Consider the following 49,744-nt stretch of genomic DNA (forward strand, 5'->3'; position numbering starts at 1 on the left):
AGTTCGACGTCATGAGTAACAATAATAATCGTCTTACCTTCTCTTTGGTGAAGCCCATCCAGAAAATCCAGAATATAATCACCAGTCTTGCTGTCCAGGTTTCCTGTAGGCTCATCTGCCAGGATTATAGGCGGGTTTACAGCCAGGGAACGGGCTATTGCAACTCTCTGCCTCTGTCCGCCTGAAAGCTGGGAAGGAAGGTTTCCTTTCTTATTTGAGAGTCCGACAATGTCAAGCAGATATGAGGCTTTTTCTCGGGCTATATTTCTATCCTCTTCCTGAAATTCCATAGGTAAAAGCACGTTTTCTTCAGTATTGAGGGTTGGAAGAAGATTGAAACTCTGGAATATGAAGCCAATCATTTTTCCTCGGATAATGGCGAGTTCGGATTCATCAAGTTCTGAGATATCTTTAGAATTCAGGCAAACTGTGCCTTTTGATGGCATGTCCAGACAGCCCAGCAGATTCATCATCGTACTTTTTCCACTTCCACTGGGACCAAGAATGATCAGAAATTCACCTTCGTAAATTTCAAGATTTATTCCTTTAAGGGCTGCAAACTCAACCTCCCCCATCTGATAAATTTTCCACACATTGATTAGTTTGATAAGAGGCTCATCTTTGTTTTGAGAGATCTTTCCCGCATTGGAATTATTAACATCACTGTTTCCGGAATTAACGTATGGATTGTATTTTAAATCCCCAACTGAGCCATTCTCATCGGCACCATTCTCGGATTCTTCATAGAAACTTGCCTTTCTTTCTAGCGAATCAACAAGTTTTGAGACATTCAGTTTTGATTTGAAAGAATCTATTATTTCAGTAAGCGTCATACATATCCCCTAAAAAGTTAGTTGCCTCTGAACTGAATTTTTTCAAAGAACCTGAATTGGATTTTCTTTTTTTATAATATACGTTATCCCATAAATTATTTTATGATGATCTGAAGACCCTTTCTTATAACCATAACTGAAGACTCTTTTTGTGACCGGACATGAAGACTTTTGTGACCAGGCATGAAGACTTTTTTGATCTAAACAAAAACTCTTTTGTGAACTGTTATAGATTAGGGCTTACGCAGTTGAACTGAAAAATCAACCGCAGCAAACCGCTAACTGTTTAAAACGGGACCTTAATCCACAGTCTTTGCTGTAATTGATTCTGTTTCTCAAGTGCGTAAGTCCTAGTGAACTGTTATAGATTAGACATTTTATCTGTAATTTCTGATCCTGATGCTGTTTTTGAAAACTCTTTATTTTTCTTGAATATTTTATAGACCCTGAGAAGCAGGAACCCGGAAAGCAGAAATGCCAGAAAGTCCGCTGCCGGGAAAGCTGCCCAGACTCCATTCAGTTGATAGAACCGGGGAAGGAGGGTAACAAGAGGAATCAGAAAGAGAAGCTGCCGACTAATGGAAAGAAGGAACGCAGGTTTTGCTTTTCCCAGGGCCTGGAACAGGATTGATGTGATCACATTCATGCCTACCAGAGGCATCCCCAGAAGCATGATAGTCATAGCTTTTTTTCCGATCTCCAGATATTGCGGGTCTGCACTGAATAAGCCGAGAATTTGTTCTTTTAAGAGTAAAATGATCAGCAGGCCAAAAATTCCAATAGCCGTTGTCGCTGCGAGCGATAATTTCACAGCTTCGGCTATCCTTTCATATTTTTTTGCTCCGTAATTAAACCCGACAACCGGTTGCAGGCCAAAGCCCATACCCAGAAGAGACATGAAAATGAAGGAGTTAACCTTTATTATTACACCAAAAACGGCAATTGCGCTATCTCCTCCATAAGTTGCAAGTGCATTGAACACAAAGATCATCATGACACTGTTCGAGCACTGCATTACAAAAGAACCAATACCAATAGCCCCAATTTCCTTATCAATTTCCAAATCGGGTTTCAAGGTTTCTGATCTGAAATGAACAGCCCCTTTTCCTTTGAGGTAGTACAGCAGAAGCCAGATCGAAGCTACCGCCTGTGATATTACAGTTGCAATTGCAGCTCCTTTTACACCCATTCCAAAACCAAGCATAAAAAGCGGGTCAAGGAAGATATTGAGGCCGCCTCCTACAAGCATAGCATTCATTGCAAGGCGGGCGTTTCCTTCAGACCGGACAATATTCTGAACAGCCACTCCAAAGACAAAGACAGTTCCTCCCAGTATTATATATTTAAGATATTCTCTGGCATATGGCATGACACCAGCAGTTGCTCCAAAAACCTTCAAGATCGGATCAAGATAATAAATACCTGGGATAGCTATAAGCACACTTAATATTAAACTCAGGGAAAAAACATTTCCAAGTACTCTTTCGGCTTTTTCATTTTCTCGGGCTCCAAGGGCACGTGAAATTATGGAAGAACCTCCTGTCCCAAGCACAATTCCAAAAGCCATCACCATCATCTGGATAGGAAAGGCTATCGAAAGTCCGCCTATGGCCTGGACGTCATCTGCTCCATAGGCCATTCCCACGAAAAAGGTGTCCACTACGTTATAAATAGCCTGGACCAGCATTCCAATGACAATCGGGGCTGAGAGCTTAAACAGGAGCTTCTTTATGTTATCTTTGCCGAGAAACTCACTTTTTTCATCCATATTTTTTTATCTCCACCGTTTTTCACCTCAATCATCTGACCTGTCAGATGGAGGCTCGAATCCAGGCTCAAAAAGTTTAATAGCAGCTTTATGAATGAGCAGCCTGAAGATTTCTTTTTCTTCAAAGGTAAAATCCGAAAAGAGAATCTCTGTAAAAGTCATCAACTTTTTAAAAATGATATCTCTCATTTCTTTTCCTTTTTCAGTCAGGTAAACCCTGTAAGCTCGAAGGTCACTTTCGTCTCTTTCCCTGTAAACGTAACCTTCTTTTTCCAGATTCTGGACTGCTCTGGCACTTGTTGCTTTGCTAACTTTCAGTTCCTTTGCAAGAGTTTCCTGGGATACTCCATCTTTGTGATACAAAAACAGTAAAAACTCAAACTGTCCGCTTCCGACCCTGTAAGCTTCGAGTTCCTTTACCATGTAAGCCAGATGGCTCCGGTATATGTAGGCAATAGGGCCTAATATTTCTCTTGGGTCTGTTTCTCTTAAGTTTCTGTCTCCTGGATTTTCCATAATTTTATCCTTCACATTTTATGAGCTGGATGTCTGTTTTTTAAATACACCATTGTGAAAATCGTTACAAATGAAACTGATCCGACCTCTATAGGCTTGTGAGGTATATAATAGTTCCGAGTGAAACTAAAATTAGATGCAAAATAACTGGTGTTAGTATATATACTCAGAGGGGAAGTAACTTTTATCCCAAGAATAAATATTTATTTACAGGTTTTCTATAGCAAATGAATTTCTTTAAGGTGAAAAAATGGGAAGTAAAGACCTGATACAGGATCATCAGCAGATAGAAAAGATTCTCTCAAAGGCAAAGTTCCTTCGTCTCGCCCTCTCGGACTCAGACAAACCTTACATTATCCCAATGGCTTTTGGATACAAAGATAACAAAATTTATCTTCACTGTTCCAGCAAAGGCAAGAAGATCGATATCCTTAACAGAAACCCCAGAGTCGCTTTCGAAGCCGATGCTGAAGCTGAAATCATCACCAGTGAAGACATCTGCAAATATAATGTCCGTTACAGGAGTGTTGTAGGGAACGGACAGGCACGGTTTGTTGAAGATTATGATGAAAAAGTAGAGGGGCTTACTGTCCTGTCTGAACATTACGGGAAAAAAGGGCCTTTTGAGTTTGAAGAATGGAAAGTTAACAGGCTGTGCATAATTAAGATTGAGATTGAGGGAATGACAGGGAAACAGCATGGATTTTAACTGAAACAGCAAGATTTCTGTAAAAATCAATCGGTTCTTCAATTTCTGCTTCTCATTTTCTGCTTCTTTTTTTTCTGATTTGAAATTTTTTAATATTTATATGAGCAAGTTAATACATTTATGATATTTTTAAACCAGATGATACGCAAAAGCACTTAAAACCAGCCTGATTAAAGAAAAAACAATTGAAATCATTGAAAAGGCCACAAGATATACATTTAGAGCCAGTATCTCTGCAAAAAGGCCGGAAAAGTCAGCATTGAAAACGAGAGCAACCAGATTTATCAGCAAAATGAAAAAGAGTATGGTTACAAAACCCCTGCCTGCTCCTTTAAGGTCTTCTTTGCTCAGGGCCATATGTGAAGAGATTGCGATTGCCAGGGCAAAATAAATCCAGAAGTTGAGAGAAAACAGGTTTTCTAACGAGAATATGCTTTGAAAGAGACCTGCGGTAAGGGCAAAGATTTTTGTCAAAATATACTGGTCCGGCTGGGCGGGCTCAAGAGTCAGATAATCGGCAACCCTTGTAAAAGAATCCGGCAGCAGCAGTTTCATGCCGATGATAAGAGCTACGGTCCCGCTGAAGATCGGGCCCATGCCTATGAAAAAGTTTCCTATATTCTGGTAGAGGCTTTTCGGGTTCCAGCTGTGGTTGACGTATCCAAGGGTTCCGTCCTTTTCCTTGTGGGAAAACAGCTTGAGTTTAGTTATTTTATGCCTGAATACATAGCACATCAGCAGGTGGCCAAGTTCGTGAATCGGAGTGCCTATCCAGGCTGTAACCAGAATTCCTTTCCTGCCAAAAGCTCTCTGGACGTAAAAGTTAGCCCGGTTCTCAAGAAGGCCGAGTATCATCCCGACAAGAATCAAAGAGCCTGTGACATAGAAGGTGTCAAACAGGCTTACCCGAAAAACAGTAAGAAATGTATTTTCCATTTTGGACTCCTTTTTATAACTTCAGGAGAAGTTTTGGCTTTGAATTGACCCGAGATTGAATTTCACAGTTAGCTTACAGGTCAGCTTAAAGGTCAGCTTAAAGGTCAGCTTAAAGGTCAGCTTAAAGGTCTAGCTTACAGGTCAGCTTATAAGTTAGCTTATAGGTCAGCTTACAGGTTAGCCTATAGGTTAGCTTTTTATAATAAAGTGGCTGAAGAAAATATAAACTTCGCGCCTGTCACATACAAAATAAAAAAAGCTGAAAGAAGTTTGAAAAAGTGAAATACCTTCTCTTTCAGGAACAGTCAATGGCTACATCCAATAATCCTTTTCATAAAATTTCAAGATCTTCCTGGCCTGCAAGATCAAACCAGACAGGGGTTTTGTCTTCAGGGTCGCAGTTATAGTTTATTGTTATTTCTTCATCTTCCTGAATATCACTTATACAAACATATTTTAAAAGGCTGTTATCGAAGTCTTTGTAATACCTTGCATTCGGGTTGTATGAGTGATTATAAAGGGAACCATAGCCCAGCGCGATAGCTGCATCTCTTGAGTCAGGACCCCAGGCGAAATAATAATTATAGAGCTGGGTAAGCTCAAGTGAGTCTATCTCTTCAGCAGGTAAAACTATGACAGGACAGGTTTCTATTACCTCTCCTTTTTTAAAATTCCGCTGTGCAAACACACCTCTACCTTTTCCAGGTGAGTCTTTAACACTTATCGATAACATATGACCGTATCCCATAAAATTTAAAAATTACTGGCAAACTGTATTATTATGTCTAGAAAGATGTAATTTATAGGTTTCCCTTCAAAATTCTTAAAAATATAGGAACAGAGTCCTTTTTGGTTTTCGAGAATAGAGAGCATAAATCATTTTGTCTCAATCCAGGCATGAGTCCAGGTCTATCCTCTGGATTACCTGGTGAGCTTTCCTCCAAGTCCTGACCTTGAAAACAAAAAAATCGAAATATGAATTAAAACAGTTCTTAGCGGACCTTTGCTTTTAATGAACGACCTTTTTTCTGGTTCGGTCCCAGCTCCAGGGCTCATCAAGGATATTGACATTAACCTTTTCTACCCCTTCCGCACTCAGGACCTTTCGCCGGATCTGTTCCTTAAAGTACTCGATCATAGGGCAGGCGCTTGTTGTCAATACAAGGTTTACGTCTACATTTGGTCCGTCGACTATTATTTCCTTTACCAGTCCCATTTTGACAATATCCATCCCCACCCCAGGGTCGACCACGTCTTTTAGCAGGGAATAAATTTGCTCATCCTTAAGCGCTGCTCCTTGTGGAGTTTTTCCATGTCCGGAAACTAACTCTTCATGTGCCTGGAACTTGTCTTCTAGCCTGCTCAGCCGGTCAAGTATCTGGCTTATTACAATAAGTCCTGGATCAGGCAGCTTATCATGGTCAAGTTGACCTGCAGAAACCGAAGGATGTGTTTCTGCAATCCTTGCAGGGACTCCCACAACAGTAGCTCCGGCTGGAACTGGCCGGATCACAACCGAGCCGGCGCCTATTTTAGCGCCCCTTCCAACAGTAATTGGGCCAAGTACAGATGCTCCTGAACCAATAACCACGTCATTTTCAATAGTAGGATGACGCTTTACCTTTTCCAGAGCTGTCCCGCCTAACACAACTCCCATATATATCAAAACGTCATCACCTACCTCAGCCGTTTCTCCAATCACAACCCCGGACCCGTGATCTATGAAAACTCGCCTTCCAAGCTTTGCCCCGGGATGGATTTCAATACCTGTTAACATCCTGGAAATGTGAGAGAGCAGACGGGCCAGAAAATAAAAATGTCTCTCCCAGAAAAAATGAGATACCCGATGTATCCAGACAGCGTGCAGGCCCGGATAGCAGCAGATTACCTCAAGCGTAGACCTTGCTGCAGGGTCTTTCTTAAAAACAGTCCTGATATCTTCCCTGATTCCCATTCGAAATCTTCCGGTATTAATTGTCAAATCAATCGGTCGGCCAGCCTCAGACGAATCAGTCAAACTGTTGCTGATAAATCAGTCAAACTGTTGCTGATAAATCAGTCAAACTGTTGCTGATATATTGGTCAAAAGTTGCTGACAATCAGTCAAAGAGGTCAGTGCTCAGATAACGTTCTCCCGTATCCGGCAAGATAACAACAATCGTCTTCCCGTTCATTTCTTCCCTGGCTGCGACATGCAGTGCAGCATATGTAGCAGCGCCTGAAGATATGCCTGCAAGGATGCCCTCTTCCTTTGCCAGACGCCGGGACGTGGCAGCGGCGTTATCTCCGGTTACCTTGATCACTTCATCAACAAGATCAAGCCGGAGTACATCAGGAATAAAACCTGCACCAATTCCCTGGATTTTATGCGGGCCAGGGCTTCCCCCGCTGAGCACAGGAGATTCGGCAGGTTCGACTGCAATCGCCTTAAAAGCAGGTTTCCGTTTTTTTATTACGCTGGCAATGCCTGTGATAGTTCCGCCTGTTCCCACGCCTGCTACAACAACATCCGCTTTACCATCAGTATCTTTCCAGATTTCTTCAGCTGTTGTCCGTCTGTGAATTTCTGGATTTGCAGGGTTCTGGAATTGCTGGGCTATGAAGTAAAGTGAAGGATCGTCAGCAGCCATCTTTTCGGCTTTATTAACTGCTCCTGTCATTCCTTCCGTTCCGGGGGTTAGAACCAGCTCTGCTCCCAGGGCTTTCAGCAGTTTTCTTCTTTCTACTGTCATTGTTTCAGGCATAACCAGTATGAGCTTATAGCCACGGGCAGCGCAGACGCAGGCGAGTCCGATACCGGTGTTGCCGCTGGTTGCTTCAATAACAGTGGTACCTTTTTTGATTTTCCCTTCAAGTTCGGCTTTTTCAATCATCGCCAGCCCTATTCTGTCCTTCACACTTCCCATAGGATTAAAGGATTCGACTTTAACTAAAACATCCGCATGTAGACCTTCTGTTATGCGGTTTAACCTGACAAGAGGAGTATTACCAATTGTCCAGGTTATGTCGGAATATATTTGCCCCATACTTTTCCCGTCTCCTGCAACTTACTTTTTTCAGGTTTCATGTATTTTAATTTGAGTAGATTATATTAATAAGAATATATTAATTAGATCATATTAACTCGGTTATATTGTAAGCTGCCAATCAAGTATGTTTGTACACTCAAACCTTTTCAGGCCTCATTACAGTTTATCGGATTATTTTTCAATCAGCCTGGATGGTATTTTGAGTGGTCAGCCCTGCTGCAATATACAGCAAGATACGTCAACATACAGACAATTCATAGTAAATTCACAATTGTGAAATTAATTTTATGTTTAATATAGTTATCGAGAAGTCCCCATACTTAAAAACCGTATTTAAGAACAAAAAAGAATCCGGCAGCCGAATGTAAAAAATAGTCAAGAACTGGAAAGAAATTAAGAAACTGAATAAATTAAGAAACTGAATAAATTAAGAAACTGAAAAAACAGTAGAAGGACTAAAAACAATAATAGAGCTCTGAAAGCAGTAAATATATTGATAAAATCCTGCTTTATGCTTCAGATTTTTCATTATCTCCCGATTTGTCTTCTGTTTTATAAATGGCTTGCTCTTCCTTGACACATCCACTATTGCACTTATTTTCAATTCCTCTGGCACTTACACAGATCTCACAGATTCTTGCCACAAAATCGCTGACTTTGTTATCGATAAGGTCCTGAGCGAGTTTTTCGATCAATTCTTTCGTCTCACCCTGAAACTCAATCCTGTAGCCTCTTTTTCCCGAAATGTACTGGGAAACTGCCGACGGGGCAATCCCCAGCAACTTTGCCGACGCTGCCTGTGACTGTCCTTTTTTTACAAGTTCGATTGCAAGACTGGCCCTTATTGCAGGGACCAGATCCCACACAATCTTCTGACACGGAGTTTCCATAATTACCATCACTTATTGAGATTTTACACTTAAGAGAGAATATATTCTATGTACATATATATTATTTTCAGTAACAAAAATAATAATAAGACCCTCTGCCTGTCCTTGAAGAAGTAAAACTTACAAAAAAAATGGCTTGACTTATAACAATTTACAAAATTTCCAAAAAAATTCCGGGATTTCTCCTGCATGTATCTCTAAGTTTTTCTGTAAGATTTTACAATAAAACTTAGACCGTCACTCTTGTTATAAATATTTACAGTTGGGAAGGTGCGGGTGTGACCATTGAAAACAAGACCATTTACACGGACAACTCTACTACAACACCAGTAAGAAGAGAAGTTGTCGAAGAGATGATTCACTACCTGACCGAGAATTTAGGAAACCCTTATTCTATCTGTCAAAACGAGATTGAGCAAAATGAGATTGAGCAAAATAAGATTTAAGTGAGACTATCTGTCAAAACGAGATTGGAAAAGCAGTTAATCATTGAAGAAATAAAAAAGCTTAAAGCCAAAAGGAAAACAGTTCGGCGGCCGTAAAAGCCGAGTCAGGTATCTGCTGCACATCGGCAAACTCGACAAATGTGGTAACTTCAATTGGAAACCGAGAGATGATATTTATTCCGGACAAAAATCTGGAAACCTTTGTACCCTTTATAGAACTTATGCCATTGAAATACCGAAAACCTCATATTATTAAAAATCTTATTCTATTTTTGTGATTCTCTAAAAACGTACGGAGTTATGGACATAAACCCATCTAAGTGTTAATGGCATTGACTACATTAATATTCTCATTGCGGCTTCTAACGTTTTTAGCTGCACTGAATATATAAAAAAGAAAAATGGCATTTCCTTACAAGGTTAAAAAGTAACCCTTTGATAAGAGCCCTGACAACGAAGGAAATGTACCACTTGAAACAGTAGATATTCCACCAAAAGGACGTGTGGTTCACCTCAAAGCATATGGATTCGTAAAAGTGTTTCGGATGGTTCCAAAAAACGGAGACAAGAAACACTGGGTTACAGCTGTGCAGGAGATGGATGAATCAAAACGTGAAAACCTGGCAAAAGAAGTCATGGGAAATTGAGGAATATCATAGGGGGATAAAGCAGTTTTGTGGTGTGGAAAAATGCCAGGCATGAAAGGAAGAGTCACAAAGCGCACATATAATGTTCTCATTAAGAGCTTTCCTCATACTGGAATTACAAAGAATCAAAAGTGGAATCTTCTGGTTTGAAAATACTATGAAAATTAGAAGAGTGGCAGTGACAGCATATTTAAAGAATCGTTTATACATTGTAAATTAAAAAATATAGTTAAAAATTGAGAAAAATGATATGCTAGGAGCCAACTGCGTAACTTTTATGAAATTAGGGAGAACTGATTATGAAACTGAAACTGCTAAGTATTCTTTTTGTTGCTATGCTCACAATTCCATTGGCTTCGGCTACGGGAAATTATGTAACTCCCACAAAAGAGCAAGTCACCCAGACAATGTTCGATTACAACCTCAGCAACCAAAATAATTCCTACCAACTAGCCTGCGAAATCGGTCAATATGTTTCAGAAGAATATAGTTGGAACTGTGATATCAGAGAACTTAATTTCACAAAACATGCTCCTATTTATATCAATGTCTTCTATCCAGCAGCCAATAATAAAAAAGGATATGAGGCATATTATGGCTGGTTCGGACCCCAAAGGAAGGAAGTAATAGCCTTTAATAACAAGAATAAAACCATGTCGTATAGAGACTGGGGATCTACCAGGAAGTTTGACTGTGGAATTACAGGGGTTACCAGTTATAACATTGTGAAAAGTTACTTTGGGAACACATCTGAACAGACAACCGACCCTGTACCGCCAGATTCGGAAAGTACGCAGCCTGTCGAAAAGAATGACTCAGGAGCACAAAACATTGTAAATGGATCTGCCAATACTGTGAATAATCAAGGTATTATCGGCACTATAGAACAGTACTGGTTTGATTTTAAGAATGCAAATTTGTCGAATATAACTTTTAATTTTTTTGGGGGTAATTAAAGCCCCTTTCCTTTTTTGGTGAAAATATTTTGAAATTGGCTTCGAGATTGATTTTCTGGCTTTGTAAAAAATAGCTGCTGCAATTTTATTTAGTTTGTATTGTCTATTGAAATTACTATAATTATTCAATGGGAAAACAAGGACTAAAAAATTCAAATATGTGTCATGTCCTGATCAAAATTGTAAATTTTAGTATATCACTGGAAAAGGAAACATCATTGGCAGCGGTACGTATCAAATCAAGAACAAGAGAGTTAGTAAATATATCTGTCCTGAATGTGGTAGAGTGTTCAATGATCGAACAGGTACTTTATTTGATAATTTTTGTAAAAGTGAATTCATTAATTACTAAGGGTAAATGGACATTTAACAGAATTGTTAAATTATAGGTCCTTTAAAATATCAACTAATTAATATGGAAGTACCAATTTTCATCAAAAGAAAGTTTTGGAACTGAGTCCTCAAGGAGGTATAAAAAATTAAAAAGAATTCACAAATTGTAATTACAATTAGCCGCCAGCTAGGGAGTGGGGGAGCGTACATCGGGCAGGAACTCGCTAAAAAATTGGATATTTATTATTTGGATCGCGAAATCATTAGACTGGCTGCTAAAAAACTTTCAGTATTAGAAGATGAATTGGAATCCCTTGATGAAAGAAAACTGTCTTTTTGGGAATCGTTTTTACAATCAGGCGGATATATTAGTTCTTCTGTGTATATACCGCCGCCTATTTTTACTCCAACAGATCGGGAGCTTTTTAAAACTGAAGCAGAAATCATGAAAAACGTCGTTAATGAACGTTCAGCGGTAATTATAGGAAGATGTGGCTCTCATATATTACATACCTACCCTAACCATACCAGCATATTTTTACATGCGGGCATTGATTTCCGTAAAAAGCGTATTGAAAAGTTATACAATGTCTCGCAAGAAGAGGCCAGTAAAATGATTACTAAAAGCGATCGCGAAAGATCTCGTTATCACCATATGCTTACAGGAAAGGAATGGACTGATGCAAGGCAGTATAATCTTTCAATAGATACAAGTAAAATAGGAGTAGATAATGGTATACAGCTTATTTTGCAATACCTTGAATTAGTGTAACAGACTATATCAGTCCTAATTATACCAATCCTGGAAGATACAAATCCTGTTTTTTGTGTCTCAAAAGTATGGGCAAAAGCTTCTTCCGGGGCTTTTCCTTCCGAAGTGTAATAGAGAAAGAAACTTTTTCCTAAAGTATAAAACTCTAACTTCTAAAAAGATTATGTTACTCTTTAATATGGGCACTTATGCCTATCCGAAAAGTGTTGTGACCTACTGCAACTTTCCACTCGCAATATGCAAACTTGGAACTTGTACCCTGAGATTATAGGCCACTATGACTTTTCAACATTCGTTACTTACTTTTCGAATAGGCTCTTAACAGCTCGGTTTTGTATACTCTTCTTTTAAGGGACCTATTTTAAGCTTATTATAGCTATTTTCTCAACTTTCATAATGTAAAAGAACTAAATAAACTAAATTGAATTTTGAGCTTCTCTTAAAGCCTATGATATTGTTATATGTTGGCTCTCCGGACATTTATAAAGTATGTTCTTTTATATGTGAGGGTTACCCAGCACGGTCAAAGGCGCCAGACTTAAGATCTGGCTTCGAAGTAATTTGTGGGTTCGAATCCCACCCCTCGCATCAAACTTTTGGGTTATAAATATAAGGAAAAAAAGCAACGCTGTTTTGCACGTTCCATGCACAGCCTTTTTTTAGAAAGTTGCCTTAACATAAAAATTCTTCTTATAATATCTATTTAATAATAGTCCCCTTTTAACTTCTTCATTCAGAGAAGGCTTGCAATTCCTTCCTTTCATTAATCCCTTAATTTACAGTTATCCCCACTAAAAGTACAGCTAAAGAACAGTACTTTTGGACAGAACTCCTCGTATATCTGTGTAAATTCTCCATATAGTCTCCATATAGTATGCTTTCTTCGCCAGTTTGAATACATCTTCTATGATTGACCTTACAGATCTGAGTTCTTTCCATTTGCTTATTAACTCTTTAAACTTTGCAATTATCTCTTTGTAGAATTTTATTTCTTTTTTGGTATTTCTTCTTGAATCAAATATTTTCAGAGGATATCTAAGCATATTGAAAAGTTTCTTAAAATTACAGTTTTTCCTTGGAAAAATTAAAGGTACTACCTTAAACTCTCTTACAGATATAACGTAGTTTTCATAGGAGTAGTATCCTCTATCAGCATAGATAACGTCTCCTGCTTTTATTATTCTCTTTCGTTTAAGTTCTTTGAGTATTTCCTGATAAATTTTAGGTTCTGACACATTTGCTTCATTAATCAGAAACGCTAAAGGTTTCAATGTTTGAGATTCAAGTGCAAGAGTCAATTTCATACCAATGAAGAAACCTCTATGTGTTGAGTGACCCCACTTGTATTCTTTTTTTTCCAGACTTTCTTTGGTAATCTTTTTAGCGTGCCAGTTCAGGTTAAGGTTTATGTCAGTACTGTCAATAATAATGCCTCTTGACCCACTTTATCTCTTAGGGCATAAATCATTCAAGAGTTCAAAAACAAAAGCAGTAAACTCTTGTGGCTCATACTTACTAAGAATGCCATAAACTTCATTTTCAGTTGGTACTAAACTGATTTTTAAAAAGTTTCTCAAGCTTTCTCTTTCTTTCAATTCCTTTATGGCAGACGAGATTTCACAAGAAAAAAACATGCTTAGAAGAACAATTTTTATAGTAGGTACTGATTTGTGGAGGGGCACAATGCCCCTCCTTGTAAGAGTTTGCTTACAGAATCTCAAATCAAAAACATTTAATATTTCGGACAACAATTTCCATTTGAAATCTTCATTTAGTGGTATAAGTGGAGGTTTCGTAATAATCACCAGAGAAGGATTAAAAATCCTTCTCAATAAAATTTACGATTTTTTATGATCTTAATTAAAATTCAGACGAAAAATTGAATGTACTTTTTTGAGGGAAACTACTAATAACCTTAATTAATGGAACAAAAAAGTAATAACCTCTAGTTTGATAGTGAGTTTAAGAGGACCCTATTATACAAGTATTCTCTCAAATCCTCATCCATGCAACAAAATGTATCATCAAATAAGTTGCATTCAAACTCTGCTTTATTTTTAACTGTGAATTTTATTACTTTTTCGTTTATTAAAGTCTCTACGTCTTTATATTCCTGAGATTCTTTAGACATATTTGAAAATCCTTGGAGAAAACCAGTATATACACATAGTTTCTCCCAGAAAAAGGCACACGATTTGAGTTTATTTTGACAAGTCGGACTGTCTTCAAAAAAAACGCTAGATCCATTATTGTTGTTCATATAGCACCCCTATTATATTACATTGTAAACGCGAAAGGTCACAGATGTTCCTTACCTTTAAGTCGAATAAGTTAACCTCGCCTCTTTTTTAATTTATATTGTTCACTCTAAATTCCCATAGTTATGGAAGCCTTAAAGATTTATAAGTCAACATCTTAAAAATAAATTCTCTACATCTCATGTTTCAACACAGATGTATACAAGATTTAGAGCTGTTACACGATAGTTATGCAACTTATTTGGCAAGTAAACTTCGACTGGTGACAATGATCTGGAAAATCAAGTCATTCAATTGAAACCATGCAGAGTTTGTTCTGTGATGACTCATTTAAGAAACTAATTTAAACTTTTGACTTATAACCTTTCCATGAGAGAAAAACTCTAATTAAACATTTTAGCATTGATTTGAGGAATTTTTCATGCCCTGTGAAAAGTGTGGGACTACGTTATTAGTTGGAAGAAAACATGATAATGCAGCATTATGGTGCCCAATATGTGAGGGAATTAAACTTATTGAGAAAAATGAGTTGATAAAAGAAAATGGAAGAGAACTTAAACATATTGTAGACAACAGAACAAAAATTATTAGCAAAAATAGTAAGAAGTCTGTAATTGGGAGCTTATGTGCAACTTTAGAATCAGTTTCAATGTCAGGAACCATATTCTCTAAAGAGACCAGTTTTCTGATAATATGTTCACTCAGTTATGGCATAAAAAGAATAATGAATATGAAATCCGAGGACTTTGGTTATGATCGAATAACCGTTCAAGAGACTGAAAAAATAATCTATCTCCTCATTGAAGAGTTTGAAGCTATGCATATATGTCAGTCATTAATACACGATGATTATTTAGTGGGGATAAGTATACCAAGTAACAAAGTAAAAGAATATGCAGTAATAACTGAAGAAGAAAGCAGTCTGCCGGAAGACAATGAAGATGTGATAACGCTTTTAAAATTTACAGAAGACTGGAACTTTAATAGGCTTGTAGCTTCAAGGTATGGAATTCATTCAAAAATTAGCATCTTGAACGATTTTTCAAGCTCCGTTCCACCTATCGGTGATCCAGAAAATAGACTTAGAGAATTTCAATTTCTTAGTCAAATTTATTATGGATTCCAGTTTTCAGCTGGTAGCTCAAAGTTACTGGGTGATTTAAAAAATAACACAGACCTAATGGAAATAATACACACATTGCATACTCATTTCTTTGGACTATTCATTCCACATCTTGATTTTGGAAATGTTACTGGAGAATTGATCCCAATAGATAAAAAAACTTTTTTGGATACTCTATCAAATTTTACGAATTTACCAGAAGAAACTTATAAAAGACTTCTAAATTTGGAAATACCCGTTGTAAATGAAATAGAAGAGCATTGTTTTATACTCCCACATACGTTAAAAGTATACAGTTACTTATTATGTTACGAGGAGTATTCTGAAGAAATAAATGAATACAGAAGTCTAAATGGAGCCCCTTTCGAATATCTAGTTTATAACTGCCTTAAATTATATGGTTATGAAGTGACAAATCCTATAACAAACGACCCCCTCTTAAACTTTAATATATTTGATGAAGAAGATTTAGAAAACGGAAAACCAAGAAGCTTTGAGATCGATGTTGCCGGAACTAAAGAAGAAATTTCCATAATTGTAGAATGCAAACATTGGGAAATTGGATCAAATTTTTTCAAAAGAAAGTCAATAGAGAAAAGAAAAAGAGAGCTACTAGAGTATTTAAAGAAATTTCAACACAAAATTGATCTTATTAGAAGAGACAATAAATATGAATTCATGACTCAAAATAAAGAGCTATATGCTTACATGATAACACTTAATCCGGAACCAATTGAAAAGTACAAAGATATCAGGGTAATCTCTTTTGAAAAATTCGAACCGCCTTTAAATCAGTTTAAAGACGAAAACAAGAATTTATACTTGAAACATCCAGTGTTTTCTAGAAGAAATATAGGCCACAATAGAGAGTTTTATGGAATTGACTGGACAAAAACTATTTATAATCCATATGGATTGGAATTTATCCGTTTTCCACCTGAAAATGAATTCAAATCAAGTATTTTTGTTGGAGATGGTATAGTCGAATCTATTAATGAAAAAGAAATGCAGATTATCAATGTAAATGGAATTCCCGTAATAATAGACTTAATTCCAGAAGATATACCTTACTTGAAATCAAAAAAAATAAAAAGTAAATCAAAAGTTAGATATCAAATATATACCCAGCATCCTCTTTTTTCAATATACAGATTGAGATTTATAAAGAACATGTGAATTTTTCATAGTCAGATAAGTAAGTTACTGATAATACTTATGAAAAAAATATTTAACTTTATTTGTATCGCTAAATACTTTAAATTAGCTAATGAATTAACAGGGCAGAGTCCTGCATTTATGATGTCCTTAAAAAGAATATGAGAGTTAAAAGTCTACCACACTTAAAGAAGCAAATTTTAAATATTAGGGCACTTACTTAAAAAAGTAATTAGTTCGTGAGTTCGCTATTACTTAAATTTCACACCAGCCCCCTGAAGATAATCCTGGAGGTCGCGGTAGAAACTGTAAATATTGCAATTGATATCGGGAGCATGCAAGCGAGGTCATATTTCAACTGCGTCCGGTCTCCTCCATATTCCACCGAACCTGCAAAACGGGTGAGGATAGCACTGATCAGGACAATATAAACCCCTATTGCAAGCAGGAAATGGTCAGGAGGAATTGACTGAGAAAAAGCTGCCTGCCCGATTTCAACAGGCATTCCTGACATATCAGCAGGAATTCGGTTTACCCTTTCGGCTACCTGGCTAAGGATTTTTGTAATAACCTCAGACAGGGCAAGGGTGATTCCTGCAATAAGTGGGGCAAAAATCACAGCAGTGGAGCGCATGGTTGAGGTAACGTCGTAAAGGGAGCGTCGGATTCGTTCCTCGACTGTCCCGAGCTCTTTAAGATGGTCTGCGAGCTTTATAATCGAGGCGCCTGCAGCTTCATGGTTTTTGTGGACACTTTCCGTAAAAAGGAGCATTGTGTTCCGGATTCTTTCTGAATATACGTGCCTGAATGCTCCGAAATCTTCATCAAAAATTGCGGCTTTGAGGTTTGTCCGCATACTGAGCAGGTTCATTGAAATTTCCTGAAAAGCTTCCCCGATTTTTGAGCCTTCCATAGTCCTGGCAGTATGGGCAAAAGCTTCTTCCGGGGCTTTTCCTTCCGAAATTCTCCTTCCGAGCACAAAAAGGGAATCTGAAAATTCCTGTTCCATCTTTTTTATCCGGTCTCTTATTTTCTTATAAGGGACAGCCGAGAAATAGAGGTAAACCGAAATCCCGACGGTTCCGCCCAGAATTAGCGGGAGTGTAGGTGAAAAATATCCTTCAAGGGGCGCAGTTGCTACTATTCCTCCCGGATTTCCTAACCTCAGCAGGAGATATCCTAAAGGCGCTATAAGGCAGAATACCAGAACTGAAAGCGTAAAAGCAAAGCGTTTCTTTTGCTTGATATCTACAAGGTCAGGGTGGGAGTCCGGAATTTGCCTGAGAGTAAAAGCAACCGGCCTCTGCATAAGAATATATTCGGAGTATAGGGCAGCAAGAGCCGGAAAAATCAGGTCGTAGAGAAAGATAAGGTCCATTATTTCAGGTTTCATCCCTACAACTGTAACCGCAGGCAGGAGAGCTACAAGGGCAAGCGGGATCAGGATGAAAATCGAGTAGAGAATATAACTTGGAGTCTTCAGCTTTGCTGCAAAGGCGTCCATGAGGCTTTCCGTGCCTTCCAGGCTTATGTCCAGGGCACGGTTCAGGGTTATAACCCTCTGAGCTTCGTCAGGCTCGGCAGTTGAACTTTTTATAAGGTGAAGGGAACGCTTGAAGTATTCACTATTCCTTCCCCACAGGTCGGCAAAAGAAAGGAGAGCGTCATCCATGCTGCTGTAAATCCTGAGGTTCAGGTCCCAGGCCAATTTTCTCAGGTCCTTTGCAAGCGGCCTCTCGGAATTCCTGGCTGCAAAAAGCACGGCGTGTTCCAGGTTAGGGACAAGTTTCATAGACATGACTATATAACTCAGGATCTCAGGAATGTCTCCAAGAGACGAGATTTTCATAAACCCTGCCCTGAGCTTCACATACTCGCTAAGGTAAAAGAGTGCGAGCAGGGGAATGATAAAAGTAAGAATCCCCATTATAGTAAGCACTCTGACATCAAAACTTCTTGACAGAATCAAGAAAAGGTCTACCATTGCTAGCAGGATTAAAGTTGCAAAGGTTCCCACATAAGAAAAGAGCACAGTTTCGAAGGCTTCAAGGTCATAACCAGTAAATCTGAGGGCATCTCTGTACTCCCGGCTTACGCTCTTTTCACAGCGCCTTCGGAAGGCTGAAGGATCAGGGACAACCCATATCCATTGCCTTGCTGTGATTTTACAGGCTTGCACATACCAGTTGCTCTCTTCTTCCATATTTCTCCCTCTGACAACTTTTCTCTCTAACAACTTCTCTCTGATAATTATTTTCCTGTACCCTGACCTTTTCTGGCAAAATTCTCAAACCAGATCTCCCACTGCCTGTAAAGCATATCCAGATCATCCCTGCAATCGGACTCCAGATTATCTGCAAGATTGTTTGTATTGTTATTTAGAGAGTTATTCACAGAATAATTTACAAGATTATCTGCAGAATTGTCTGCAGAATTACTTGCAAAATTTACCACGGGATTATTTACATGATTACTTGCGTATTCATTCCCGAACGGCCTACTTTTCGTCATACAGTTTGAAAGCAGCCAGAACATGTTGTTTGCCTGGCTAACGGCTTCGGCTTCCAGCAGGAAAGGTTTCTTTAGTCCTTCAACTGCGATTTTTTCTTTTATCCTCGCCCGAAGCTCGATACTTTTTAAGGCCCTGTCTATGGAAATCCCCCATTTCCTGGCAATCTTTTCTATAAGTTCGGACTGTCCCTGCTCAAGAGCTTTTCCTGCAAGCAAGCAGTCTTGGGAGGCATCATACTTCATTATATCCGTAAAGATATCCGAAGGCTCGGGATTCTCGATAACAGCACTGGTGGTTTCTGCAATACGGCTCACTCGCTTTAGCTTTTTCATGCTGCCCTCAAGCCTTATGCCTGAGCAGATAATTACGGCATCCGTTGCTTTAAAAGAGGACGGAGGAACCCCAAGTGTGTGCACGATTCTCTCGTATACGTTTTCTGTGGAAGAGCCGTGAATGGTCCCGATTACCGAGTTTCCTGCCTTTCCGACCTGCATGGCTTCATATAACACTTTTACTTCCTCCCCCCGGACTTCCCCAAGCACCAGGGCGGAATTTCCAAGGCGCAGAGCTGCTCGAAGTGCTGTTTCAGGGCTCATCTCGGCACCTGATTTCAAAACAGAGGACTGCGAACTCATTCCCTGAACCTTCCAGCCCAGGACCTGAAGCTTCTCGATAGGGAGCTCATGGGTATCTTCGATTGTAAGAATCCTGTACTTCTGCGGAATCTCAAGCAGCATAGCAGACAGCAGGGAGGTTTTTCCGGCTCCTACTTCTCCTGCGACCAGGACTGAAGCCTGTCCATCCATAAGGAAACTTAAAAGACCGGCTGCATATGGAGAAACCGAACCTGTATTGATCAGTTTAGGCAGGGTCCAGGGTGAAAGGGAATGCTTTCGGAAGGCGTAGGCAAGCCCGCTTGCACTGAGTGGATCTCCGATTACCGAAACTCTTACCCCGAAATCCTCAAGGTTAAGCTCCAGTACAGGAATAGCTTCTCCAAATGGCCTGCCGCTGATGATCCTGAACCTGGAGACCAGGGAATCGAGGTCGTCCTGAGAAAGAAAAACATTACTTACACATTCCTCTCCCTCCAGCACAACGTGGACAGGATTTTTGTCGGCAGGAGCATTGATATACACGTCTGTAATCCTGGCATCAGAAAGAAGGTCTTCCACTATCCCTAGCCCGTTCGTATACCTTGCAAGCAGGTCGGCATAGCTTTCCAGTTCATCAGGACTGCAGACTTTCCCGCTTGCTAGCAGCTCTTCTTCCAGAAGCTTTTTTGCCATGCGCCGGAAATATTCCCTTGCTACGACCGGATCTGTAAAGGCAAGGTCTTTTGGCCTGTGCCGGATCATTCGCATTCGGACTTTTTCAAGTAGCCTGAGGTCTTCCTCCCTGAGATTATACTCCGGAGGCCTGATCATGTAAAGTTTTTCCGGCCTGTCAATGTAACGATAAATCGAAACTTCAAGTCGCCTGCCTTCCCTGCCGTCTATATCGTAACACTCAAGAAATTCAGTATTTTCAGGCGCGTCTGCATAGACTCTTGAGCTGGAAAAAGGGGGTCGAACATGGGGCTTAATGCTGCTTTCGTAGTCGAAAAGCTCGTCCACAGCGCATTTATTTTTCTCCATTTTTTCCTTCAGGATTGCCCGTGCCAGAAACGGAAAATGTCTGGAGATTTCTGCCAGGGTTACTTCTCCCGACGTGTCCTTTATAAGGTTCCCTTCCATTTTTTCGATTGTTTTTTCAATCGTCTTCCCAATTCCTTTTTCGGAATTTTCTACCGTCCCTCTAATTTCGGATTTTTTAATAACAGGAACTTCAGGAAAGCCGGATAGTTTTTCTTCAATTTCATAAAGCATATGATAAAAACGCTCGGAGCAAGCTTTGCAAATCGGAAGGGTTTCCGAATCCCTCACTGGAATTTTTTCTGAAATATTATTAAGGGTTCTTCCTGAAGCTTTTCCTGTAAATTTTCCTGTAACTTTCCTTGTATCCCTGTTTGAAGTTTTATTCAGCATTTTTCCCTGAATAAATCGCTTCAATTCCAGCCTGGCTTTTAAGGGATCGCTCTCTACGGTTTTAGCAAAAGAAGCAATTATCTCTTTTCGTTCCAGCTCGCAGGCTTTCTTTTCGGACAAAGTACAGTCTCCAGGTACTTTTTCCGCGCTTTCATACGCTGTTACGATCTCCTCGAAACCTGCAAGAGTATAAAGTAAAAACAGTGCTTCTCCTTCGTAGTCTCGCTCATATAGCCTTGAGAGTACCAGACAGTCAGCTTTAACCTCTTTTTGCAGGATGTTGAGAATATTTTTTCTGCAGTGTATATCGTTAAGGGAAGACCCCGAATCACATTCCCTGCAATTGATAATGATGGTTTTCCGGTTTTTAGTCTGCTTTATCCGGTAAGAACAGGTTTCTTCGTCCTTTTTATCCGGTACAGAAAGACTGCCATAATTAAGGGCATTGACAGCATCCTGAAGTTTTGCCTTTATATTCAAATCAAACCCCCGTTTCCCTATCAACCTCTTAATTTATCTTCAAGTGTATTAAGTTTTTTCGACAGATCGGAAAATAGGGCTATTAATTTGTTGGCGAAGTTGTACTCGAGTAGAGATTATGATTTGGGAAGACTATGATTTGGAGAAACTATGATTTGGGTTTTCATTCCCAATAAATACCTTATCCGAAGATATGTGTTTTAATAATAGTGTAAAAGTTAGGAAACCGGGCAATTATGGGAGATTAAAGGTTTAGAAAATAGATTGAGTATTAAGACAGTCCGAAAAACCGACTGTCTCAAGTTGTTAACTGGTATATATTTATTATACCTTTAACAGTTAAATCCACTGCAAGAGCAGCAAGCAAAAGTCCCATCAGCCTTGTAAAGACCAGCATCCCATTATATCCTATAAGCTTGTGAATACCCCTTGAGAAATGGAAGATGTAATAGCAGATAATGAACGTCAGTATGATTGATACAAGAATTATTATTTTTTGCACAATTGCTTCTGTTCCTCCCATCAGGACAATCACTGTACTGATCGTACCGGGTCCGGTCAGGAGCGGAAGGCTTATCGGGAAGATCCAGATATCTTCTCTTTCCTGAGAATGAGAAATTTCTTCGTCAGTAATTCTCCCCTTTGAGATTTTAGCATGCATCATATCAAAAGCAATGCTGAAAAGCAGGATTCCTCCTGCAACCCGCAGCGAATCCACGCTAATGCTGAACAGGTTAAGTATGATATTTCCTGCAATTGCAAAAAATAGGGCAATTACGCATGCAAGTATGACTGACTTTTTTGCGATTTCGTTTTTTTCCTCATCCATCACCTTGCTGGTCAAAGAGATGAAAGTTACCACTCCGCTTATAGGATTGACAACAACGAAGATTATTGTGAAAACGTGGATTAAAAACCCGAGGTTTTCGGTTATCACTTATTTCCCCTACGCGTTTTTATTTAATTTAGTTATATAATTATTTCTTTTATACTATTTCCGGTTGTATCTTCAGGCTATTGAGCAGGAACTCTAAAAGTTATTCATTTGTCATCGGTTAAGGAATTTTCTTGCCTGAAAACTATCGATTTTACATTAGAAACCGGCCTTAAATTTTGGCCTGTTTACATGAAATCGATACCTTGTCCCAGCGCACAGTCTGTTAATATATTTAATAAGTGTTATAGGAATAGACTCAATTGAAACAATTATCATGATTTTTCACTTAACCGAAAACGCATGAACAAGGATACAAAAATAATACAAAAATATCACTAGAAACCGTGCCAGAAAACAAAAATTTCACAAAAACAAAAAATTCACAAAAGATTAAAAGGCCCGATAAAAAGGCCTTACTAAAGAAATTTCAAAAATTCGTTTCTGCACATCTAAGTACGTGCTTCATAAGCATGGCAATTGTAAGAGGTCCCACGCCTCCAGGGACAGGAGTAATGAGAGAGGCTTTCTTGACCACATTTTCGAAGTCTACATCTCCATATACGCCATCTTCTTCCTTGGTAATACCCACGTCAAAGATTACTACTCCTTCCTTTACCATGTCGGCTTTAATAAGGTGTTTGACTCCAGTCGCAACCACCAGAATATCTGCATCAAGAGTGTATTTGTTAAGGTCATCTGTAAATACATGGCAAACCGAAACTGTTGCATTCCGGTTAAGGAACATTGCTGCCAATGGTTTTCCGACAACATTGCTGTGCCCGACAATAACCACGTTTTTACCCTTAATAGGCACATTATACTCTTCAAGCGCCCGGATAACTCCATGCGGAGTACAGGGAACAAGCCCTTCATCACCGATCATTAGCTTTCCCATGTTGTAGGGATGAAAGCCATCAGCATCTTTCTCAGGGGCTATGGCTTCCATTGTTTCCTGAGGGAAGAGGTGTCTCGGAAGTGGAAGTTGAAGCAGAATTCCGTGAACATTCTTATCTTTGTTAAGGGTATTGATCAAAGAGATAAGTTCCTCCTGACTGGTTTCTGCCGGAAGAAAGTGGTCTTCTGCTCGAATGCCCACACGTTCACAGGCTCTGTGCTTCAGGCGGACATACATTTTGGAAGCAGGGTCGTCGCCAACAAGGACGGTAGCAAGTCCAGGCGTAACTCCCCGGCCACTTACAAGAGCTTCAACTCCAGATGCCACTTCAGCTTCAATTTGCTTTGCAAGAACTTTCCCATCTATGATTCGTGATTCATACCCTTCATCTAACATTGGTAAAACATCCCACTTCTTCGATTAACAATAAACCGGGAATCTTGAACAGAGTTCTTTGACCTTATCACTTGTTTCCGACAGGATCTTCTCGTTTTCTGAGTTTGTGATTGCGGTCTCAATATAATCGGCAATTAATTCCATTTCCGTTTCCTTCATACCCCTTGTGGTACAGGCAGGGGTTCCGAGCCTTACGCCGCTTGTGATAAAGGGACTGCGGGTCTCAAAGGGCACCGTGTTTTTGTTTGCAATAATCCCGGATTTGCTCATGGCGGCTTCTGCATCCTTACCTGTTATATTCATATTATTGAGATTGACAAGCATAAGATGATTATCCGTGTCGCCAGAGACCATATCAAAACCCTTCTCTTTCAGGCATTTACAGAGGGTTTTTGCGTTCTTTACGGTCTGAATCTGATCCTGTTTGAACTTCTCACTCATTGCCTCTTTAAAGGCTACTGCTTTTCCAGCTATAATGTGCATGAGAGGTCCACCCTGAAGGCCGGGGAAAACCGCTTTGTTAATTCCGATCGAAAGTTCTTCTGTCCTGGAAATAATAATTCCGCCTCTTGGGCCCCGGAGGGTTTTGTGGGTCGTACTGGTAACGAAGTCCGCATAAGGTACAGGACTCTGGTGCACACCTGCAACTACAAGCCCTGCAATGTGAGCGATATCTGCAAGCAGATAGGCTCCGACCTCGTCAGCAATTTCGCGGAACTGCTTGAAATCGATTTCACGAGGATAGGCTGAAGCCCCGCAAACAATCATTTGAGGTTTGTTTTCCTTTGCTTTTTTCAGAAGTTCGGAATAGTCCAGCATCTCAGTCTTTTTACTGACTCCGTAAGGCACAATATTAAAGAGCTTTCCGGAAAAACTCACAGGACTGCCGTGAGAAAGATGTCCGCCGTGAGAGAGATCCATGGACATGATGGTGTCTCCGGGATGCAAAACCGAGAAATAGACAGCCATATTAGCTCCAGAACCTGAGTGAGGCTGGACGTTTACGTAATTTGCGTTAAAGATTTTCTTTGCCCTGGCAATTGCGAGGTCTTCTGCAATGTCCACGAAATCGCAGCCGCCATAGTACCGTTTGCCGGAATATCCTTCGGCATATTTATTGGTCAGAATAGATCCCTGAGCTTCCATAACGGCTTTGCTCGCATAATTTTCAGATGCGATAAGGTTCAGTTTATATTCCTGGCGCTCAGCTTCTTTCTTTATAGCCTCGAACAATTCTGGATCAATTTTTTCAATATAAGACATTACTGTCACCTGTAACCTATTCCTTTAAAATCTTTCAAAATCAAGAGTTTTTGTGGCTTGGATTGATGGGTTGATTAATGCTAATATGTGCGTGTATACAGGAGCTACCTTCCAGATTGGATACTTACTCAAGAGGCCGGCGTTCAGCGACAAAACCGCTGAATAATGGGGAGTGTAATTAAACAGACTCTATAACCTTCCTGATGGGTTTTTCATTCTGAAGTTTCAAAACTTTCGGCAAAAAGCTCCTGAATATCTTGAAGATAGGAGATTTCGAAACCTGAAAAGCCCTTATGGTCTATATGGTTTCGTGGAATACCTATAAGGTTGGAATATTTATAACTATCAGGGATTAAAGAAGTTATTAATCGGTAAAATCTGTTCCGGTTTTATATGATCTTAAGCGTTTGCTCAAGTACCGGTTACTACGTTTCTACCCTCAATTTTAAGTTTGCCCTCGGTAAAAAGCCTGACCGCTTCAGGGTAAATAACATGTTCCTGCTCCAGAATTCTGGCAGTAAGGGTTTCTTCTGTATCCCCGGTAAGCACAGGCACGCACTTCTGGAGGATTATTGGCCCTGAGTCAAGCCCTTCGTCAACAAAATGCACTGTACAACCTGCAACTTTTACCCCGTATTCGAAAGCCTGCTTCTGGGCGTGAAGCCCTTTGAAGGCTGGAAGAAGAGAAGGATGGATGTTCATAATCCTGTTACTGTAGGCCTTAATTATCTCATTTCCTAAAATCCGGAAGTAGCCTGCAAGCAAAAGAAGATCCGTATCATACTGGCTTAAGACATTCAGGATAGCCTTATCATATTCATCCCGGCCATACTCGCCCGGATCAAGGAAAACCGCGTTTATTCCGTGATTTCTTGCACGTTCGAGCGCGTAAGCATTTGCCTTATTGGAAATAACCACATTAATAGTAGCATTCTTTATGTAACCCTTATCAATGCTGTCCATAACCGCCTGGAGATTCGAACCCCTTCCAGAAACCAGCACTGCAATTTTTACAGTCATCGAAGCTTTTAGATTGAAACAGTGCTATATTAGGGTTTTGGAACAACCGTTGCGCCGGTTGATCACGCCGATAGGGTTCGGGGATAAGGTGCTAAAATTAAAAAGTTGCTCGGGGTTTTCGGTCAAGCCTTTTTTGAAAAGGGTTGCGGGCAAGTCTTTTTTGAAAAGGGTTGCGGGCAAGTCTTTTTTGAAAAGGGTTGCGGGCAAACAGTTTTTTGAAAAAGTATGGGACGCGGGCGGCGAGAATTTGGCTTTTACTTTTCTTCGTGAGTTTCTCTACGTTCCTCTATGAAGGTAAGGAGTTCCTGAGAATCACTTATTTTGTCAAGTTCTTTTTTCTCGATCATAACTGTGTTTTCTACGGATTTTATTTTTGAGTGCCCGTTAATGATGAATACGGATTGGGTCTCAGTGACGCAGGAAATACTGCTCATTAAATGAGCCCTTTTGACCACGGTCGTATTGAATTCACTGACTCCTGTAAGGATAACTGAGGATTCGTCCCGCGAAATGGCCTTGAAAGGAGCCTGGGCAGTATGAAGGACGTCATAGCCAAGCATGGAAATTGTGTTAAGGATCAAATCTTCCGGTAAAAGCGTATAGGGTTTTTCCTGGGTTTCGGTCCTGGATTCTGCTTTCTTCCGGGGCTTCCTGCTCCCGCAGGATTTCAGAATATTTATGGGCCTTGCAAGCTCAACCCCAAAGATATCCTCTAGCTGGAGTACGACATCTATTGACGCGTCCATGCCTTCTTCTTCATATTTGCTGATAGTTCTCCTCGAAACCCCTACCATGGAAGCAAGAGTCCCAAGAGACATTGACTGACCCATCCTGGCTTTTTTTAGGATATCTCCTTCTATGGAGACATACAGCCCGCCCGGAGCTGCTGAAACGAGAGGAGGAACATTTTCAATAAAGTAGTCATAAAGAGTCTGTACGTTCAGGGCAAGAATATCATAACGCATATACACAACGCTATCTTCAAGCATCTGGTCTCTGGTCTTTGCGCCCACGACAATAGCAGAGCCTCCAAGGTATTCGGCAAGGTACTTCATCTCCCTGGCAGTTTCTTCATTCAGGCCGTCAATATTAAATAAAACCTTGCAAAGTAATAGTGTTTCATCTTTCCGTGCGGCAACGTCAAAGCTCCTCGGACGAATATTGCAGCGATCGGAAAGTGCAAAACCTGCATGTGACAATACATCGATAATTTGATGTATGAGAACCTCTTTTGTCATTCCAGTATCAATCTCTGTTTGAACATCTATATATACTTTTCTTTACTTTTGACAATCCTCACAGTGCAAAAATACGTCGGAGAGTAACGAAAACCGTTATTGTCCCAAGCGCATCTGGAAAATTAAAAGGCAAAAACTGGACCCAAAAAAATGATTATCGGAATTGATGATACCGACTCAAACGAAGGAATGTGCACAACGTATCTTGGAGCTCTGCTGCTGGAAGAACTTCAGGCCTACGGAACTGTAGAGACCCGTCCACTCCTTATACGCCTGAATCCGACTATTCCCTATAAAACAAGAGGAAATGCTGCAGTAGCGCTGAAACTTAAGACCGACTGCCCTGAAAAAGTAATTGCTCATGTTGTGTCCAGAATAGAAGAATTTGCACGTATGGAATGCGAAAAAACTAATCCCGGCGCGGTTTTTATCCCGGAAAAAGCTTACGGAAAGCTCAAACCCGTCCTCAGGAACTTTCTGGAGAAAGCCGTAAAGGACGTGATCGAAATAGAAGAGGCAAAAAGCCTTATCTCGGAATCCGGAGTTCCTTCAAAGGGCTTCAAAAACGGAAGAGGACTGATAGGAGCCCTTGCGGCATGCGGGGCTATGCTTAACCTCGAAGAATGGGATCATACTTTCGAGTACCTGGCATACAGGCAAAAGGAAAAATGGGGAACCCCACGCGAGATCGAAAAGGGAAGTTTCTTTGAGGCTGACAGGAAGACTTATTCTGATACCTGGGACACTGTAGACCTTAAAAATAGACTTGTTGTCTGTGTACCTCACTCGGCAGATCCCGTACTCTTCGGGATCAGAGGGAAAAATCCGACCATAGTTACAAAAGCTGCATCCCTGATCAAGGCTGAGCCTGTTGAACGTTTTGCCATATACAGAACAAATCAGGGTACTGATATGCACCTGATTTCCGCAGAAAGCATTGCAGAAATAAGGGATATGCACTCTTACACGCTCGAAGGTACAGTCTCGGCAGCTCCAAAAACTATTCACGGAGGACACGTTATTTTTCCCATTCAGGACAAGGAAAAAAACGAAATTGACTGCGCAGCCTTCGAACCCACAAAGAACTTCCGGCTGCTTATAAGGAAACTCAGGCCCGGAGATAGAATTGTAGTATCTGGAAGTGTAAATTCCAGAACTCTCAACATCGAAAAAATAGAGATAAAAAAGCTTGCTCCCCTTTACAGGGAAGAAAACCCGGTATGTCCAACCTGCGGAAAACATATGAAATCATCAGGCCAAAACCAGGGATTCCGCTGTAAAAAATGCGGAACTCAAGCCACCTCAAAAGTCCTGTGTGAAACAAAAAGAAACCTTACAGCAGGATTATATGAAGTCCCGCCCTGCGCCCGCCGACATCTTGCAAAACCCCTGGCAAGGGAACAGAAATCTGATATAGAGATTCACCCTGCCCGCTAAGAAAAAAAGGGATAAAAAAGACAGAACTAAAAAAGACAGAGCTAAAAAAGCCCTTTCAACAAATTATAACCACAGAAAAGCTGCCAATTTATAAATCAATCCGCTTGACCACACCCGCGTACCGTTTGATCACGCCGTCGCTCAGGGTTTTCGCTCAAGCCTTTTTTGAAAAGGCTTGCACGAAAGCAGTTTTTAAAAGGTCATGGAAACCGGATGGGGATTAGGAGTAACTTATTTGGGTGGCACCGGAGGAGCATTTCTTTTATGCTCACTTCTCTCTATACGGTTCATGACTGAATTCAGCTGTTCTGCAGAAATCCCTGGAGTCTTCAGAATAGTCTCAGGGTCTTCGTTCTGCTCAAGCCTTTTGAGTACCTCATCTACTTTTAAGTAAGAGATTCCCAGTTCGGCTTCATCGGTCTGGCCTGCCCAGAGACCTGCTGAGGGTTTTTTGGTGATTAGAGAGTCGGGAATCCCTAGCCTGCGAGAAAGCTCCCATACCTCGGTTTTGTAAAGTCCGCCTATGGGTTCGAGATCAACGCCCCCATCTCCGTATTTCGTGAAGTAGCCGAGCAAGATCTCGGTTTTATTGCCGGTTCCTATAACCATCCGGTTCATACGGTTTGCGTGGAAGTAGAGGAGAGACATCCTGATCCTTGCTTTCAGGTTGCCCATGGAGAGCCGGTCTGCGGATTCACTCTCAGGGACTGCAGCCATGAAAGCTGAGATAATTCCTGAAATGTCAATAGTCTGAAACTCAATTCCCAGCCAGTCTGCAAGAGTTTTTGCGTCTTTGCTGTCTTCAGAAGGGGTAAGACCGGATTCGGGCATATGGATTCCGAGCACTTTATCTTTCCCCAGAGCTTTTACGGTAAGCGTTGCGGCAAGGGCTGAGTCTATTCCCCCACTAATGCCTACAACAGCTCCGTCTACACCTGCTTTACTGGTTTCATTCCGGATAAAATCAATAATTCTGTTCTGCGCGATTTCAAGGTTCATGCTGTCAATTCCTTGGTACTCATCAGGCATATAATTCAAAATGACCTTAAGATCCTAAGAATTCAAGATCCTGAGGTCGTAGATTCGAAATACATCAGGTTTAAATCACTATTGAGGTTTAAATCACTATTCAGATTTAAATGACTATTTTGAGGATTAAACAATTTTATACACAGAAGTTCCAGATATATAAAACCTCAGAGGAAAAAATAGAGTTATGGTAAACTTATTTAATAAATGGAAGGTATAGGGAATAATATATGCAGGTAATATAATATAAATAACTGATTATCAAATGCGTCTCTAACAATAATTAATTATCAAACGCACTTCTAACCAATAACTGATTATCAAATGTGTCTCTAACAATAATTATGCCTTTAACAATAATTAGTTATCAAACGCACTTTTAACCAATAACTGATTATCAAATGTATCTCTAACCGACAAATTATTATTCGGATAGGTTACAGGCTATAAAGGGGGTTTCTCTGGATAGGAAGACTTGACAGAAAATTCAAGGCATAAAAATTCCATTACAAACCCTTCGGGGTGAAAATCTACCTGACCAAAGGCATTGAAATAAAAAGACATCTAATATACAAAACGGGTAGCTCCATAATATGCAGTCCGGAGAAATCGGAAAAACCCGGTGTCCATCAATTTTATGCAATTATTAAAGTAAAAGTTCTAATCAAAAAGACAACTATTTTCGGGATGATCTATGGAAGAAATACAGTTGAAGGTGGAAAAAGCATATCCTATCGACCTTGGAAGAGGAATTATCCGACTTGACCCTACAACTTTGCTGAAGCTTCAGCTCTCGCCAGGTGACATCGTGGAAATAAGAGGTAAGAAAAAGACCACGGCAAAGGTATGGAGAGCTGACAGGCAGGACTGGGACCAGGGACTCGTAAGAATTGATAACTTCATCCGGCAAAATGCAGGTGTTTCCATAGGAGAGAAGGTAACTATCAAAAAGGTTGAAGCCCCGGAAGCAAAAAAACTTGTTCTGGCACTTCCGGAAAGCATGACACAGGGGGGACCTGAACTTCAGTTCGGGGAACATGCAAATGAAATCATAAAACGGCATATCCTCAAAAGGCCGGTTTTTAGGGGAGATATAATTCCTATAATAAACTCGATGTCTCAGCCAATGACAGAATCCCTTACTACAAGCCAGGTAATCCCCCTGGTTGCTGTTGAGACTGAACCTTCAAACACAATTGTCCTTGTTACGGAAGAAACACTTATCGAACTTCGCAAAAAACCGGTACAGGGGTACGAAAAAGCAACCCGGGGCGTGACTACTTATGAAGATATAGGAGGCCTCGGGGCTGAAATCATGCGTGTCCGGGAAATGATAGAGATGCCCATGAAGCATCCTGAACTTTTCGCCCACCTTAATATTGAGCCTCCGAAAGGAGTTATTCTATATGGTCCGCCCGGAACCGGAAAAACCCTGATCGCGAAAGCCGTAGCCAATGAATCTGGAGCAAGTTTCCATTATATTGCCGGCCCTGAAATTGTAGGGAAATTCTATGGAGAAAGTGAAGAAAGGCTAAGGAAGATCTTCGAGGAAGCAACTCAGGATGCTCCATCAGTCATTTTTATTGACGAAATTGACTCCATTGCACCAAAAAGAGAGAATGTAACAGGGGAAGTTGAAAGGCGTGTGGTCGCCCAGCTCCTGACTCTGCTTGACGGGATGGTAGAGAGAGGTCAGGTCGTGGTTATAGGAGCTACAAACCGTGTGGATGCGATTGACCCGGCACTTAGGAGGCCAGGCCGCTTTGACAGAGAAATCCATATCGGTGTGCCTGATACCAAAGACAGGTATGAAATCCTTCAAATCCATACCAGGGGTATGCCCATAGAAAGGGATGAGGAACCAGAGGAGATCGAAAAAATCGAAACCGAAGCTGATGAGGCTGCCCTGGAGAGGGAGAGGAAAGAAAAGGCAGATAAATATCTGATGTACCTGGCTGAAAGAACCCAGGGGTTTGTAGGCGCAGACCTGCTGGCTCTTGTGCAGGAAGCTGCCATGCGATGCCTCAGGGAAAATCTGCCTGACCTTGATCTTGAAAAGGAAGCAATTCCGCCTGAGAGACTGGAAAAAATCGTTGTAACCAAGAAAAACTTTGAAGATGCCCTGATGGAAGCCGAACCCTCTGCTCTAAGAGAAATTTATGTGGAAATGCCCACAGTTGGCTGGAATGATGTTGGAGGGCTCGATGAAGCAAAGCAGTCTATTATTGAGGCTGTGGAATGGCCCATCAAAAATCCGGAAAAGTTCGCTCGTATGGGCATAAAAGCTCCAAGAGGAATCCTGCTTTACGGCCCGCCAGGAACCGGAAAGACCCTGATAGCAAAGGCTGTTGCCAAAGAGTCAAATGCGAATTTCATAAGCGTCAAAGGGCCCGAGATTTTCTCAAAGTGGCTTGGAGAATCGGAAAAAGCTATAAGGGAGACCTTCAGGAAAGCCCGGCAGGTCGCTCCCTGTGTGATTTTCTTTGATGAAATCGATTCGATTGCTTCTATGCCAGGAATGGAATCCACGGACAGCCACACTTCAGAGAGGGTGCTTAACCAGCTCCTGACCGAGATGGACGGGCTTGAGTCCCTTAGAGATGTGGTAGTGATTGCCGCAACCAACCGCCCTAACCTTCTGGACCCTGCAATCCTGCGTCCAGGACGCTTTGACAGGCTGGTTTACATCGGTTCTCCTGACCGGAAAGGCAGGCTCAAGATATTCAGGATCCATACAAAGGGTACACCCCTTTCTGAAAATGTGAACCTTGAAGCCCTTGCCGATGAAACTGAAGGTTACGTGGGCGCCGATATTGAATCAGTTAGCAGGGAAGCCGTAATGATTGCCCTGAGAGAGAACTTCGATATAGAATATGTAGAAATGAGACACTTCAAAGAAGCTCTGAAGAAGGTAAAACCCACAATTACAGAGAATATTGCTCAGTTCTACGAAAAGATCGAAGCGCAGTTCAAGGGAGGCCAGAGACTCACAGAAACAGCTGGCTATGTCGGTTACAGGTAAAACTGCAGGCTAGTGTCGTGAAAATTTAGTTATTGGTCACAGATTAACTCTGAATCGGTATCTGTTGATGAAAAGCTATCAAAAATTATGCCCAATAATTAAATTACCATGACACTCGAATTACATTTAGGGTTACTGGTAAGAGTTACAGGTAAGAATTAAAGGTAAGAGTTACAGGTAAGAGTTACAGTAAGAGTTACAGTAAGAATTAAAGGTAAGAATTTAATCCAGTAACTCTTTAGAAGATTCGTTTTAAAAGGAAAAAGTTTTAAAGATCCTGGTTTCAAATGGAATAAAATATTCGAAGTGGAAAGCCAACTTTACCCAAACCGATAACATACTGCCAACGGAGATACGATAAAAATGTCTAAGGAATTTGCAAAGAACCTCTTTAACAAGCAGGTAATGGCCACCGACGGAACAGAAATAGGAACGTTGAGTAACGTTGTAGTCGAGATTAAAGGAGGAAACATTATCGACATGGTGGTTGCCCCAAATGTCAATTTAGATCCTTCCAGGTACAGGAAAGCAGATAATTTTATCCTCATTCCTTTCGATTCGGTAAGTGCAATTAAAGACTATATAATAATAGATAAGATGAAAGCAAAAATAAACTAAATAGGAGGAAAGGGACAAAAATTCCTTTCCTTTAGGACATTAAATTTGTTTTCTTATTTTTCTTTTAACAGAGGAACTCTTCTTTTAGTTCCGCCTGTTTTCATTGAAACTTGAAAAATATCCATCTCATTGTTGGTCTTTTTGTTGGTTTTCCTTTCTGATCTGGAACCGTTTCATTCTCTTCTTCTAATTTTGTCCTTAATTTCCATTCTGCAATTGAATAAATCATTAAGCAGAGAACCATTATCATTGGCAACGCTTCAATTCTTGATTTATTCTTGAGGTACACCTTCGATACGCTAAAGGTATCACTTTTCAAAAATCGGAATCCTTTTTCTACTCTATCCTGTCCTTTGTAGTACTTCAGCATCTCTTCAGGAGAAAGACTGATATCATTACTTGCAAGAATGAAAAGTCCCATTTTTTCCATTTCTTTTAAAACAAAAGCATCATTAACCTTTATAGTCCCATCAATCTTATAATATGTCTTTAATTTCTTATTTTTCAGAGGTCTGCCTCTTTTACCTGCTTCACGTTTTTTAATGGTTTTCACATCTACTTTTTCAAAAAGAACTGAAGGGAAATCTGCAATCCATTTTTCTGCTGCTTTTAATTCATCTTCTTCACAGAAAAAGTCATCTCCTGCCAACTTTATAAGCGACTTTTCTGCTTTTTCAATCTCTTTTTCAAGCTCTTTTTCAAGCTTCCTTCTGAGAGTTACCTCTTTCTTTTCTTTCATTTTATGAGAGAGTAACAAAACCCAATTTTGTTTGACTTCACCATAGTCCACAAAAGTTTGATAAAATGAGTATCTCTCGTCACTTTTCAGTAGCTTCAGATTCAAGTTTGCATTTAGCAGCTCCTTTGCCTCAGTAATTGTTGCAGGAACACGACTTATCTAGAATGACTTTCCTATGTTCTTGATATTTTTGTCAGTGTAAAAAGAACTATCAGCTACATAGTACACTTTGCTTTCCGTGCTTAAAGCTGATTTGAGAGAATTGATTGCTTCCAGAATTGTGCTTTTGTCTGAAGCATTCCCTGAATGGGTGTTCATGAAAAGTGGTATTCCATGCTGATTAACAATCAAGCTCAATACAAATTGTTTGAGGTCCCATCTTCCATTTTGGGAATTCCAAAAGTAATATCAATAGACTCAGTTTCCTTGTTATCATAATCCCCAAAAACACATGCTTGAATACGTAGGGCAATTTTCAGAAAAAACGATAGCAAGAAAAATTATGAAAATGGAATGGGCATTTGCGGAAAGTCAGTATTAAATCTTAGATGAGGAAACAATTAAAGTACTGAGATTGATGGGAGAAGAATACGAAAAATATTATGCGTGAAAAAATAGTGCGGAAAGTAGGATTCAAAAAACTTATAAAACTTATTATAAACCAATTTTACCAAGTTTTATTTTCTTGAATTACTGTTTACGTTCCAAAAAGGATTTCGAAAGCTGTTCTCTTTGTTTTGCTTCCCATACTTTTTTTTCAATAACTTTACTCTCTTTATAAATTTTTTCAATTGATTTGATATAATTTTTCCCATTTTCACTTATTTCATAAGTGCCGTGGTGTGTTTTTTCCACAAGATTGCTATCTTTTAATTCAGTTAAATGATTGGCTAGCGCCGATTTTTTGAGATCTATCTTTTCAAGCAACGTCTGAAATGTCAAAGGCCCGTTTAAAAGAAGGATTAGAATCCTGAATCGGTTAATATGAGCAATTGTTTTTAAAATAGAAACGATATCCTCTGATGAATTCATTAAAAACTCATGAGATAGCTCTAAATCGCTTTTTTTATCCATAACTAAGTTGTTTTTTTAATTAAATAAATATCTTTTCTACAATTACTATCTCGAAATATCCCATTCTCAAAATATTTGTTCATAAAAATATGGAATAATATTCCATTAAAGAGTGAATTTTTAATAATATGAAATCCAATTTATATCTACAGTCAATTATGCTGCTTACGCATCAAATACAACTCAAATACAACTCAAACACAATAAACAACAAATTGATACATATTTTAAACAGTTTTCAGTTTTTATCTCACTGGGTTTCAGTTCAATTGCGTAAGTAAAAAGTTAAAGGAGAATTTAACATGGAAATCAAATTAAAAATCGTGGAAGAACATCAGGTAGCTAGCATTTCTCATGAAGGTCTGGTAGAGGAGATGGGAGAAATAATAGGAGAATTAGCAGGATGGATCAAACAAAAAAGACTCAAAATTACTCAACCTCCTTTTGCGGTATATTATACCAGCCCAACAGAAGTGCCGCCAGAAAAAATGCAATACGAGATTGGTATACCCTTTCAGGGAGATACAAACGGCGATGAGAGAGTAAAAATAAAAATTATGCCAAAACACAAAATTTTATCAGCTATCCACAAAGGTCCCTATGCAGAAATAGGTTCAGTGTACGCTGAGATGATGCAGCACATTATTGAAAACGGTTATGAGATGATAGGAGCTCCACGAGAGGCTTACATTAACACTCCGAGGGAAGTGCCTGATAACGAGCTCCTGACAGAGGTTGTATTTCCTGTTATAAATTTAGAAACTTATAGAGGTTCAAGCGGTGATTCAAATTTAAGAGGACAACCTGAAGAGCTCATAAAACAAGAAAATCCCATTAAGATTTCGCCAATTGGATATGTAAGGAAAGATGGCGTGAAGACATCCCTGGAAATTATTGACAAATACATTCCCGGCTTAAAAGAATTAAATAATTTCAGTCACGTAATCGTGCTCTGGTGGGCAAATATGATTGACAATATTGAATATCGGAATGTGCTTCAGGTCTATCCCCCATATTCTCTGGATAGGCTGACCGGAATATTTGCAACTCGTGCAGAATACCGTCCAAACCCCATATCAATAACAACCTGCAGAATAGAAGATGTTAACGAAAAAGAGGGGATAGTACATGTATCCAATCTTGATGCTTGTGATGGAACTCCTATTATAGATTTAAAAGCTTATTTCCCCTCATTTGACAGAGTAGAAAAACCAGAAGTCCCCAGATGGCTTTCTTTTCTCTGGCCAGAGTGGGCATATGGCCAATAAGGATAAAAAGCAAGTAGTTAATAGGGGGTTAAATTAAAGTGTACTCTCGAGAAGTACATTTTTTATTTCTTTTTTTGGAAGAACCCATATGGCTACCAATAACTTTCCAAAACCCCTGAAAATAGAAATCATTGATGAAAAACCCTTGAAATTAATGGGATGTGTTTATTATGGTAATCCATTTCATTCAAAAGAAGAATGGAACGTAGAAAATGAAATTGGATTGCTCTGGAAGCGTTTTTATAACCTTTATGAAAAATATGATGAAAAGCTTGAGAAAAATGCGGTAAGCGAAGTCACTTATGAGGCGCATATTCAACCAGATGACTATGATGAAACTGGAAAATTCTACGTATACGTAGGCCTTGAAGTTAAAGAAACCGGTGAAATGCCCCTAGAGATGTTTTGCAAGATTTTTCCCTCCACTAAATATGCAGTATTTACCTTCAAGGGAAGAGAAATGTTCAGAGGAGGAGAATTCATCTGGAAAAAGTGGCTGCCTAGTTCTGAATACGAAGAAGCTTATCCCTATTTGATATTAGCTTATCATAAAAACCGTTACTTTGGACTGGATAACGAAAATTCAGAAGTTGAGTATTATATTCCACTAAAATTAAAAAATGACTAATTTTTCAATATTCTTGCTAGTTCTTCATTATTTTTATATTTATTTTTTAATATTTTTTTGTAAAAAAGCTTGTAATTTTCTTTTTAGTCTAAGGAGTAGTCACAGAACAAATTATGTACAGGTTTCGATTGAATGTCTTGATTTTTCAAGATCTTTATCATCAATTGAAAAATTAACTTTATAATTAATTTGTATAATTTATTTTATAATTAATTTGTATAATTTATTTTATTACAGTTACTAAATCCACAATTTTACAGTTAACTGTGTAAAATGTCGATAAAGTATGAAATAAGTAAACAAATGAAAGGTGATCAAATAGTGCTTAAAAAGAGTCAAATATGATGCTGACTTTCTTAAAGAAAACATGATGAGCCCAAACTTGATGAAAATCATTGAGGAATTGTCAGAATCTTTAAACCTTGAAAAAGGAATGCGAGTATTTGATCTTGGCTGCGGAAAAAGACTAACTTCAATCTTCCTGGCAAAAGAGTATGCTGTCACAGTTTTCGCAACCGAAAATTATGAAAGAATCAAGTCAATGGGACTGGAAGACAAGATAATTCCAATCCATGCTGAAGCTCACGATTTACCATTTGCGAATGAGTTTTTTGACCTTGCGATATGTGTTGATGCCTATAACTATATCGGAGTTGAAGAAGACTATTTGACAAAGTATCTTGCTCCGCTTGTAAAAAACGAAGAGCAAATAGGAGTCGAAGTTCCGAGGTTGAAGGAAGAGTTCACAAACGGAGTGTCAGTGGAGTTACAGCCGTACTGGTTTGATGATATGAACAGTCTCCATTCTTGCGACTGGTGGTATAACCTCTGGAAAAACTGTGATTCAGCAAGTATCCAGGAGTGCAAAGAGTTACAATGTTTTTAAGAGGCGCGGCAGGACTGGCTTTCGTGCGACAACGACTATGCGCGCAGGGATATTGGAATGATGGAAGCCGAAGATGGAAATTATTCAAATCTGGTTTCAATCGTGGCTACTAAATTGTGAATTTAAAATGTTTTGAAGAACTCTCGCCTGATCTTTTGGCTCAGGCATATAATCATTAATTGTTGCCTTCCTGGCAACTAATAAATACACACGAATAAGGGAAAGGGAAATGTATGCGAGTTTTTGAAAGGCCTGGCCCAGTTAACACAGATGAAATTGTTAACCTTGTTGGAGAAAAATCAAATTTTGTTAAAGATATTGTTGTTGCTTCCATAACTGGAGAGAGCGCTGTAAAAATTGCCCAAAATATTACCAATAAGACCATAATTTGTGTTACCTGTCCTCAGGGTATGTATTGGGAAATAGATCAAATGGAAAAAGATGTTTTTAGTGACATTCCTGAGCTGAAGGATATAAAAAATAATTGGGTACAAGAGGGATTACACCGTGTTCCGATGAGCATTACCGAAAAAAACAGAGTTATACTGGATCAACTTAATGTAAAAATAGTTCAGGGAACAATTCCTTTTTTCGGACCTAGTTTTTCTATGAGATTGCACCTTCGCCAGGTCACATCCCTTGATGTTATAGCAAAAACCCTTGAGCTAATTTCCCCGGGGACTTTAGTCTGCTTAGAAAGTGTATTGATGTCAACTGATGCTGGAGTTGTTCCTGAAGGAGAGCTTGTGCTAGCATGTGCAGGTACTGAGAGAGGGCTTGATACCGCCTGGGTAATGAGAAGTTGCGCCTCAGCAAACATGTTTCACCCTTCAAAAGGATTCAGGTTTGTTGAGTTACTGGCAAAGCCAGGAATTGCTTTACAACCGGATATAAATATTGAGTATTTGAGATAAGGGATCGCGTCCATAGCTGACTCCAAATCATGTGACATCCGATGTCAGCGCATTTATCGCTATATCCTATCAATAGTGAGACACCGCCATTCCAGAAGCCATCATTTCAAGAGAGGATTCATAATGAAGATTTACCAGGTTGATGCATTTACGGAAAAAACGTTTTCGGGAAATCCAGCAGGCGTATGTGTTCTAAATAAGAAGCTGGACGAGAAATTAATGCAGAACATAGCTCGTGAGATGAATCTGTCAGATACTGCATTTCTTTTTAAAGAAGGTGAGGGGTATAATCTAAGGTGGTTTACCCCAAATGCGGAAGTCGAATTATGCGGGCACGCAACACTGGCAAGTGCTCATATTCTGTGGGAAAAAGGGTATTTAAAGAAAGATCTGGAGGCAAAGTTCAGCACAAAAAGCGGTCTATTAACAGCAAGGATGAATGAGGGCTGGATTGAACTGAATTTTCCGGCATTAACTGAAGAAAAAACAGAATCCCCAATAGATTTATTGGAAGCGCTTGGGACTCAAGCAATCTATGTAGGGAAAAGCGAGTTTGATTATCTGGTAGAAGTCGAATCCGAAGAGATAGTCAAAAAGATGAAACCAGATTTCATGAAACTTTTGAAAGTCCCCACAAGGGGAGTAATTGTCACAAGCAGATCCAGGGCGTATGACTTTGTGTCAAGATTTTTCGCGCCAAAAGTAGGTGTATCGGAAGATCCAGTTACAGGATCGGTTCACTGCTGTTTGGGACCCTACTGGCAAAAAAAGCTGAATAAAAATGAGTTCGTTGCATATCAGGCGTCTGAACGCGGGGGCATCCTGAGAGTAAAAGTTGCCGATGACAGGGTTTTAATTTCGGGAAAAGCAGTAACAGTGCTGGAAGGAGAATTACTGATTTAAATAGAAAAGGCTGCTGAGCATAACAATAAACTCCTGTTCAGGGCACTGATAGCAAGTTCAGCATGGACAAAGTTTTGAGCGGAACTAAGTATGCAATGCCATATTCCTTATATAAGGTAGATATTACCGCCCTCCAAGGACTAAATCTTACAAGCAAAAAAACCCCACCTCAGTCTTAATGTTTGGGCAGAACACCTTGAATCCTGAGCCATCATACAAAATAGACCCGGAATATGAATATTTTTGGTTTAGCAAGATGAATCGTAGTTGAAAGGAGTCTGCTGATTAATGAGAGCGAATAGTATAAACCACTGGGATATTGTTGCTGAAACTTATAGTGAGAAAAACAATCGGGGAAGAAATTTTAATTCTCAGATATACCTGGCTGCCGTAAATGAATTATTAGGAAACGTAAAAGGAAAACGCATTCTCGATGCAGGATGTGGTGACGGTTTTTTTTCGTTAGAACTTGCACAAAAAGGAGCGTTAGTTACATCTGTAGATAGTTCTGAAGCTATGTTAAATATAGCAAAACACAAGCATATCCATGATAATCTTCAATATTATAATATGGATTTGACCAGGAAGTTAACTTTTGAAGATAAATCGTTTGACATTGTTGTGGCAAATATGTTGCTAATGGATATTCCTGAGATTGAATCACTTGTTTTTGAAGTAGCCAGGGTACTGAAAAAGCCTGGGACTTTTATTTTCTCAATAACACATCCATGCTTCTTTTTAAGTGACTGGGAGGAAAACGAAAATAACATAAAAACATACAAAAAAATTGGAAATTATTTAGAGGAAAGGGTCGAAGAATTAAATTTCTGGGGCAAAACATTGCATTATCATAGACCGTTATCAAGGTACATAGAAGCAATTGAAAAAGCAGGAATGTACGTGAGTTCACTTAGAGAACCGGTTCCTCCAAGAGAATTAATAGAATTGTGCCCGGAAAAAGAGTATCATTGTAGAATTCCCTCATTTGTAGTAATTATGGCAAAAACGGTTTAAGAAAACACATCCGAATTCGTATAATGACGTCCGAGGTGTAAGATATATCGGCACAGCAAACCAAATACGTGCCCCTTAATAGTAATTTAAGAAGGGACAAGCATTATAGATTATAATGAAATCAGTGAAAAAAAATGTGAATTTTATTTATTTACAAGAAGGGAAATTGAGTGGAAGTATATGGTGGTCTTCAATTTGAAAGGTTTACGGAAGAGGATGTTGATATCCTTACACCCATAATGAAAAGAGCATTTGATGAGGATACTCAAAGGCATTTAAATCAACCAACTGGGGGCCCTGGTGGCTATGATAATGGAGATTTTCTACGCGAATATGCTCTGAATCCCGCGTCTCAAGCATATAAGGTTTCTAAAGACGACAAACCAATAGGCGCTGTAATAGTCTGGATAAAGGAAAATAATGTAAACTTCTTAGGGAATATTTTTATTGATCCTGAATTACAGGATAAAGGATTAGGGTTGATAATTTGGAAATTCATCGAATCGAAATATCCTGATACTGTAAAATGGTACACAGATACGCCAGGTTTTTCCAGAAGAAACCATAATTTTTACGTAAATAAATGTGGATTTAAGGTTGTAAAAATTAAAAATCCCAGAGACAAATATAACGGAACTTATATCCTGGAGAAACATATGAAATAATCATCATTGGCTGTGTTAGTTATAGTTCTATGAATATTCAAGAAAGTGTAAATTAGACGTGATTTAAGACTGCCATATCTATGCTGTATTAATTGACCATTCTTAATTGACCATTCTTAGTTGACCATTCTTAGTTGACCATTCTTAGTTGACCATTCTTAATTGACCATTCTTAGTTGACCATTCTTAATTGACTATTCTTAATTGACCATTCAAAACGCAAGATCAAAAGAAAATAATTTTGAATTTTGGGGTCGTCTCATTTACTACTGGAAGGGATGATTTGTGGGAATTGATTATAATGAACTGGCAAAAAAATACGATTTAACAAGAAAAGAGAACATAGACACAATAAACCGATTTTTGGAAAATCTGTCTTTTTCTGAAGGAACGAACATACTTGAGCCTTTGCCAATTTCTTAATTAATGCTTTAATTTTAGATTAAAAGCATTAAAGTCCTTTTTTTAAGCAAAAATTACTTTTAATTACTTAGATATTCAACCTTCTAAAAGCTCCTGGTGCTCTAATCAGTTCATGTCTTCCAACTTTAAAAGCCGTAAGTGCCGTAAGTAATGCAGCAATATTGCTTATTGACACATAAGTTTTGGCCCATACTTTACCTCTTGTAGGCGTTTTTGATCTATTGTATCCAACAACATCGTTTGAATTTTTTCTTTCAACAGTTGTTCTAATATTGTACAATTTTCCAAGCAATTTATGGTAAATTCTTGGTATGTATTTAGCTCTAAAGTGAGTTCCCTTTTCCGTTTTTAAGATATTTCCAGCACTATTTTTTCTTGCTGCTATGATTGGAATAACCCCTTTTTCAACTACGGTTTCGTTAGAAGGATGACTATCAGGTCCTGCGTCTGCTATCACAAAAAATGGTTTTACTGTTGTTGATTCCATACACTGGTTTATTGTATCCTGAAATATAGTGTTGTCATTTTTGCTAGCATTTACTGCATCCCAATAAATGGGTAAACCCCACCAGCTATCAACAATACATGTATCAGTGTATCCTGTTCCTGATAATACACTATATTTGCCTGTTTTCTTGACATAATGTCCAGCATCTGGGTCTGAAAGCAGTCCAGTTTCTTTATTTTTCAAACCACTACAATTACACTCAAAAAATCTTCGATCCCAAATCCAGATTTTATCACCAATAAGGTTAAGGTTTCTACATTCTTTTATTAGTAGTCCTGCATATTTGTCCAGATAAGGATAAATCATTTTTAGATTTCGTCGATAAGATGAAAGAGTAATCTTTTCCTTGCTTCTGATTTTTAATTCCTGTCCTATAGCTTGATTCTGGTTGTAATCTCTAATAAATGATTCAAGGTTGGAGTACCCAAGTTTGCATCTTGATACTTCTAACTTGAAAATGTTATTAAAAGCCAATTCTTCAAGTTGAGGCATATATCCCATTGAAACTTGGAGGTCATTGAAATAAGAGTCAAGTGAAGGATTTAGTGCAAAAAGATTACCTAAATATCCCTTAAATGTTTTAATATGTTGAAAAGCAAGTATTTGATCCAAGGGAAGAACAGTTTCCATGTAGTCCTTACTCTTAACAATCAAAGGTTTAACTCTGTAAGGGATATTAATTTTCCTTTTAAGGACATTTATTGTGTCTTCAAAAAAGTCCGAAAGTAATGTTTGAAATATAATAGTTATACAACGCCTATTGCTTTTTGCGTTTTTCTTGTTCTTTTTATTAGTGTCCTGAAATATTATTTTAAAATTAGAACTTTTGGAATGAATGTAATCGTGGAAAATGGCTGAAGATGTTGATTTTTCAAAAAGATTACTTATAAAATCTATAAGTAGTGACTGGTTGGTGTGAAGAGCATAAACTTTTATATTTTCCTTTTTGTCTTTTATTTTTTTTCCAAATAGATTTTCATATTTTTTTCTACCTTCAATGCTCTTCAAACTTACAACTATTGTTTTTGCAATCCCTAAAAAATCACTCAATTGTAGCAATAAATATTTATATCCCTTATCAATAATTTTTATCATGGATTATGCCTTTTTATGGTTTGTTTTTAGATTAGCAACTTAAAATAGCTTTAATTGGGCATAATCCTTACGATAAGTTTTAAAAATCTATTTAAAAGATATCTAAATAATATTTTTGTAAAATAACTTTTTTTGAGTATTATTTGGTGAAAATAAGTGATTTAAAGAAAAATGGTAAAACCTCATCTATTTCTGTTATCTATTTCTGTTATCTATTTTTGTTATCTATCTCTGTTATCTATTTCTGCTATCTATTTCTGTTATCTATTTCTGTTATCTTTATTATTGTCAGTTTTCAAGGTCTTGTTTTTTCCACATATCCTCATAGCTGGTTAAAGATACCTTGGAACTTTCAGGAGAGTTGCCTTTCTTCACTGAAGCTGTTGCCTTTCCTTTGCCCGTCTCCCTGAGCCGATTAATCTCTTTTATGCTGTCTTCATTGTCTATGCTCAGGACAAAGCTTCCATGGCAGGGCTTTGTATAGGGGAAGACCAGAGCATTACCCTTTGCCCCAACTGCAATTGGTGGTATTCCTATTATATAATAATCTTTGAAGATTTTGTATCCGGGAGATACATAGTAAACTTCGTCAGAGTTTTTCTCAATATACTCCCTTGCCTCCTTGAAGCTCGTCTTTTGCAGGTGGATAGTATACTTCATTTGCTCAATACAGCTCATTTGACGATCTCCTCCATCACTTTATCCAGCTTGTTTTTAAGGCGAACAGGATTGTGAACGTCCTGTGCGACGACCTTTTCACAGTCGAACTCTATGGTTTCGGCCAGAGCATCGGCATTCCTGCCAAAGACTATGGAGTACATCCTGGCCTGAGAAATGGAGCTCATGGTCGTTGCATAAGTCATTCCTGCATCGTTATGCATAAAGGCGAAGCACATATCGAAATCCGTTCTTTTTTCAATAACATCTACTATAGTTTTGTCGAGGTCTACCAGCTTTTTTACATAATAGCCGTCGGAATCAGACACTTTCAAAAGTTTGCTTGCAGCAGTTGTCCCGGCAACGGTTACATCGAATCCTAATTTAGTCAGCTTATGGGATAAGTACAGGGCAATACTGGTTTGAATTGGGACCTCGGGACATCCCATCATGAGAAGCATTTTTGCACCGGTCATAAAAATTCATCTCTTACACACTTTATCTGTAAAAATGGATTACACATCAATCCTCAAATTGAGATTTTTCAATTAAGATTTCTTTGGAAACTGATATTTTCTTAATATTATTTTTCTAATAATTTTCGGACTCTGGTCCAAAATCTAGTGATTTTTGTATTTTTCGATTGAAATCATGAACTTGCAGGAAGAATTTGTTCTTCAATCAAACTCAATATTTGATATCGAAAGACTTCCATCGAGAGGACGTATTTAATGGATTATAACCAATTACAAAATCTAGTGATTTTCAATTTCACGTTTATCACTGGATTTTGGTACTGAGTCAATTTTCGCTAAGGGTCATCCTCCTGAAACTGGAGAAAGCAGTGTGATCTCATCTCCTTCTGAAAGTGTAAGAGAATCAATGTCTTCTTCATGAATTCGTGCACCGTTCAGCATTAAAACCAAATTACTGTGCAGGCATCCGTTCCTGGAAAAAAGCTGGTCTTCAGACTTTCCGGCTCTTTCGCGAAGGGCTCTAAGAAGTTCCCGCATTGAAATGTCGTTCTGGCATTCAAGCAAGCTGTCTGCTCCTAGAATGTCCTTTATCTGAGCAAAAGTTTTTACTCGAATTTTCATGTTTCCACCGTCAGTACTCACATTTTTGTATCACTTTTTCAATCTGTAATTCTACCTTCACTCTCGTTTTCTGGACAAAAAGTATTATTACCAATTATGCCCATTTCAGCATATTCACAATTGTGAATGTTCTTGGAAAATTTAATGTTTCCGGTACAGTCAAAAAAAAGAACATAAAAGGTCGGTATTCATCCATGGAAAAAGAAAATGTGCAGGATGCATTGCTCAAAGAACTTGCAGGATTAGAGTGTTTACTTGTTTCATATTCAGGAGGAATAGATAGTACTTTGCTTGCATTACTTGCGCAAAAAGTACTTCAGGATAAGGTAAAATGTATACTTTTTGACGCGCCTCTTGTTCCCAGAAGAGCTGTTAAGGAAGCGGAGGAAAACGCACAAAAGTTCGGTATATCCTGCTCTATAATTCCCTTTCCTATTCTGGAAAATGAAGAATTCAGAAAAAACAGCCCCAATCGCTGTTATATCTGTAAAAAACAATCTGTCAGGATATTAAAAGATCAGGCTGAAAAACTGGGAATCTCAAAAATAGCCGATGGAATTAATGCTTCCGATCTCAATGAGTACCGCCCTGGACTTCAGGCAAGTAATGAAGAAGGAATCCTGCATCCTTTTCTCTCGCTTGGGATTCAAAAGAAACAGATAAGGCAACTGGCTCAGGACTGTGACTGTGATTTCTGGAATAAACCGTCATCTTCATGCCTTGCGTCACGAATTCCATATGGGGAAGAAATCACAGTTGAAAAGCTGCAAACTATAGAAAACGCAGAAAATTCGCTGCACGATCTGGGGTTTTCAAATCTGCGGGTAAGGCTTCATGGCAAGATTGCAAGAATCGAGTTATTGCCTGAAGAGCTTGAAAAGGCAATAAACATGCGAGCTCGAATACTGGAGGTATTGCAGGATTGCGGCTTTTCGTACATTACCCTCGATATTAAAGGATACAGAAGCGGGAGTATGGATGAAGTGTTATGAAGCTCGAAGACTGCATAGCTGACTTCCAAATCCCCAGATACCTTCATTATATGGATAATGCGGCAACGAGCCTTGTTCCCGAGCCTGTAATAGCTGCGATGAACGAATACGACCGGCAATACCGCGCCAATGTTGGAAGAGGAATGCACAGGCTTACAAGAGTTGCAACCCAAAAGTATCAGGACGCACATGACCTGGTCAGCAATTTCATTGGTGGGAAAGAAGGCACTACAGTCTTTACCAAGAATACAACCGAGGCTATCAATATGGTTGCAGCAGGTCTTGACTGGCAGTCAGGAGACCGAATAGTCACAACGATTGTAGAGCATCACTCCAACCTGCTCCCCTGGCTTCGACTGCGTCAGAAAGGCGTTGAGCTGGTTGTTATCCGACCAGACGAAGCCGGGATTTTTGATATCGAGGCATTTGAAGAAGCGATTACAGCTAATACAAAACTTGTTGCAGTTAGCCATGCCTCAAACGTACTTGGTACCGTACAGCCTATCCGGGAGATTGCTGATATCTGCAAAAAGCAGGGAGCCTATTTTCTGGTTGATGGAGCACAGTCCGTCCCTCATTTTCCTGTGGATGCCCGGAGTATTGGATGCGATTTTTTATGCTTTTCGGGCCACAAGATGCTCGGGCCAACGGGCACTGGCGTTCTGTGGATGAGAGACGCGCTTATTTCTCCTCTCATACTTGGTGGAGGCACAGTCGAGGACGTGACTACTGAGTTTTATTCTCTGACTGGCGGTTATCAGCGATTCGAGGGAGGAACCCCGAACATCTCAGGTGCAATCGGGCTTGGACAGGCGGTAAAATATCTTGAAATCCTAGGGATGGATGCTATCTTCAGGCATGAACAGGAACTGACTGAACGCCTGCTCAAAGGGCTTTCCGATATTGAAAATATTACTATATATGGGCCGCAGGACATGAAAAACAGGATCGGGATTGTCTCTTTTACTATAGATAGGATTCATCCCCACGAAATAGCTTATTTGCTTGACGAAAGAGCCGCAATTCTTGTCCGTTCGGGAGATCACTGCTGTATCCCGTTAATGAAGTCCCTGGGGCTCCAAAACGGCACTGTGAGAGCAAGCTTTTACATGTACAATACTCAGGAGGAGGTTGACCTGCTTCTTGAAACAATTGAAGAAATCGCACGTATCGTGTAAGGAGTATGGTATAATGATGTACAGTACGGTCTCCTGTATAAAATATGATCCCGGATCAATGGTCCCATCGTCTCACGAAGTCGTAATTGAAGTGCCTCTTGCAATCTTTGTCAACGGCCGCCATGCTTTAACCGCTATGGTAAGCCCGACATTGCTTGAAGAGTTTGTAACAGGATTATTATATACAGAAAGAATTATTCGCAAACTAGAGGATATAGAATCGTTGCACATAGAAGAAAATAGAGAAAGAAGCAGAGAGAAAAACAAAGATGAAAACAGAGATGAAAACAGAGATGAAAACAGAGATGAAAACAGAGAGAAAAACAGAGAGAAAAACAGAGAGAAAAACGGAGATGAAAACAGAGAGAAAAACAGAGAGAAAACAGAGAGAAAAACAGATGATGCCATCACTCTCAGTGCCAGTGTACTGACAAAAGACCCTTTTTCAATCATGCTTTCAGGCAAAACTGTCCTTTCGGGATGTGGAGGCGATACTTCATATTTGGACGCGGATCGGCTCCCGAAAATCCAGTCGGATATGGTCACTAATGTCTCAACAATTAAAACTATAATGAAAGAAACGCTGGTATCAGATCTGCATACCAGAACAGGCGGCATACATATTATAGGGCTCTTCGGGCCGGAAGGAAAGATTTGTGTAATAGAAGATATCGGCAGGCACAATGCCCTTGACAGGGCAATAGGTTACGGACTGAAACATGGTGTGGACTTCTCCAGGACAATTGTGACCTGTTCAGGAAGGATTTCTTCTGAGATGGTAAGAAAATGCCTTATGGCTAATATTCCTATTATCGCATCCAGAGGTGCAACCACTACGCTTGCCATAAGCATGGCAGAGAAAGCCGACCTTACTGTTATCGGCTTTGTTAGGAGCCAGAAAATGAATATTTACACAGGCGTGGAAAGGGTAAGGAATGAGTAACCTATATTGCAAATGATTTCCGGTAACAATAATTTGATATAAATCTCTGGCACAAGTGCCAGTATGCAGATAAATCACTTTTTAAAACGTTTTTGAGGAATTCTATGAGCAAACCATTAAAAACAATAAGAGAAACAAAACCACTCATACATCATATAACGAACTGGGTAACTATCTACGACTGCGCAAATATGACAAGAGCTTTCGGTGCGCTGCCTGTAATGGCGCATGCCCCTGAAGAATGCGCTGAAATGACAGGGATTTCATCGGCTCTTGTGCTTAACATAGGAACCCTGACCTCTGAAATAATCGACTCCATGCTTCTCTCTGCTGCCGCTGCAAATAAAAAGAAAATTCCGGTAGTGCTTGATGCCGTCGGGGTCGGAGCTACGAAATTCAGAGACGAAATGGCTGCTAAAATCCTTGGTTCTGCCCGTATAGATATTATAAAAGGCAATTACTCGGAAATTGCAAAACTGGCGGGCGAAAGCGCTGAGACTAAAGGAGTTGAAGCAACATCAATTAGTGCAGACCCTATAAAGATTGCGAAGCAATTTGCAAAATTAAGTTCTTCCGTTATCGTGATGACAGGAAAAGAAGATATTATAAGTGACGGAGAAAGAGTTTTTATTGTTAAGAACGGGCATGAACTTATGGGGTCGATTGTCGGAACAGGATGCATGGCTGCCTCTGTAATAGGCTTGTTTGCCGCAGTTAACCCGAATTACTGCGAGGCGTCCAGAGAAGCATTATGTTACTTTGGAGTTGCAGGAGAACTTGCAGCAAGTAAATCAAACGGGCCAGGAAGTTTCAAGGTTAACCTGTATGATGAAGTGTTCAACCTGTCGGATGAGAAAGTAAAAAGTATGATGAATTTTGAAGAACAGTAAGTTCCGAAGAAAAACGGAAAACAGTAAGTTCGGAAGAGAAAGAGAAGAATCGTAAGTTCGGAAGAAAAAGAGAAGAATCGTAAATTCGGAAGAGAAAGAGAAGAATCGTGAGTTTAAAAGAGAAAAAGGTAAATTAAGTAAAAAGAACCATAAGTTCAAAAAAATGAGATTATAAAGAACGTTTTTAAAAAACGTACGTGTCGGATGGATTAATCATCATGAACCAGAAAGACTTCAGCTGGAAAAGTTCCCTTTTGAAAGAAATCGATTTCTACCTCGTGACAGATTCCGGACTTTCTAAAAAAGGGACTTTATCCGATGTCAAGGACGCAGTCGAGTCAGGCTGCAGGATTGTTCAGTACCGGGAAAAGGATAAAAGTACGAAAGAAATGGTCGAAGAGGCTTCAGAAATTAAGAGAATCTGCAGCGACAGGGCAATATTTCTGGTAAATGACAGGATCGATGTTGCTTTAGCCGTTGATGCGGATGGAGTCCATATTGGCCAGGACGATATGCCTGTTGAAACGGCAAGAAAGMTCCTTGGTGAGGATAAAATAATCGGCCTTAGTGTAAATGACAGAGAGGAAGCAGTCCTGGCGGAAAAATTTGGGACTGACTATGTGGG

General features: G+C 39.4%; 43 protein-coding genes, 1 tRNA gene and 3 pseudogenes. 24 read left to right on the forward strand and 23 right to left on the reverse strand.

Annotation, left to right across the window (positions count from 1 at the left end):
• The 3 genes from FXW07_RS02010 to FXW07_RS02020 all read right to left on the reverse strand — a co-directional run.
• Positions 1–833 (reverse strand): ABC transporter ATP-binding protein (locus FXW07_RS02010; RefSeq protein WP_229393528.1); only part of this gene is annotated, 833 nt, incomplete at its 3' end.
• A 361-nt stretch (positions 834–1,194) separates the two neighbouring features.
• Positions 1,195–2,601 carry an MATE family efflux transporter gene (locus tag FXW07_RS02015; RefSeq protein ID WP_229393529.1) on the reverse strand — a complete coding sequence of 469 codons (1,407 nt, stop codon included), beginning with the start codon at positions 2,599–2,601 and terminating at the stop codon, positions 1,195–1,197.
• Between the two features lie 27 nt (positions 2,602–2,628).
• Positions 2,629–3,117, reverse strand: a complete 489-nt coding sequence (locus FXW07_RS02020; protein ID WP_229393530.1) for a MarR family transcriptional regulator — start codon at positions 3,115–3,117, stop codon at positions 2,629–2,631.
• Positions 3,118–3,367: 250 nt separating this feature from the next.
• On the opposite strand from FXW07_RS02020, the gene FXW07_RS02025 reads away from it, so the two are divergent.
• Positions 3,368–3,826, forward strand: a complete 459-nt coding sequence (locus FXW07_RS02025) for a pyridoxamine 5'-phosphate oxidase family protein (protein ID WP_229393531.1) — start codon at positions 3,368–3,370, stop codon at positions 3,824–3,826.
• A 129-nt stretch (positions 3,827–3,955) separates the two neighbouring features.
• Here FXW07_RS02025 and FXW07_RS02030 read toward each other — a convergent pair whose 3' ends face one another.
• The 5 genes from FXW07_RS02030 to FXW07_RS02050 all read right to left on the reverse strand — a co-directional run bounded on the left by FXW07_RS02030 (position 3,956) and on the right by FXW07_RS02050 (position 8,681).
• Positions 3,956–4,762, reverse strand: coding sequence for a hypothetical protein (locus FXW07_RS02030; RefSeq protein ID WP_229393532.1), 807 nt, complete (start codon positions 4,760–4,762; stop codon positions 3,956–3,958).
• A gap of 331 nt (positions 4,763–5,093) precedes the next feature.
• Positions 5,094–5,495 (reverse strand): SET domain-containing protein, encoded by a 402-nt coding sequence (locus FXW07_RS02035; RefSeq protein WP_229393533.1) that lies wholly within the window; start codon positions 5,493–5,495, stop codon positions 5,094–5,096.
• Positions 5,496–5,771: 276 nt separating this feature from the next.
• The gene (gene cysE / locus FXW07_RS02040) at positions 5,772–6,716 is read right to left on the reverse strand and encodes a serine O-acetyltransferase (protein ID WP_229393534.1); all 945 of its coding nucleotides are present in this window, start codon (positions 6,714–6,716) and stop codon (positions 5,772–5,774) included.
• A 145-nt stretch (positions 6,717–6,861) separates the two neighbouring features.
• Positions 6,862–7,788 carry a cysteine synthase A gene (cysK, locus tag FXW07_RS02045; protein WP_229393535.1) on the reverse strand — a complete coding sequence of 309 codons (927 nt, stop codon included), beginning with the start codon at positions 7,786–7,788 and terminating at the stop codon, positions 6,862–6,864.
• A gap of 512 nt (positions 7,789–8,300) precedes the next feature.
• Positions 8,301–8,681 (reverse strand): transcriptional regulator, encoded by a 381-nt coding sequence (locus FXW07_RS02050; RefSeq protein ID WP_229393536.1) that lies wholly within the window; start codon positions 8,679–8,681, stop codon positions 8,301–8,303.
• A 278-nt stretch (positions 8,682–8,959) separates the two neighbouring features.
• On the opposite strand from FXW07_RS02050, the gene FXW07_RS02055 reads away from it, so the two are divergent.
• The 5 genes and pseudogenes from FXW07_RS02055 (at position 8,960) to FXW07_RS02075 (ending at position 12,423) form a co-directional block, all read left to right on the forward strand.
• On the forward strand, positions 8,960–9,127 hold the full coding sequence (locus FXW07_RS02055) for a hypothetical protein (protein WP_229393537.1): 168 nt from the start codon (positions 8,960–8,962) through the stop codon (positions 9,125–9,127).
• Positions 9,128–9,204: 77 nt separating this feature from the next.
• Positions 9,205–9,333, forward strand: a pseudogene (gene nadA, locus FXW07_RS02060) (quinolinate synthase NadA); the annotation flags it as partial.
• A gap of 740 nt (positions 9,334–10,073) precedes the next feature.
• Positions 10,074–10,730, forward strand: a complete 657-nt coding sequence (locus FXW07_RS02065) for a hypothetical protein (protein WP_229393538.1) — start codon at positions 10,074–10,076, stop codon at positions 10,728–10,730.
• 508 nt (positions 10,731–11,238) lie between these two features.
• The gene (locus tag FXW07_RS02070) at positions 11,239–11,835 is read left to right on the forward strand and encodes a cytidylate kinase-like family protein (protein WP_346655618.1); all 597 of its coding nucleotides are present in this window, start codon (positions 11,239–11,241) and stop codon (positions 11,833–11,835) included.
• 503 nt (positions 11,836–12,338) lie between these two features.
• Positions 12,339–12,423: transfer RNA gene (locus FXW07_RS02075), tRNA-Leu, on the forward strand.
• Between the two features lie 183 nt (positions 12,424–12,606).
• Here FXW07_RS02075 and FXW07_RS02080 read toward each other — a convergent pair.
• Positions 12,607–13,640: pseudogene (locus FXW07_RS02080) on the reverse strand (transposase).
• An 874-nt stretch (positions 13,641–14,514) separates the two neighbouring features.
• On the opposite strand from FXW07_RS02080, the gene FXW07_RS02085 reads away from it, so the two are divergent.
• Positions 14,515–16,392 (forward strand): hypothetical protein, encoded by a 1,878-nt coding sequence (locus FXW07_RS02085; protein WP_229393539.1) that lies wholly within the window; start codon positions 14,515–14,517, stop codon positions 16,390–16,392.
• Between the two features lie 241 nt (positions 16,393–16,633).
• Here the strand turns inward: FXW07_RS02085 and FXW07_RS02090 are convergent, their stop codons facing one another.
• The 6 genes from FXW07_RS02090 to purN form a co-directional block, all read right to left on the reverse strand.
• Positions 16,634–18,574, reverse strand: coding sequence for a hypothetical protein (locus FXW07_RS02090; protein WP_229393540.1), 1,941 nt, complete (start codon positions 18,572–18,574; stop codon positions 16,634–16,636).
• A 47-nt stretch (positions 18,575–18,621) separates the two neighbouring features.
• A complete protein-coding gene (locus FXW07_RS02095) occupies positions 18,622–21,390 on the reverse strand; it encodes a type II/IV secretion system ATPase subunit (RefSeq protein WP_229393541.1) in 2,769 nt (922 codons plus the stop codon).
• A gap of 298 nt (positions 21,391–21,688) precedes the next feature.
• Positions 21,689–22,327 carry a MarC family protein gene (locus FXW07_RS02100; RefSeq protein ID WP_229393542.1) on the reverse strand — a complete coding sequence of 213 codons (639 nt, stop codon included), beginning with the start codon at positions 22,325–22,327 and terminating at the stop codon, positions 21,689–21,691.
• A 427-nt stretch (positions 22,328–22,754) separates the two neighbouring features.
• A complete protein-coding gene (locus FXW07_RS02105) occupies positions 22,755–23,618 on the reverse strand; it encodes a bifunctional methylenetetrahydrofolate dehydrogenase/methenyltetrahydrofolate cyclohydrolase (RefSeq protein WP_229393543.1) in 864 nt (287 codons plus the stop codon).
• 24 nt (positions 23,619–23,642) lie between these two features.
• Positions 23,643–24,881 carry a bifunctional serine hydroxymethyltransferase/L-allo-threonine aldolase gene (gene glyA / locus FXW07_RS02110; RefSeq protein WP_229393544.1) on the reverse strand — a complete coding sequence of 413 codons (1,239 nt, stop codon included), beginning with the start codon at positions 24,879–24,881 and terminating at the stop codon, positions 23,643–23,645.
• A gap of 411 nt (positions 24,882–25,292) precedes the next feature.
• A complete protein-coding gene (gene purN / locus FXW07_RS02115; protein ID WP_229393545.1) occupies positions 25,293–25,901 on the reverse strand; it encodes a phosphoribosylglycinamide formyltransferase in 609 nt (202 codons plus the stop codon).
• Between the two features lie 37 nt (positions 25,902–25,938).
• On the opposite strand from purN, the gene FXW07_RS02120 reads away from it, so the two are divergent.
• Positions 25,939–26,193 (forward strand): hypothetical protein, encoded by a 255-nt coding sequence (locus tag FXW07_RS02120; protein WP_229393546.1) that lies wholly within the window; start codon positions 25,939–25,941, stop codon positions 26,191–26,193.
• Here the strand turns inward: FXW07_RS02120 and FXW07_RS02125 are convergent.
• The gene (locus tag FXW07_RS02125; protein ID WP_229393547.1) at positions 26,156–27,139 is read right to left on the reverse strand and encodes a transcriptional regulator; all 984 of its coding nucleotides are present in this window, start codon (positions 27,137–27,139) and stop codon (positions 26,156–26,158) included. The genes FXW07_RS02120 and FXW07_RS02125 overlap by 38 nt on opposite strands.
• Before the next feature lie 150 nt (positions 27,140–27,289).
• Between FXW07_RS02125 and FXW07_RS02130 the strand changes: the two genes are divergently transcribed.
• A complete protein-coding gene (locus FXW07_RS02130) occupies positions 27,290–28,576 on the forward strand; it encodes a tRNA(Ile)(2)-agmatinylcytidine synthase (protein WP_229393548.1) in 1,287 nt (428 codons plus the stop codon).
• Positions 28,577–28,807: 231 nt separating this feature from the next.
• On the opposite strand, the gene FXW07_RS02135 is transcribed toward FXW07_RS02130, so the two are convergent.
• Positions 28,808–29,575, reverse strand: coding sequence for an NAD+ synthase (locus FXW07_RS02135; protein ID WP_229393786.1), 768 nt, complete (start codon positions 29,573–29,575; stop codon positions 28,808–28,810).
• 724 nt (positions 29,576–30,299) lie between these two features.
• Here FXW07_RS02135 and FXW07_RS02140 point away from each other — a divergent pair.
• On the forward strand, positions 30,300–32,627 hold the full coding sequence (locus FXW07_RS02140) for a CDC48 family AAA ATPase (RefSeq protein ID WP_229393549.1): 2,328 nt from the start codon (positions 30,300–30,302) through the stop codon (positions 32,625–32,627).
• A 363-nt stretch (positions 32,628–32,990) separates the two neighbouring features.
• Positions 32,991–33,245, forward strand: coding sequence for a PRC-barrel domain-containing protein (locus FXW07_RS02145; protein ID WP_048119071.1), 255 nt, complete (start codon positions 32,991–32,993; stop codon positions 33,243–33,245).
• Between the two features lie 103 nt (positions 33,246–33,348).
• Here the strand turns inward: FXW07_RS02145 and FXW07_RS02150 are convergent.
• Both FXW07_RS02150 and FXW07_RS02155 read right to left on the reverse strand, forming a co-directional pair.
• Positions 33,349–34,433, reverse strand: a pseudogene (locus FXW07_RS02150) (IS1634 family transposase); the annotation flags it as partial.
• A 241-nt stretch (positions 34,434–34,674) separates the two neighbouring features.
• Entirely contained in the window at positions 34,675–35,058 is a 384-nt protein-coding gene (locus tag FXW07_RS02155; protein WP_229393550.1) for an ArsR family transcriptional regulator, read from the reverse strand.
• A gap of 302 nt (positions 35,059–35,360) precedes the next feature.
• Between FXW07_RS02155 and tsaA the strand changes: the two genes are divergently transcribed.
• The 8 genes from tsaA (at position 35,361) to FXW07_RS02195 (ending at position 41,759) form a co-directional block, all read left to right on the forward strand.
• Positions 35,361–36,326: a tRNA (N6-threonylcarbamoyladenosine(37)-N6)-methyltransferase TrmO gene (tsaA, locus tag FXW07_RS02160; protein WP_229393551.1), complete on the forward strand. Its 966-nt coding sequence runs from the start codon at positions 35,361–35,363 to the stop codon at positions 36,324–36,326.
• Between the two features lie 88 nt (positions 36,327–36,414).
• Complete coding sequence (locus FXW07_RS02165) at positions 36,415–36,954, forward strand: GyrI-like domain-containing protein (protein WP_229393552.1); 540 nt, start codon at positions 36,415–36,417, stop codon at positions 36,952–36,954.
• A 385-nt stretch (positions 36,955–37,339) separates the two neighbouring features.
• Positions 37,340–37,840: a methyltransferase domain-containing protein gene (locus tag FXW07_RS02170; RefSeq protein ID WP_229393553.1), complete on the forward strand. Its 501-nt coding sequence runs from the start codon at positions 37,340–37,342 to the stop codon at positions 37,838–37,840.
• Positions 37,841–38,073: 233 nt separating this feature from the next.
• Positions 38,074–38,754 (forward strand): pyruvate kinase alpha/beta domain-containing protein, encoded by a 681-nt coding sequence (locus FXW07_RS02175; RefSeq protein ID WP_229393554.1) that lies wholly within the window; start codon positions 38,074–38,076, stop codon positions 38,752–38,754.
• 123 nt (positions 38,755–38,877) lie between these two features.
• Positions 38,878–39,657: a PhzF family phenazine biosynthesis protein gene (locus FXW07_RS02180; protein ID WP_229393555.1), complete on the forward strand. Its 780-nt coding sequence runs from the start codon at positions 38,878–38,880 to the stop codon at positions 39,655–39,657.
• Between the two features lie 288 nt (positions 39,658–39,945).
• Positions 39,946–40,671 carry a class I SAM-dependent methyltransferase gene (locus FXW07_RS02185; RefSeq protein ID WP_229393556.1) on the forward strand — a complete coding sequence of 242 codons (726 nt, stop codon included), beginning with the start codon at positions 39,946–39,948 and terminating at the stop codon, positions 40,669–40,671.
• Positions 40,672–40,841: 170 nt separating this feature from the next.
• Positions 40,842–41,336: a GNAT family N-acetyltransferase gene (locus tag FXW07_RS02190; RefSeq protein WP_229393557.1), complete on the forward strand. Its 495-nt coding sequence runs from the start codon at positions 40,842–40,844 to the stop codon at positions 41,334–41,336.
• A 285-nt stretch (positions 41,337–41,621) separates the two neighbouring features.
• On the forward strand, positions 41,622–41,759 hold the full coding sequence (locus FXW07_RS02195; protein WP_229393558.1) for a hypothetical protein: 138 nt from the start codon (positions 41,622–41,624) through the stop codon (positions 41,757–41,759).
• A gap of 67 nt (positions 41,760–41,826) precedes the next feature.
• Here FXW07_RS02195 and FXW07_RS02200 read toward each other — a convergent pair whose 3' ends face one another.
• The 4 genes from FXW07_RS02200 to FXW07_RS02215 form a co-directional block, all read right to left on the reverse strand.
• Positions 41,827–43,362: a transposase gene (locus FXW07_RS02200; protein WP_229393559.1), complete on the reverse strand. Its 1,536-nt coding sequence runs from the start codon at positions 43,360–43,362 to the stop codon at positions 41,827–41,829.
• A gap of 288 nt (positions 43,363–43,650) precedes the next feature.
• A complete protein-coding gene (locus FXW07_RS02205; RefSeq protein ID WP_229393560.1) occupies positions 43,651–44,040 on the reverse strand; it encodes a DUF1894 domain-containing protein in 390 nt (129 codons plus the stop codon).
• On the reverse strand, positions 44,037–44,495 hold the full coding sequence (locus FXW07_RS02210; RefSeq protein ID WP_048154756.1) for a DUF1890 domain-containing protein: 459 nt from the start codon (positions 44,493–44,495) through the stop codon (positions 44,037–44,039). Before FXW07_RS02210 ends, FXW07_RS02205 begins: the two co-directional genes overlap by 4 nt.
• A gap of 342 nt (positions 44,496–44,837) precedes the next feature.
• Entirely contained in the window at positions 44,838–45,116 is a 279-nt protein-coding gene (locus FXW07_RS02215) for a MoaD/ThiS family protein (RefSeq protein ID WP_229393561.1), read from the reverse strand.
• 194 nt (positions 45,117–45,310) lie between these two features.
• Between FXW07_RS02215 and larE the strand changes: the two genes are divergently transcribed.
• From larE to FXW07_RS02240, 5 genes are all read left to right on the forward strand, one after another.
• The gene (larE, locus tag FXW07_RS02220) at positions 45,311–46,108 is read left to right on the forward strand and encodes an ATP-dependent sacrificial sulfur transferase LarE (protein ID WP_229393562.1); all 798 of its coding nucleotides are present in this window, start codon (positions 45,311–45,313) and stop codon (positions 46,106–46,108) included.
• Positions 46,105–47,286, forward strand: coding sequence for a cysteine desulfurase (locus FXW07_RS02225; protein ID WP_229393563.1), 1,182 nt, complete (start codon positions 46,105–46,107; stop codon positions 47,284–47,286). Before larE ends, FXW07_RS02225 begins: the two co-directional genes overlap by 4 nt.
• A 13-nt stretch (positions 47,287–47,299) precedes the next feature.
• A complete protein-coding gene (fdhD, locus tag FXW07_RS02230; protein ID WP_229393564.1) occupies positions 47,300–48,229 on the forward strand; it encodes a formate dehydrogenase accessory sulfurtransferase FdhD in 930 nt (309 codons plus the stop codon).
• A gap of 104 nt (positions 48,230–48,333) precedes the next feature.
• The gene (gene thiM, locus FXW07_RS02235; protein WP_229393565.1) at positions 48,334–49,119 is read left to right on the forward strand and encodes a hydroxyethylthiazole kinase; all 786 of its coding nucleotides are present in this window, start codon (positions 48,334–48,336) and stop codon (positions 49,117–49,119) included.
• A gap of 218 nt (positions 49,120–49,337) precedes the next feature.
• A partial coding sequence (locus FXW07_RS02240) for a thiamine phosphate synthase (protein WP_229393566.1) occupies positions 49,338–49,744 on the forward strand: 407 nt, incomplete at its 3' end.

The organism is Methanosarcina sp. DH1 (genome assembly GCF_020804205.1).
GTDB lineage: Archaea > Halobacteriota > Methanosarcinia > Methanosarcinales > Methanosarcinaceae > Methanosarcina > Methanosarcina vacuolata.

What these genes read in the sequence shown, in the direction of transcription:
- FXW07_RS02015 (WP_229393529.1), bottom strand. Translation starts at nt 2,601, where the DNA reads ATGGATGAAAAAAGTGAGTTTCTCGGCAAAGATAACATAAAGAAGCTC.
- FXW07_RS02020 (WP_229393530.1), bottom strand. Translation starts at nt 3,117, where the DNA reads ATGGAAAATCCAGGAGACAGAAACTTAAGAGAAACAGACCCAAGAGAA.
- FXW07_RS02025 (WP_229393531.1), top strand. Translation starts at nt 3,368, where the DNA reads ATGGGAAGTAAAGACCTGATACAGGATCATCAGCAGATAGAAAAGATT.
- FXW07_RS02030 (WP_229393532.1), bottom strand. Translation starts at nt 4,762, where the DNA reads ATGGAAAATACATTTCTTACTGTTTTTCGGGTAAGCCTGTTTGACACC.
- FXW07_RS02035 (WP_229393533.1), bottom strand. Translation starts at nt 5,495, where the DNA reads ATGTTATCGATAAGTGTTAAAGACTCACCTGGAAAAGGTAGAGGTGTG.
- cysE (WP_229393534.1), bottom strand. Translation starts at nt 6,716, where the DNA reads ATGGGAATCAGGGAAGATATCAGGACTGTTTTTAAGAAAGACCCTGCA.
- cysK (WP_229393535.1), bottom strand. Translation starts at nt 7,788, where the DNA reads ATGGGGCAAATATATTCCGACATAACCTGGACAATTGGTAATACTCCT.
- FXW07_RS02050 (WP_229393536.1), bottom strand. Translation starts at nt 8,681, where the DNA reads ATGGAAACTCCGTGTCAGAAGATTGTGTGGGATCTGGTCCCTGCAATA.
- FXW07_RS02065 (WP_229393538.1), top strand. Translation starts at nt 10,074, where the DNA reads ATGAAACTGAAACTGCTAAGTATTCTTTTTGTTGCTATGCTCACAATT.
- FXW07_RS02085 (WP_229393539.1), top strand. Translation starts at nt 14,515, where the DNA reads ATGCCCTGTGAAAAGTGTGGGACTACGTTATTAGTTGGAAGAAAACAT.
- FXW07_RS02090 (WP_229393540.1), bottom strand. Translation starts at nt 18,574, where the DNA reads ATGGAAGAAGAGAGCAACTGGTATGTGCAAGCCTGTAAAATCACAGCA.
- FXW07_RS02105 (WP_229393543.1), bottom strand. Translation starts at nt 23,618, where the DNA reads ATGTTAGATGAAGGGTATGAATCACGAATCATAGATGGGAAAGTTCTT.
- glyA (WP_229393544.1), bottom strand. Translation starts at nt 24,881, where the DNA reads ATGTCTTATATTGAAAAAATTGATCCAGAATTGTTCGAGGCTATAAAG.
- purN (WP_229393545.1), bottom strand. Translation starts at nt 25,901, where the DNA reads ATGACTGTAAAAATTGCAGTGCTGGTTTCTGGAAGGGGTTCGAATCTC.
- FXW07_RS02125 (WP_229393547.1), bottom strand. Translation starts at nt 27,139, where the DNA reads ATGACAAAAGAGGTTCTCATACATCAAATTATCGATGTATTGTCACAT.
- FXW07_RS02130 (WP_229393548.1), top strand. Translation starts at nt 27,290, where the DNA reads ATGATTATCGGAATTGATGATACCGACTCAAACGAAGGAATGTGCACA.
- FXW07_RS02135 (WP_229393786.1), bottom strand. Translation starts at nt 29,575, where the DNA reads ATGAACCTTGAAATCGCGCAGAACAGAATTATTGATTTTATCCGGAAT.
- FXW07_RS02140 (WP_229393549.1), top strand. Translation starts at nt 30,300, where the DNA reads ATGGAAGAAATACAGTTGAAGGTGGAAAAAGCATATCCTATCGACCTT.
- FXW07_RS02145 (WP_048119071.1), top strand. Translation starts at nt 32,991, where the DNA reads ATGTCTAAGGAATTTGCAAAGAACCTCTTTAACAAGCAGGTAATGGCC.
- FXW07_RS02155 (WP_229393550.1), bottom strand. Translation starts at nt 35,058, where the DNA reads ATGGATAAAAAAAGCGATTTAGAGCTATCTCATGAGTTTTTAATGAAT.
- tsaA (WP_229393551.1), top strand. Translation starts at nt 35,361, where the DNA reads ATGGAAATCAAATTAAAAATCGTGGAAGAACATCAGGTAGCTAGCATT.
- FXW07_RS02165 (WP_229393552.1), top strand. Translation starts at nt 36,415, where the DNA reads ATGGCTACCAATAACTTTCCAAAACCCCTGAAAATAGAAATCATTGAT.
- FXW07_RS02170 (WP_229393553.1), top strand. Translation starts at nt 37,340, where the DNA reads ATGAAAATCATTGAGGAATTGTCAGAATCTTTAAACCTTGAAAAAGGA.
- FXW07_RS02175 (WP_229393554.1), top strand. Translation starts at nt 38,074, where the DNA reads ATGCGAGTTTTTGAAAGGCCTGGCCCAGTTAACACAGATGAAATTGTT.
- FXW07_RS02180 (WP_229393555.1), top strand. Translation starts at nt 38,878, where the DNA reads ATGAAGATTTACCAGGTTGATGCATTTACGGAAAAAACGTTTTCGGGA.
- FXW07_RS02185 (WP_229393556.1), top strand. Translation starts at nt 39,946, where the DNA reads ATGAGAGCGAATAGTATAAACCACTGGGATATTGTTGCTGAAACTTAT.
- FXW07_RS02200 (WP_229393559.1), bottom strand. Translation starts at nt 43,362, where the DNA reads ATGATAAAAATTATTGATAAGGGATATAAATATTTATTGCTACAATTG.
- FXW07_RS02205 (WP_229393560.1), bottom strand. Translation starts at nt 44,040, where the DNA reads ATGAGCTGTATTGAGCAAATGAAGTATACTATCCACCTGCAAAAGACG.
- FXW07_RS02210 (WP_048154756.1), bottom strand. Translation starts at nt 44,495, where the DNA reads ATGACCGGTGCAAAAATGCTTCTCATGATGGGATGTCCCGAGGTCCCA.
- FXW07_RS02215 (WP_229393561.1), bottom strand. Translation starts at nt 45,116, where the DNA reads ATGAAAATTCGAGTAAAAACTTTTGCTCAGATAAAGGACATTCTAGGA.
- larE (WP_229393562.1), top strand. Translation starts at nt 45,311, where the DNA reads ATGGAAAAAGAAAATGTGCAGGATGCATTGCTCAAAGAACTTGCAGGA.
- FXW07_RS02225 (WP_229393563.1), top strand. Translation starts at nt 46,105, where the DNA reads ATGAAGCTCGAAGACTGCATAGCTGACTTCCAAATCCCCAGATACCTT.
- fdhD (WP_229393564.1), top strand. Translation starts at nt 47,300, where the DNA reads ATGATGTACAGTACGGTCTCCTGTATAAAATATGATCCCGGATCAATG.
- thiM (WP_229393565.1), top strand. Translation starts at nt 48,334, where the DNA reads ATGAGCAAACCATTAAAAACAATAAGAGAAACAAAACCACTCATACAT.